Consider the following 57,671-nt stretch of genomic DNA (forward strand, 5'->3'; position numbering starts at 1 on the left):
GGCGATGCCGCGGTGGTCATTTCCATGAAACCTTCGTAATCGATTTCACCGGCCGCCATCAGGTTGCGCGCGTGCCAGAGCACGGTGCCGGAGCCGATCAGTTCACCCTTGTGGTGACCGTCGAGCATCGGCCCGCCGGACAGCACAATGGACGGCAGGTCAGTGGTGGCGGCGGCCATCAGGCAGGCCGGGGTGGTCTTGTCGCAACCGGTGGTGAGTACAACACCATCCAGCGGATAACCGTGGAGAATCTCCACCAGTCCCAGATAGGCCAGGTTCCGATCCAGTGCGGCAGTCGGCCGGCGCGACTGTTCGGCGATCGGGTGGACGGGGAATTCCATGGGGATGCCACCGGCATCACGAATGCCGGCCTTGACCCGCTGCGCGAGTTCCAGGTGATGACGGTTGCAAGGTGTCAGGTCGCTGCCGGTTTGGGCGATGCCAATGATCGGGCGACCCGATTGCAGCTCTTCTCGGGTCATGCCGTAGTTCATGTAGCGTTCGACATACAGGGCAGTCATGTCCGCGTGGGCCGGGTCGTTGAACCATTGCTCGCTGCGCAGACGGCGTTTAGGGGTGTCACTCATGATTCATGTCTCTCTTGTAATTGGATGAATCGACAATCTGTTCTGGCTCAGCGTGCCAGCAGTCCTCGGGACGCCAGGTTACGCAGCAAGGCGCTCACGCCAAACGTCCATGGCGTTGCCTCGCAGCTGTGGGTCACCTGATTGTGCAGGCTGCCGAGCAACGGGCTGCTGATGCTGACCCGGTCCCCCAGTTTGTGGGTGAAACCACTGCCGACATGATCGCGATCTTCGGTGGGCGCGAACAGGGTACCGAGAAACAGCAGGAAACCATCGGGGTATTGGTGATTTGCGTTGAGGGTCTGGCCGGCGAGGTCCTGCGGGGCACGGCTGATCTGGCTCATGGAGCTCGATCCGTGCATCCGGTAACCGTCCTCACCTTGCACCTCAAGGTCGACCACGCAGGCACGGACATCGTCCAGGCTGAAGTGCTCGTCGAACAGGCGGATGAACGGCCCGATCGAGCAGGATGCGTTGTTGTCCTTGGCCTTGCTCAGCAGCAGCGCGCTGCGACCTTCAAAGTCCCGCAGGTTGACGTCGTTGCCCAGGGTCGCACCGTGAATCTGCCCGCGGCTGTTCACCGCCAGCACCACTTCCGGTTCCGGGTTGTTCCACTGCGAACCCGGATGAATGCCAATCCGGCTGCCACTGCCAACAGAGGCCAGAACCGGTGCCTTGGTGAAGATTTCCGCGTCCGGACCGATGCCCACTTCCAGGTATTGCGACCACATGCCTTGTTCGATCAACAAGGCTTTCAGGCGCATGGCCTGCTCTGAGCCAGGAACGATCGAACGCAGGTTGTCACCGATCACGCCATGCACGGTGGCCCGCACGGCTTCGGCTTTGGCGGCGTCGCCACCGGCCTGCTCCTCGATCACACGCTCGATCATGCTGGCGGCGAAGGTCACGCCGGCGGCCTTGATCACCTGCAAGTCCAGAGGGGCCAGCAGGTAAGGTCGGGACGGGTCGGCGTCAGGTCCGGTGTTGGCGAGCAAGGCCTCGATGCTGGCAATGAAGGTGCCCGGCGTCTCGCGCACTGCCGACAGAGGAGCGTCCGATTCCAGCAAGTCACTCAGGGTCGCGAAGCGCTCCGACAGATCGAACACGCCGTCGGCGCGCAGGACGATCGGCGAAGGTCCGGCGATCTGGCCTGGTACCCAGGCGCGGCCGATCAAGGTACCGGCGACGCCATCGACGGGCAGGGTGTTTTCGGGAGTAAGCAATAGCGACATGGGGCATCTTCCTGGTTCGTAAAGACTTCACGCTAGGACGGACAGTCGATAAACTCCAATGAGATAAATTCAGTATTCGATAACTTGCGGTTATTACCTGTGCGAGGCGTGTTCATGTCAGATCTGTCCTTCTCCAGTTTCTGCGGTTGGCTCAAGTTCAGGCATTTGCTGCTGATCGACACGTTGGGGCGCACCCGTAACATGCACCTGGCGGCGCAACAGATGAACCTCAGCCAGCCGGCCATCAGCAAGATGCTCAAAGAGATCGAAAGCCTGCTCGGTTTCGCCTTGTTCGAGCGCCAGCCACGGGCCATGCCGCCCACGGCGCTGGGCGAGCACGTGCTGCGCTATGCGCAAATCGCCTTGAACGATGCGCGCTCGTTCGTCGAGCAAATCAGCAGCCTGCGCGAAGGGGGGCACGGTCACCTCAAGGTCGGCGGAATATTTGCCGCTACGGCGGTGGCCCTGCCCGAGGCGATCTTGCAGATCAAACAGCGCTGGCCATTGCTGTCGATCGAGGTGGTGGAGCAAACCAGTAACCACCTGATGGAAATGCTTGAAGAAAAGAAGCTGGACCTGGCCATCGCCCGTTTCACCGATCAAAGCCAGCAACAGCGGTACGACTTTCAGCCGCTGGCTCCCGAACCGTTCTGCATTGTGGTCAACGACCGGCACCCGCTGGCAGGTGTCGGCCCCATCTCGTTGGAGCAACTGGTGGACTTGCCATGGATTCTTTACCCGGTGGGTACGCCGATTCGCGGGCGCATGGAACTCGCGTTCGCCGAAGCCGGCGTGGGCATGCCTCGCAACACCGTCGACACCATTTCGATGCAGACCTTCCTCCAGGTGCTGCAGCGTGGGCCGATGATCGGGATGCTGCCCAATGCCATGGTCAACCCACTGCTCGAAAGCGGTCAGCTCAAGACGCTGGATACGCCTTTGCATTTGGTCCCGCAGGACTACGGCATCCTCACCCGCAAGGGCGAGCAACTGGTGGGAGCGGCTCTGGAATTTGCCGAAATACTCAAGGACAACGCCCGTTTGAACAACGATTCGGCGAGTTAAATACGATGGGGTTTATCGGTCATTTCGATAACGGATCGTTATCGGTTAATCCAAAAATGCCATTGGGAAAGAATCGATTCGCGACAGTACAGTAGCGACCAGCTTTCAATCAGGTCAGGAGACTGTCATGCCCGAACTGTCCGGACACAATTTCATCGCGGGAGGCCGCAGCGCCGCCGGATCGGTGGTGTTGCACAGCGTTGATGCGACGACCGGGCAACCTTTGCCCACGGCCTTCATTCAGGCCACGGTCGAGGAAGTGGACGCCGCGGCAACGGCCGCCGCCCAGGCCTATCCGGTTTATCGCCATCTGCCGGCCGCCCGTCGTGCCGAGTTCCTTGAGGCCATTGCCACAGAGCTGGATGCACTGGGTGATGATTTCGTTGCCCTGGTCTGCCAGGAAACCGCTTTGCCGGCGGCACGCATCCAGGGCGAACGCGCTCGCACCAGCGGCCAGATGCGCCTGTTCGCCCAGACCCTGCGTCGCGGTGACTTCTACGGTGCACGCATCGATCTGCCACTCCCGGCACGCCAACCCTTGCCGCGCGTCGATCTGCGTCAGTGTCGCCTGGGTGTCGGCCCGGTGGCGGTGTTCGGCGCCAGTAACTTTCCGTTGGCATTTTCTACCGCTGGAGGTGACACCGCGGCTGCGCTCGCTGCCGGTTGTCCGGTGGTGTTCAAAGCCCACAGCGGACACATGGCGACCGCCGAACGTGTTGCCGAAGCCATCGTTCGCGCCGCCGAACTTACCGGTATGCCTGAGGGCGTGTTCAACATGATCTTCGGTGCCGGTGTGGGTGAAACGCTGGTCAAGCATCCGCTGATTCAGGCCGTCGGTTTCACCGGTTCACTCAAGGGCGGCAGGGCGCTGTGCGACATGGCCGCCGCCCGCCCGCAACCGATCCCGGTATTTGCCGAGATGAGCAGCATCAACCCGGTACTGGTCCTGCCCGAAGCATTGCAAGTGCGCGGCGAGCGCATCGCTACCGAACTGGCGGCGTCGGTGGTCATGGGCGCGGGGCAGTTCTGCACCAATCCCGGCCTGGTCATCGGCATTCGCTCACCGGCCTTCAGCCACTTTGTGCAGACGCTCAGTGCCTTGATGGCTGATCAGCCCGCGCAAACCATGCTCAATGCGGGCGGCCTGCGCAGTTACGTTCACGGTTGCGAAACGTTGCTGGCGCATCCGCAGATCATTCATCTGGCAGGGCGGACACAGCAGGGCAATAAGGCGCAGGCGCAATTGTTCCAGGCAGATGCCAGCCTGCTGCTGACGGGCAACGAGTTGCTGCAGGAAGAAATCTTCGGTCCGGCCACCGTGGTGGTCGAGGTGGCCGATCGGGCCGAACTGTTGGTGGCCTTGCACGGTTTACGCGGCCAACTGACCGCGACTTTGCTGGGGGAGACGGCAGAGTTGGAACAGTCCGCCGACCTGGTGGCGCTGCTTGAGCAAAAAGTCGGTCGCGTACTGGTCAATGGTTACCCCACCGGTGTGGAAGTCTGCGATGCCATGGTCCACGGCGGTCCTTGGCCGGCGACATCCGATGCCCGTGGCACCTCGGTTGGCACATTGGCCATCGATCGCTTCCTGCGCCCGGTCTGCTACCAGAATTTCCCTGACGCCTTGCTTCCTGACGCGCTGAAAAACCGCAACCCATTGGGACTGACGCGCCTGGTCAACGGAGAAAAAACCACCGAAGCACTCTAGTCATTGCGCTATGCCGAGTGAACGGTTCACTCGGCCTGACCCATTCGATAAAAACAATCAGGCATGTCCACATGCCCAGGGGTTACCTCATGCAAACGATATCCGAGCAATTGCCCGCGCAGGCGCAGGCCGGCGCACTCGAATTTGAAGACCGGACCTACCGCAAGGTGATCTGGCGAATTCTTCCTGTCCTGCTCCTGTGTTACATGGCGGCTTACCTGGACCGGGTCAATATCGGCTTTGCCAAACTCGACATGCTCAACGAGTTGCAGTTCAGCAACACCGTCTATGCCTTGGGCGCCAGTATGTTCTTCTGGGGCTACTTCCTGTTTGAAGTGCCAAGCAACCTGTTGCTGCATCGCTACGGCGCGCGCTTCTGGATCGCCCGGATCATGTTGACCTGGGCCGCGATCTCCATGGCCGTGGCGTTCACCGTACCGCTGGCGGGTTTCTTCCACATCGAATCGAGCACGATGTTCTACGTGCTGCGCTTCTTGTTGGGCATCTGTGAAGCCGGCTTTTTCCCGGGTGTGATTCTGTACCTCAACTACTGGTTTCCGACCCATCGGCAAAGCCGGGTGATGTCCGGGTTCCTGATGGCTTTGCCGGTCAGCCTGACCCTGGGCGGGATCCTTTCCGGTTGGTTGATGAGCAGCATGCAAGGTGTGCAGGGCATGTCCGGATGGCAATGGATGCTGATCATCGAAGGCATTCCCTCGATCATCATGGCGTTCGTCGTCATCGTCTGCCTGGCCAACAACATCGACTCCGCCAAATGGCTGTCCGCTGCGGAGAAAGCCTTGCTCAAGGCCAATCTGCAAACCGATAACCAGGGCAAGGCTTCGCGCCTGAGCGAGGTGTTTTTCAATCCACGGGTGTGGTTGCTGGTCCTGATCCTGCTGACCTTCAACACCGGCTTCTACGGCCTGGCGTTCTGGATGCCTTCGATCATCAAGAGCACGGGCATCACCAACAGCTTGCACATTGGCCTCCTGACCGCCATTCCCTATTCGATTGCCACGGTTGCGATGCTGCTCAACGCACGGCACTCCAACCGGACCGGTGAGCGTCGTATGCACGCGGCGATTCCGGCCTTCATCGGTGGTTTGGGGTTGATTCTGAGCGCGTATTTCGCCGACAACCTGGTGTTGTCCGTGTTGTTCCTCAGCGTATCTGCCTCGGGGATCCTCAGCCTGATGCCGATTTACTGGACCCTGCCGGGAACCGTGCTTTCCGGCGTCGCCGCTGCGGCGGGTATCGGCATGATCAACGCCTTCGGCAACCTCTCCGGTTTCACCGGCTCGATGATCACCGCCGTCGCTGAAAACCTGACCGGCAATATCAACAACGGCACCTATGTACTGGCGCTGTGCTTGTTCGTCAGCGGCGGGCTGATCCTTGCCATTCCCGCGTCGATGCTCGGCAGAACCCCTAAAACAGCACCCCTCACCGCGAAGCTGGAGGCTGCATGAACCTGCAGAACAAACGGGTGCTGATCACGGCGGCGGGGCAGGGTATCGGCATGGCCAGCGCCATTGCCTTTGCCCGGGCCGGTGCCGAAGTGTTTGCCACGGACCTCGATATCAGCAGGCTGGAAGGGCTTGAAGGCATAACGGCGATTACCCTGGACGTGACCTCGGCCACCGCCATCAGCGAAATCAGTGAGCGCATCGGCGCACTGGACGTGCTGTTCAACTGCGCAGGCTACGTGCACAGTGGCAACATTCTCGAATGCGATGAAGCGGACTGGGCGCGGTCGATGGACATCAACGTCACCGCCATGTACCGCATGATCCGCGCGTTCCTGCCGGGCATGCTGGAACGCGGAGGTGGATCAGTCATCAACATGTCATCGGTGGTTTCCAGCATCAAAGGCGTGCCCAACCGTTTTGCCTATGCTGCCAGCAAAGCGGCGGTGGTAGGGCTGACCAAGGCGGTTGCCGCCGACTTCATCAGTCAGGGCATTCGCTGCAACGCCATTTGCCCCGGCACCGTGGAATCGCTGTCGCTGCGTCAGCGCATTGCCGCCCAGGCTGCGCAACAAGGCGTCGACGAAGCACGGGTCTACCAGCAATTCCTTGACCGCCAGCCCATGGGTCGCATCGGCAGTGCCGACGAGATCGCCCAGTTGGCTTTGTATCTGGGCAGCGATGCGTCCGCCTACACCACAGGCGGTGTGCATGTCATCGATGGCGGCATGAGCATCTGAAACCCGCTTCGCACTTTCGGTTTGAGCAGGAGAACTAAATGAAACTGTTGCGTTATGGCGAAAAAGGTTCGGAAAAACCGGGCCTGCTGGATGCCGATAATCAGATCCGCGACCTCTCGGCGCATGTACCGGATATCGCCGGACTGGCCCTCAGCCCGGAAAGCCTGGCAACGCTTGCCGCCATCGATCCGTCCAGCCTGCCCATCGTTGCCGGTAAGCCACGGATAGGCGCCTGCGTCGGTCAGGTCGGAAAATTCGTCTGCATTGGTCTGAACTACGCCGACCATGCGGCCGAGTCGAACATGGAAGTGCCGAAAGAGCCGATCATCTTCAACAAATGGACGAGTGCCATCTGCGGTCCGAACGACAACATCGAGATCCCGCGCGGTTCAAAGAAGACCGATTGGGAAGTCGAACTCGGCGTGGTCATCGGCAAAGGCGGGCGCAACATCGATGAAGCCAACGCCATGGAGCATGTCGCCGGCTACTGCGTGATCAACGATGTCTCTGAGCGCGAATGGCAACTGGAGCGTGGCGGTACCTGGGACAAGGGCAAAGGCTTCGATACCTTCGGTCCGCTCGGCCCGTGGCTGGTAACCCGCGATGAAATCCCCGATCCGCATGCGCTGGACCTGTGGCTCGATGTCGACGGACACCGCTACCAGCAAGGGAATACGCGAACGCTGATCTTCAACGTGCCGCAACTGATTGCTTACCTGAGTCGTTGCATGAGCCTGCAACCTGGCGATGTGATTTCGACGGGCACGCCACCGGGCGTCGGTTTGGGCATCAAGCCACAGCCGGTTTTCCTGCGTCCGGGGCAGACCATACGCCTGGGCATCGCAGGGTTGGGTGAACAGCAGCAAGTCACCGTGCAGGCGGATTGAGGCAAGCGTTCCCAAACACCAGAAATGACAAAGCCCCGAGCGATCGGGGCTTTGTCGTTTTTCTCGGGTCTTGTTAACTCAAACTCAACTTAGCGAGGGCAAATCACTAACGTCGCACGGGTCCCCGTTGGCGTTCGATTTTCCAGCTTGATTTCCCCTCCCGTACGATCTGCGATTGCCTTGACGATGGCCAGCCCAAGACCTGCCCCTTGGCCATTGCCACGGCTGTAAAAGCGCTCAAGGAGCCGATTGCGCTCCGACTCTTCGATTCCCGGGCCTTCGTCCTCGACGGATAACTCATAGCGATCTTCTTTTCTTTCCAGGCGCACGCTGATCAAGCCGTTAGCCGGTGAAAAGTTTGCTGCATTCGTCACTAAATTGTTCAAGGCAATGTGGATGTCGGCCGAATCGATCCTGACCGGGCCGATGTCATCATCCGCATCGAAAACCAGTTCAAGTCCTTTGCTCAAAAGCCAGGGAGTCAACTGCACGAGGCTTTCTCGAACGGTGGCTGTGAGGTCAATGGGGGGAGGGATTTTGGCTGCCGTTTTCGGTTCGAGACGCGCCATGGTCAGCAATTGGTTGACCAAGCGGCTGGTTCGATCGACGCCGGCGATCAGGTGTTCAAGTGATTCGCGTCGGTCATCTTCGGTGCCGGCTTCCAGCAGGTTTTGTGCGTGCACCCGCAAGACGGCCAAGGGCGTGCGCATTTCGTGGGCGGCGTCGGCAATGAAGCGCCGCTCACGTCCGAGCACGTCCTGAATTTGCGCAAGCATGCGGTTGAGTGCCGCCTGCATCGGTTCCAGTTCGCTGGGCAGCGGTGTCATTTGCAGCGGCTCCAGCGAGCCGCTATGGCGTGCGCGCAGGGTCGCGGCCATATCGGCTAATGGCTTGAGCCCCCAGCCGATGGCCAGCCAAACCATCGCCGCGAGGATCAGGCTGCCCAGCATGTTCGGCCACAGGGTGTGGCGGACGATGCGATCGACCAGATCCGCTCGCACATCGTCGCGTTCACCGACCCAGATGCGCAGGCCATTTTGTTTGTCTTCAAGGACAAAGGCGCGCCAGTGACGATTGTTCAAATCCACCACGTCACTGAAACCGGGTGTGTTCGGTGGCGTGCCGAACGAGGGCGCACTGGCGGTGTGCACCAGCACTTCACCTTTTGGATTCCACACCTGAAAGGCGATTTTCCTTTCGTACGGATGACCATCGCCGCGAGGCACTGCCTCGCCCAGCGCCGTATTGAACGCCTGGTACAGATCCGCATGTTCCTGACTCGCCAAAGGCATGCGCATCACGCCTTGCAGCAGGCGGGCGTTTTGCGCCAGTTGCGCATCGTAGACCTCGGCGATTTCGTGGTTGCTGTCGTGCACGTTAAACAGGCTGATCACCGTCAGTCCGGCGAGCATCAAACCGATGATCAGCGTCAGCGTACGGCGACGGATCGACGTCATCGACGTTCCTCCACCAGATAGCCCACACCCCGAACGGTGCGGATCAGGTCGGTGGAGAATTTCTTGCGCAGGTGATGGATGTGCACTTCCAGGGTGTTGCTTTCAGCTTCTTCATTCCAGCCGTACAGCAATTGCATCAAATGATCGCGGGTCATGACGCGCCCCGGTGGCGAGAGCAATTCGTGCAACAACTGGTATTCCTTGGGTGTCAGCCCCACGGGCTGGCCAAGATAGCTGACCTGCTGCGTGCCGGGGTTGAGGCTGATGCCGGCGTGTTCGATCAGCATTTGAGCGCGTCCGGCGCTGCGCCGCAGCAGGGCGCGCAACCGGGCTTTGAGTTCGGCCAGGTCGAACGGTTTGATCAAATAGTCATCGGCGCCGGCATCCAGCCCGGCGATGCGGTCTTCGGTGGCATCGCGGGCAGTGAGTATCAGGACCGGCAAGTTGGAACCGCTGTCGCGCAGGCGTCGCAGCACTTCGAGACCGTCCATGCGCGGCAGGCCGAGATCAAGCACGGCCAGGTCGAAGGTTTCACTGAGCAAGGCATGCAGGGCGCTGCTGCCGTCCTTGATCCAGTCGACGGTGTAGCCTTCGCGCCCGAGGGCCTGGTGAATGCCTTCGCCGAGGGCGACGTCATCCTCGATCAGTAATAAACGCACGCGAACTCCTGTCAGTCGAGTTTTCTGTTTACGTCCACCAGCAACGTCTCGATCTCTTTGCGGCGCCCGGCGTCGGCCGTTTCGCGGTTGGGGCGAGGGGCGGCCAGCAGCGCCTTTTGCAACGCTGCCTTGGCCTCAGAGTAGCGCTTTTGACGGTAAAGGTGATCGCCCCAAAAGTACAGGCTGTCGATGCCATTGGGGTTCATCTGCAAGGCAAGCTTGAGCAGTTGTTCGGCCTTGTCTGAATCACCAAAACCGATGGGCCAGCCCGGTACGCGGTCATACAGTGCGCCGAGGCTGGTGTAAGCCGAACCTTGCAGGGCTTTGGGGTCCAGAGTCAGGGATTTTTCCAGGTCAGCCTTGGCGTCTTTGGCTTTGCCCAATGCCCCGAGCCCGCCTTGGGCGCCGGCCCAACTGCTGGTGACAATGCCTTTCCAGATCCACGCTTCGGCCACGGCCGGGCGTTCCTGGCTGAAGGCGGAGGCTTGCGCGGCCAGTTGTTCGAAGGCGTGCTCGCGTTGTTTTTCCGGCATTTCGTATTGAATGTGAGCCCAACTCTGCTGGAGGGCAGAGAGGCGTTGCTGATCGGCGCTGTCGAGGGCCCAGGCGATCTGGCTGAAGGCGCCTATCAAAAGGCAGGCAAAGATTTTTTTCATGGTTTTTGCTCGTTCTCGGGTTTGTGGCTCAGACGGCGGATCAATGGCAATTGCTTGCGCAGGCCTCGATCCACCAGGTTGGGCAACAGGCTGTTGAGACGCACGAAAAAACGTTCCGGCCAGCCCAGGTAAAGGTCGCGGTGGTCGCCGGCGATTGCGTGGAGGACGGCCGAGGCCACGGTTTTCGGGTCGTCGACATTGGCCTTGAGGGCATCGTTCAGGGCTTGGGCCGCCGCGCTGTTCATCGATGTGCGGGTGGCGCGGGGTGCCACGTACAGAACACTGACCCGGGTATCCGCCAATTCCCGGCGCAGGGCTTCGGAAAAACCGCGCAGGGCAAACTTGGTGGCGCAGTAACTGGCATAACCGGGGTAGCCGATCGAACCGTAGGTCGAGCCGACATTCACCACCATGGCACTGTCAGCTTGCTTGAGCTGCGGCAACAGCAGCTTGGTCATGCAAATCGGTGCACTGACGTTGACCGCCAACATGGCGTTGATGTCGCTGTCATCGAGCTGCTCCAGCATGGCGAAATGATTGACGCCGGCGGCATTGATCAACAGGTTGATGCCACCGATGGCCTCAACGGCGGCCAGTACCTTGTGCCGGTCAAAAGGTAACGTCAGGTCGGCAGCCACCCAGTGCAGATTCTGCGGATAGCGCGCGAGCAGCGGCAGCAGTGACTCCTGGTGACGAGCCACGGCCAGGACCCGGGCACCGGCGGCGCACAGTGCGCTGGCGATCTCCATGCCGATGCCGCCACTCGCGCCGGTCAGGACCACACGGGCCTCATGCAGCTGCATGTTGGACTTCCTGGCGGCCCGGCAAACCGCGAAACATGTCGGCGTAAAGCCGGTACACCACTTTCGAGGCATGGATCACGGCGGCCTGGTCGGCGCTGTCGTCGAGTTGATTCATGAGCCGGCGATAGGTCTGCATGTGTTCGATGTCCAGCGAACCGTGGGAGCTCAAATAACTGAAGGCACTTTCCGGCAAGGCCAAGTGCTCACGGATGCTGCCCGCCGCGTGAGTCGCCAAGGCGATGCTGGTGCCTTCCAGCACGTTGACCATGCCGAACAGCCCCACCGGGTTGCCCCGGGCAATCAGGTCATAGAGAAAACCGACCATCAGTTCGATCGGCAGCGAGGGCTGGCCGTTACGCACCGCTTCGCGATCACCGCCACAGGCGGCTATGTCGTCGAGCACCCATTGTTCGTGGCCGTATTCATCCTCGATGTATTCACACACCGCCTTGCGCAGCCATTCCAGGCGTGTGGGCAGGCGCGCGCCGCACGCCATCATCAGCGGCACGGTATGGCGCACGTGGTAGTACGCCTGAGCGAGAAACGCCCGATAGCTTTCAAGACTGACCTGGCCTTGCAGCGCATCAAGGATGATCGGCAGGTTGAACAGTTCGTGGCGCTCTTGTTGAGTGGCTTCTTGCAGGGTGTCGAAAAACGTCATGATGCGGGCTCCTCGGAATGGGGAAATTCGGTCAGTTGTGCGCGGTACAACGCGACGATGGCGTCCCGGCGCGGGCGACCATTGGCGGTCAGCAGGCCATTGGCGGCAGTGAAGGGTTCATTCAGGCGTGTCCAGTGATGCACCTGGGCATAATCGGGTAACGCGTCGTTGGCTTCGGCGACGGCAGCAGCCAGTTGTTCGTCCGTGCAGTCCGGGCGATTGGGCCACAGCAGTGCGTGATTTCGCGGCAGGGCCTCGCCATACACAAAAGCCTGGGCGATGTGTTGGCGTTGGGTGAGTTCCGCTTCGACCCATTCCGGGTTGACGTTGCGCCCGTAGCTGGTGATGAACTGATGCTTTTTGCGACCGTTGAGGAAGAGGAAACCCTGCGCGTCGAACTCCCCGAGATCACCGCTGTGCCACCACTCGCCGGTGTAGGCCGGCTCACCCAGGTAACCGAGCAAGAGCGAGCCCTTGATCAGTACCTCACCGTCTTCGGCCAGTTTCACTTCGACGTGGGGCAGGGGCCGGCCGACGCTACCTGCACGGTACGCTGCGGGGCGATTGAGGCAGACGACCGAAGCGCATTCGGACAGGCCGTAACCTTCATAGACCGGTAGGCCGACGTGCCGGGCGCGTTGCAATAAGTCCTTTGAGACCCGCGCGCCACCGACGGCGGCAAAGCGCAGTGTTTGCGGATTGAACGCGTTCTGTTCGGTTGCGCTGACCAGCATCAGCAGCAGTTGCGGCACCAGAATCAGGCTCTCGGGCGAACGACTGGCCAGGCAACCGAGCAGTCGCGGTACATCGACGCCGCTGGCGCCCCGGATGCCCAGGGTTTTCTGGCTCGGCAGGCTCAGGGTGGCACCAGTGTAGAGCGCGGCGTAGCAGCCCAGGTTTTCCAGCAGGATCGCCAGCGGCAACAGCGCCAGGTGATGCTGTGGTTCAGTGGGTTTGCTGGCCTGATCCAGTTCCCGCGCTACCCGCAACAAGCTGTCGGCGCTCAGGCACACGCCTTTGGGAGTCCCGGTGGTGCCGGAGGTGAAGGTCAGTTTGGCCGTGCCGGGGGGCATCGGGCTCGGGCCGGCGAACGGGCGTCGCCAGAACTCGGCGCTTTTCTCATAGCCGGCAACGAGCAGTTCGGCTTCGAATTGCGGTTCGGCAATCACTCGTTCTGCCTGGCTCTGTTCCAGGCAGTGGGCACGCTGTGCGGGGCTGAAGAAGGGGGGCAAGGTCACGCAAGCAAGGCCTTCGAACAGCGCGGCCAAGTCCCAGAGTATGGCCTCGACGCCGTTGTCCAGAGCCAGGGCGATGACGCTTGCCTGTTCATCGCGCAGACGCTGCTGGCGGTACTTCACTTCAGCGTACAGCGTGGCGTAATCGATTTTCAGGGTGTCGCCCCACAGGGCAATGACGTTGCTCTTGCGCTCGGCATGGCTGCGCAAGGCCTGCTCGAATCGTTGGCATTCAGGCGACATGGCAGGCTCCGTCAAGGGACGATGGCAAGCCCAGCCGGCTGAACAGACCGATGTTGCGCAAATGAATGAAGCCGGCGCGGATGTTGCCGACGTGAACCCAGGGTTTGCTTTCGTAGTAGCTGCCCCAACTGTGCCGATCGTCGCCCAGTCGCTGCGGGTCGGCGGCGCAGAGGGTCACCGGTTTCAGGCCCAGTCGGTGAAAGCTGTTGACCAGGCCCATGTTGCCGGTGAATGCCACCCATTCCAGCCCGCCCATGGCCAGAAGATAGGTGATGGCAATGATGCTCATCCGGGCATTGCCGGTGTCGGTGGCGGCCAGATTGCCGACCTCGACAATGCCGGCAGGGTCCACCGGACGCTCCACCACGGCGCTGATCAACGTCTGGATCGGTTTGTCCAGATAACGCTCCAGAAACAACGGCTCGTCACGACCCAGGCGTACCCCGGCGACCGAGCACAATTCGCCGTCGCTGCTGCTTATGCCGAACAACTGCGGCATGAAATGACGAATGTCTGCACCGTGAACCTTGCGAAAGCGTTGCTGGATAAAGTTCTCGAATACCGGCCTCTGTTCATCGCCGGGCAAGGCGCGGGACAGGACGATCTGTGGCGTTTCTGCCTGGCCGAAGTGCAGCGGCAATGCAATGTTCCAGTCGAAATCGGGCATGGGCGGAACGCCTCCCTCTATAAGTTTGGGGGGAGTATCCGAGGCATTTCTTAATGAAGTCTGAAGGTGGAAAAAGGTTCGTTGAGCGCTGTTCTTCAGACTGTCTTAAGTTTTGACCGACAGGCTGCGTGCCGCCGGTTCAAAGCAACCGCTCAGAGGCTGTCGCACGGCAGTCGTCCCAAAATTTGATGAGGCGTGTTTATGACCCGCGAGATAGCTACAGATCGTTATGCAAAGCTGTCGATCACCCTGCACTGGCTGATGTTGGCGCTGTTCGTCGGCGTGTATGCGTGCATTGAGATCAAAGGCCTGCTGCCACGCGGCAGCAACGCGCGAGCTCTGTTCCTGGGGTTGCATGGGCTGTTCGGGATAAGCATTTTCGCTCTGGTCTGGATTCGCCTGCTCGGGCGTCTGACGCCGCGTCCGCCGATCACTCCCACGCCGCCGGCCTGGCAGACCGGCCTGTCACACCTGATGCACCTGGCGCTGTATGGCTTGATGATTGTGACGCCACTGATGGCCTGGTTGATGCTGGCTGCGGGGGGCAAGCCCTTGCCGTATTTCGACTTCTATCTGTCGGCACCGGTGTCGGTGGATCCGGATCTGGCCAAGCGATTCAAGTACTGGCACGAATGGCTTGGCACCAGCGGCTATTGGCTGATCGGCGTGCATGCGCTCGCTGGCCTGTTCCATCATTACTGGGTCGGTGACAACACCCTTGCCCGGATGTTGTCTGGACGAAGCAGGTCATGAATTCAGTGCGCTCTTGACCCTGACGGCGATTGCTCACGATTCTCAGGGGCATGGCGAGGGTCGTTCAATACTGCTCTGAATATGGAATAGGCCGTCTCGACTCACGGTGTCGTGTTTTACACCAATCTGAGATGGCTCAACGGCTACTAACGTTACTCATAGGATAGTGTGACTGTTACTCCGGCATTCACCTTGCCGGGCGTAACAGTATCCCCGGTTCGAACATATTGCGCGGTGAGTGTTTTGGTCAGGCTGCCTCCCAGTGCAGACATCTCCCCAAACAATCCTGGGCCCGAATTTGACAAGGAGTGCGAGCCAAATTTCAAAGGAACTCCATTGTCCAAGATCTGTAACTTAACGCCGCTCGCCTGGTCGGGTGTATTACGGAGCGTCAGGTTTTCCGTCAAGTTTGAAGGGTTAGTTACATCAGTCATTTCATAATTGATCTTGTAGGCAGCGTAAGATTTCTCACAGGATGCACCGATTTGAAACGCTGCGGCTTCGATAGTCGAGCCAATTTGCTGAAAAGAAGCATTATTAACTTTTGCGAGCTGTACTTGTGCGGGAACTGAAAGTTTGCAAGAAATTCCATTGACGGTGAATGAGAATGGTTTTACATGTAAGTGTTCTAGCTTACTGCTACTGCCACTGTTTCCCTGGTCGCATTTCGGTACTGAGACTGAGCATGATGCGCCGTATAACGCTATAAACGCAGTTCTAAACATGGCTTGCTGAGAAATCGTACGGATGCCGGGTGCTAATGAAGTGTCGGTTGAGACATATCGAACACGTACCGGTAGCTGGTAGTTTAAGTTGCCCTTGGCATCTGGTCCTGGAAACGAAAAGTCAAACCTTGAGTTGGTATTTATAGGTTCAAAAGCATTCGACCCATAACGAGAAATGGCCACAATCATCTGCACGTCTGGGCTGCTCGTATTTGTTAGTCCGTATGTTTTACCCTCAAATGTTGTTGTAAGTCCGCTTTGGTTGACTCCCAAATATAGGGTTGCCCAAGTAGCGTTGATACTTGCCATCCGTGTACAGGATATTTGCAGCACTCCTTCGTGCCACTCGCTTGATAACATTCCTCCTTTGTGGGCTGCATTTATTGAACCTTGTAATGCCCCTGCGGTAGGAGTGATGAAAGTTGGCTCTGAACTGCACTCAGCGAGGGACAGGGGAGAGTATCCACCTAGCAGTAGGAATGAAAAGGCCACAATGGCGAAGCGAACTAAATTTGATTTTGAATTCATCGAATGTGTCTGCAAAATAGTAGCTGATTAAAATCGCATGAAGTCGAGGTTGAATAAAGTAGATTAATCTTAGTGCTGCGCCGAAAAATCGTTGCCCTCTGTAGGATTTGTCTTACATGTAGGGTGGCGGACACACTCCTAAACTATGGGAAGCCTTTGTAGGCTCTGAGGTTTTTAACGCGCAAGGTGATCTAAGGTTCAGTCGGACTCTTTTGGGAACAGGGCCGCAACGGGAGAGGCGTCATTGATCAAGTGGATCAGCTCACCTAGCTGCGCCTCGGCAATGGTTAATGACGCAGTGCTTTTACTCAACTCTTCCTCCCGTTGATCCAGCATGGCTTCGCGGATGCTCAAATCGTGGTCACGACGCTCTTGTGCCAGTCGAGTACTGTAAAGTTCCTCGTGTTTGATCAGCAGAGCTTCTTTGTGGTTGCTCAGATTAACCATGATTGTCTGCAAGTTTTTTTGAATGCGTGAGACGGTATTTTGGGTCATTGGCTCGGTTTCCTCGGATGCGATCAGGGCAGTAGATGGCGCTATATTGGTCATTTCGGATATCAGGGATGCAACGGAGGGGCCGGGGAGCATGTTCATGGGGGGCTGACGATTGTTGTCTTCATATTGGCTCAAGGGGTTTAGTTTCGAGTAGTAGTCGGTGCACTCCAGTTCGATATGTATATCCCGCGTCGAAGTTTGCACGGTTGTTTGTACAAGGGGGCCTGGCGAGGGTCGAAAATTCAACAGCTTTTCCACCCATGTTTCGTTGACTTTCAACGTACGGTGGGTGTGTACATCCCCGGGAATGATCCGAGTCTCCAGCAGGTCAAGTATCCGATAGCTCCCATCGGTCATGTCGGGTGCCGGCGCCAAGGCGTCGCTTATGATGTTTTTGAGGGTTTGCGCAGCAATCTTGAAGTCGTTCGGAGAGATGCAGGTCATCAGTAACGAATCCCCGTCGTCACACAGAGATGCCACATAGATCCGTATCAGGCCACCACCAAGATTTTCATTCAGGCTGTAAATCACAAACCGCCTGTCAATCACAACCGCCGTAAACATGCACAGCACTGCAGCGTTCAGCGGTTCCCCTTCGGTGTTCAATACGGTGATTGTTCTAAAGTTCATTTGGCTTCGCGGCTCCGAGGCTGGGAAAAAATCTGGACTATCAGCCGATTAAAAGAATAGCGAGTGTCGGTGCCGTGTTTTGTAGGAATAAGCGCATAAGACCTGGGATAAATCCTCACAGCCCACAGAGCGATCTGGTATTCACTTGCCCCCGTTCAATCGGATCAATCAGCGGTTTATGTTTCCTCGCTTCAACAAACGTATCTGCAAATGTGAAGCGGAAAAATCGCTTAGCGAGCTGGAAGCCATGATTGATATTTCGACACTGACAAAACGTTTCTCAGGAAATGTCGCCGTAAACAATATTTCGTTCCGGGTTGTCACGGGAGAAGTGCTAGGGGTTCTCGGCACCAACGGTGCAGGCAAATCCACGACCCTGCGCATGCTCACCGGCCTGATCAAACCTACCTCTGGGACAGTTACCGTCTGCGGTTTCGATATCAGCCGACACACTCGTCAGGCACAGCGTTTGTTGGGCTATTTGCCGGAAGGTAACGCGTGTTATGGCGATATGAGTGTGCAGGGTTTTCTCGGGTTTATTGCCAGGGTGCGCGGTTATCGCGGCGCTGAAAGGAAGTTGCGGGTAGTGCAGATGCTCGACCGGTTCGAGCTTGGTTACGTGCGCGCCGACACCATTGATTCCATGTCCAAGGGGTTCAAGCGACGCCTGGGTCTGGCGCAAGCAATGTTGCACGACCCTAAAGTGCTGATCCTGGATGAGCCTACCGATGGCCTTGATCCGAATCAGAAGCACCATGTGCGCGAGCTCATCTCGGAGCTGGCCAAGGACAAGATTGTGGTGATTTCGACGCACATTCTGGAAGAGGTCACCTCTCTGTGCAGTCGTGCCCTGATCATCGACAACGGTCATTTGTTGGCGGACGAGACACTGAAACAACTGCAAAGCCGATCCCGTTATCACCAGGCCGTGACAGTGTTCGGCCGCCATCCGCTGGATCTGCTGGCGTTGGCGGTACTGCCCGGCGTTGCCGGTATCGAGGCAGGTCTCGAGGCGCACAGCGTAAAAGTGCTGGCCCGGGACGGTGCAGTCATTCTTCCGGCGATCAACACCTTGATCGTCAGCAAAGGCTGGCAAGTGCGGCGTCTGGAAGAGGAGCGGGGCGGGCTTGAGGAAGTGTTCCGGACCCTGACCCGGGAGCGCGCTGCATGAGGATGTTGTCGCCAATCGTTCAGCGCGAATTCTGCAGCTACTTCGCCACGCCAACTGCTTACCTGCTGCTGATGACGTTCCTGGTGCTGTGTGGCGTATGCACGTTTTATCCCGGCGGTTTTTTTGAACGAAACCAGGCGGATCTGGCGCCGTTTTTTGCCTGGCACCCATGGATATATCTACTGCTGATGCCAGCCTTGGCGATGCGCCAATGGGCTGAAGAGCGCAAGTCCGGCACCATTGAAATGCTGATGACGTTGCCGTTGACCCGTTTCGAAGTGGTGGTCGGCAAATACCTCGCGGCCTGGTTGATTGCCGCACTGATGTTGCTGCTGACTTTTCCCATCGTGCTCACCGTCAATTACCTCGGCGAAGCCGACAATGGCGCCATTTTGTGCGGTTATCTGGGAAGTTGGTTGCTGGCCGGCGTTTACCTGGCGATCAGCGGCTGTATGTCTGCACTCAGCAAGAATCAGGTGGTCGCTTACTTGATGGCGGCCATGGTTGGCTTGCTGTTTATTGCCAGCGGTTCGGCTCCGGTACTGGACCTGCTCAAACAATGGGCGCCGATGGCGTGGCTTGATGTGAGCGCGTCCATGAGTTTTCTCGCACGGTTCGGCTCGATCAGCCAAGGCGTCATAGCGCCTCGGGACCTGTTTTATTTCTTCGGTCAGATCGTCGCTTGGCTGGCGGCGACGGCGTTGGTTGTCGATCTGAAGAAGGCTTCGTAAGCCATGGACTTGAGACGCTTGCGTTACGTCACGCTGTGCCTGAGCGGAGCAGCCTTGACGATTCTGGCCGGCAGTCCCGGTGTCGGTACTTTACTGGACGAGCCTCGGCTGGATCTGACTGAGCAGCAACTGTTTACCTTGAGCCAAGGTAGCCGGCAGATTATCGAGCAACTCCCCGGTCAGACGGATCTCTACCTGTTTTTCTCCAGCAGGGCTGCCAAAGACCTGCCTGTTCTGCGCAGCTATGCCCGGCGCGTCGAAGCGCTGCTCAGGGAGTATGAGCGGCAGGGCCACGGCAAACTCAAATTGCACGTAATCGATCCGCAGGCGTTCTCTGTCGAGGAAGATCGAGCGCGTGAATTCGGGTTGGATGCCATTCCTTTGGGGCCGGTCGAAGGGCAGGTGTTCTTCGGGTTGGCGGCGGTCGATCAGCAACAGCATACGCAACGCATTCCGTTGTTCTCTCTGGATGAACAGGCGTTCCTGGAGTACGAGATCAGTCGTCTTTTACAGTCTCTGGACAAGCCGGAGAGGGCGCCCATCGGTTTGCTGTCATCCCTGCCTTTGGCGGGTGGTTTCGATGAGCAGAGTCGACGCACGCTACCGCCCTGGTTCGTGCTCGAGGAGATTCGCAAGGCATTCGATGTGCAGGTATTGACCGACGAGATCGAGCAGATTCCCGAGGGGCTCAACGTGCTGATGTTGGTACACCCCAAGCGAGTCAGCCGCAACACCCAGTTGGCCATTGATCAGTTCGTGCTGCGGGGCGGTCGGTTGCTGCTGTTTGTAGATCCGTACAGCGAGCAGGATCGCGGCGAGCAATATTTCGGCATTCCCAGCAAAGACAAATCATCTGACCTGGCGCCATTGTTGGGGGCATGGGGTGTGCGCCAGGTGCCTGGCAAGGTGCTGGGCGACGGTCACTATGGGCAGTTCGTCAACCTCAAGGACAGCGCCGATCCGGTGTGGCAACCGACTGCACTCGCACTGCCTGCATCGGCAATGAATCAACAGGACGTTGCCACCGCTGGACTGCAAAGCATCAACCTGACCACGGCGGGGATTCTTGAACCGCTGGAGGGCTCGCGCACTACATTCAGCCCTTTGTTGCGCGGCTCCGAGTACTCGATGCCGTTCAGCACTGCGCGCTTTGACCAGATGAAAGACTCGGGCGAACTGGCGCGGGAAATGAAACCTTCCGGCGAGCGCTTTACCCTCGCGGCCCGACTGCAAGGTCCGGCGCAGTCAGCGTTTCTGACGGAGGTACAAGGCAAGCCTGGAGCAATCACCTCGACTGAAAACATTAATGTGATTGTGGTGGCCGACACCGATCTGCTCAGCGACAACCTGTGGGTTGACGCTCGGGGTCGCATCGGAGACCCCGCAGCCTGGGCTGACAACGGCGTGTTTGTGCTCAACGCGCTAGACAGCCTGACCGGCACCGATGCCTTGATCAATTTGCGCTCTCGCGGTCACTACAGCCGCACGTTTACCACTGTGGACGTTCTCCTGCGACAAACTCGGCAGCGCTTTCGGGATATGAGCGACTCGTTGCAGGGCAAGCTCGATGAAACCGAACGACAGCTGGCGTTTTTGCAATCTGAACATCACGACGGTACGAGTCTGAGCCCCGAACAACAAAAGGAAATCGATCGCTTCATTCAGGAGAAAACCACCCTTGCAAGTGAGATGCGCGCGGTGGCCAGGCAATCGAATCTGGAGGTGGAGAAGCTGGGGACGCTGCTCAAAGCCATCAATATCGGTCTGGTGCCCGGTGTGCTGACGTTGCTTGTTCTCGGGCTGTGGAGTGCTCGCAAGTTGTTGCGCCGTAGACGATGGCAAACGTTTTAAGGTTGTTCACGCAACGCCGCTTGATCCGTAAGGTTCAGGCGTTTTTTTTTCAAATCTCCCTAGCAAGTAGGATTAATCCTACACGCCGGAAAGATTTATCTATTGGGGTAGGACGAATCCTGCAATTGTTGCTTTAGCTGCACTCGGTAAAAATTGCCCCACTCTTTTAAAGAGTTCTAGAAGCGCTCACTTTCCGCAGTAAAAGGAATACGCAATGTTTGTTTCCCTGAGAAGTATTCTGGCTGCCACCGCAGTCGGACTCGTTACAACTTCAGCGATTGCCGCTGACGGTAAAATTGAATTTACCGGCGAAATCACCGCGGCTTCCTGCAGTGCAACCGCGGGTGCGGGTACGGGCATTTCCGGTAATAAAGGCAATGCTGTTATTGCCGTTGGGTTGGGTAAGGTCAGTATTGATTCGCTGCAAAACACCGGTAGCACGCCGATCGTTTCTGGTACGCCGATCAACATTAATCTTGATTGCGGCAATACAGCTACTGGGTTGACTACAGTAAAGGTCAAGTTTGACCCGTACTCCGGCAGCGGTGTTGATGACAAAAATAACGCGCTGCTGAAAATCGCCCCGGGCGGCGCTTCGGGTGTTGGCATCGGTATCTTCGCTGCTAACAACACAATGTTGAACTTGGCGGCTAACGACAGCTTTGACTCGGCGTTGATCGTAACGGGTGAAGGTAAAGCGGCGCAGTATACGGCGCATCTGAACATGCGCGCTGCTTATGTAGCCAACGGCGAAGCAACCATCGTTCCTGGCGCTGCCAACGGTACTTTGCCTTACACGCTGACTTATCAGTAATTCTTTAAGACAGAGAGGCATTAAGTGCCTCTCTGTTTCATCTCTTCAAGGGCCAAACGATGATAGTTAAATCCAGATATGTGCTGGCTGGCATCGCTTTGCTTTGCAGCAGCGCCGCCACCGCCGGTATTACATTAGGCGGCACGCGCATTATTTATCCTCAAAAGAGTAAGGAAACATCCATTCTGGTTAAAAACGACGGTAATCAGGACATCATGATTCAGTCCTGGATCGAGCCGGACGTCGCCTTAAAAGGCCAGGATGTGCCGTTTGCGCTAACCCCGGCCCTGAGCCGTCTCTCCAGTGGAAAACAGCAGACTCTGAGGGTTTTCTATTACGGGCAAGGGTTGCCAGGCGACAAGGAATCGGTGTTCTGGCTCAGTGTTCAGGAGATTCCGCAAAAGGCCCAAGGTGACAATACCTTGCAGTTGGCGATGCGCCAACGGATTAAGGTGTTCTATCGCCCCGACGCTATGACGGGCACTCCGGCGGAAGCCGCCAGCGGTCTCAAATGGCGTGTCCAGGATGAAAGTGGCAAGCGCTATCTTCGCGTCACTAACGATTCGCTTTATCACGTGTCCTTCGGCACGACTCAATACAAAAGCGATGGCAAAACATACCCGGTAGACACGGAAATGGTCTCACCACTCTCTACCGGAAAGTTTCCGGTCAAGGGCGCGCCTGTAGGCAGCATCGATAAACGGTCTGTAGTCGAGTATTACAACATCAACGATTACGGGGCGCCGGTTAAACACACGGTGAGTGTTTTCGAGTAATAGCTGAGTGTATGTCCGTGGGTTGACTTTCTGTAGTGGAGGGGAACCACAAGTTGACTAAGAAGTTGCAAGAGGAAAGAGCCTGTGTATGTTTTCAGGAAGAAAGCGAATCCAAGTCTGGTTAATTACGTAAGCGGTTCTTGCGTCTTTCTCCTGGGGATGACCGTTCCTGTTGCGGCGTTTCCGGTCGAATTCAATGTTGACTTCCTGAGTAAGGGCGGGGCCAAGGCTGAACTAAAATACTTTGAGCAGGGTAACTCACTGCCGCCGGGTCGCTACGCGGTAGATATTTATCTCAACCAGATTCTGATTGTCCGCGAGAACATCGAGTTTGCAGTGTCTGGCGACACTGGAGAGGTGCGCCCGATCATTCAACTAGGCGTGCTGCAAAACCTCGGCGTCAACGTCAACCGCTTGCGTCGGGAAAATGTTATTGCCCAGGACAGTGATGATCAGTCCGTCATTGATGTCGCGACGCTGGCGCCCGGTGCGGCAGTCGAATTTGATGTAAACGCATTGGCACTGCAGATCAGCATTCCCCAGGCTTATATTCAGCGTCAGTCTCGGGGCTACGTTGATCCGTCGCTTTGGGATCAGGGGATTACTGCGTTCTACACCAATTATCAGACCAACTTCAGCCGCAATATCAATCAGGGCAATCGCAACGACTACCGCTATATCGGTTTGCGCAACGGCTTGAACATCGGGGCTTGGCGTCTGCGCAATGAGTCGTCGATTACCGGCTCTACCGGCAATCGGAACCAATTCAGCAGCAACCGCAGTTACGTGGAGCGCGATCTCATCGGCCTCAAAGCTAAAATGGCGGCGGGGGAGTTGTACACGCAAGGAGATATCTTCGACAGCGTTCGCTTTCGCGGTGCGCAAATCAGTTCCGAGTTGGGCATGTTGCCGGACAACGAGATCGGTTTTGCCCCGGTGGTGCGTGGTATCGCCGAGACCAACGCGACTGTCGAAATCAGCCAGAACGACTACGTCATCTATTCGACGACGGTGTCGCCCGGTGCGTTCGAGATCAGCGACATCTATCCCAGCGGTTCGAACGGCGATCTCAAGGTCAAGATCATCGAAGCCGATGGCCGCGAACGCCAGTATTCCCAAGCCTATTCGTATCTGCCGGTGATGACTCGCCGTGGCAGTGCCCGGTACAGTTTTGCCGGTGGTCAATACCAGGGCCAGGGCCCCGTTGCGCCGAAATTCGGCCAGGGCACCCTGGTGTACGGTGTCAGCGATAACGTTACCGGTTACGGCGGCGTGCTGACTTCACAGCAGTACCGAGCGCTCAACCTCGGTCTGGGCTTGAATACTTCGGTGGGCGGCTTGTCGTTTGACGTCACCAGCAGCACCTCCGAAGATGCGGCGGGACGCAAGAATACCGGGAAAAGTGCGCGTTTCCTGTATTCCAAGACCCTCAGCTCCACCGACACCACTTTCACAATGGTCGGTTATCGCTACTCCACCGAAGGTTATCGGACATTCAGCCAGCACGTCGATGAACAAGGCTACCTCGGTGGCTCGAATTACGGACGGCAGAAAAGCCGATTCGACATGAACATCAACCAGTCGTTTGCCGACCGCGGATCATTGTTCCTGAGCCTCGGAGAAACCAGCTACTGGAATCGTCAAGGCAGCACTCGCCGCTGGCAGTTCGGCTACAGCGGCAGCTACTCGGATGCCAGTTACAGCTTCGCCATTTCGCGTACCGATGACCAAGCCATGACGCAAGGCGCCGATACTCAGGTCACTGCTTCGATCAGCCTGCCATTCGGTGGCAGCAAGCGTTCGCAAAGGGCTTACACCAGCGTAACGTCTTCGTCCCAGGGCGATTCGTCGATCCAGTCCGGCATTGCCGGCAGCCTGACCGAAGATAGCAGTCTGATGTATTCGGCCCAGGCGGGTCACAGCAAAAACGGCGGTACCAACGGCGATCTCGGCCTGAGTTGGGATACCCCGAAAGCCAAGATCAACGGCAACTACGGCCAGGGTCCGGGCAGCACCCATATGAACACTGGTGCGTCCGGCTCTATGGTCGTACACGGTGGCGGCGTGACGTTTGGTCAGCCTGTCGGCGAGACCTTCGCTCTGGTGGAGGTCCCGGGTGTGGCCGATGTCGGTGTCGCTTCAGCCGGAGCCGCACGCACGGACGGCAAGGGCTACGCAGTGGTGCCGTACGCGCAACCGTATCGCTTTAACTGGATCAACCTCGATACCAGCACCTTGGGTAGCGACATGGAAGTTACCGACACTTCGCGCATGGTCGTACCGACTCGCGGTGCCATCGTCAAAGGCCGGTTCGAAGCAGAAACGGGACGTCGCATGCAGCTGACGTTGAGCCTGGACAACGGCGAGAAAATTCCGTTTGGCGCCCAGGCCTTTGACGAAAAAGGCAACGTCAGCGGAGTGGTCGACAACCTGTCGCGCCTGCTGGTATTCGGTGCGAAAGATAAAGGTGTACTGGATATTCGTTGGAGCCAGGGCAGTTGCCGGGCGAACTACGACGTGCCGCCAGCGAAAAAAGACATGATGTACGAGAAGTTTGATGTGGTTTGCACGTTCGTAACCACTTAGCGAGCGCTGATGACATCGTTACACTCTCATTTCACTGAACACTACAGGCCCGGGCGCGCAAGCATTGCGCTCTCGGGCCTGTGCTATGTTGGCCGCCATTCAATGCGTGCCACTCGATCGTCTTCACTTCAGGAGCAGTAAACACCATGGGCAATATAGTCATCGTCGATGATCACCCGCTGATGCGTATGGCGGTGAGGGTGATGCTTGAAGGTGAAGGGCACACCATCATGGCGGAAGTCGATAACGGTGTGGACGCACTGGAAGCGATCCGCAAGTTGCTCCCGGATTTGATCGTGCTGGATTTGAGCATTCCGAAGATGGATGGTTTGTCGGTGATCGCGCATCTCAAGGCGATTGGTATTTCCACCAAGGTGTTGATTCTGACTTCCGGCGACACCAGTAACTTTGCCGTGCGCTCATTGCAGGCCGGCGCATCGGGCTTCGTCTGCAAGGACGACAGTCTGGATGAACTGGTGGGGGCCGTAAAAGCGGTGCTGTCGGGATACAGTTACTTCCCCGCCGATACCATTCAGATGTTGCGGGACAACTCCCAGGCTGCCAGCCAGGAAAGCCAGAAGATTTCCCAGCTGTCGGATCGCGAGATCACCGTGCTCAAGTTGCTGGCTCGAGGCATGGGTAATCAGGAAATTGCTGAAGAGTTGCTGATCAGCCACAAAACTGTCAGCACCTATAAAGTGCGACTGCAGCGCAAGTTGAGTGCGGAAAACCTGATTGCCCTGGTCGAACTGGCCAAGCGTAACGATCTGGTTTGAACCCGGGCTCGAGAGCAAAAAAGAAAAGGGCTGGAGAGCATCTCTCCAGCCCTTTTTTTTGTCACTGGGATTTGGTGAAGGCCTTTTCTATCAGCAACAGTTCTTTGTCCACTTCGGCCGTTTTGCCGGTCAGCTCCTCGAAGCTGCTTTCGACACAGGCCAGGTCCATGGCTTTGCATAACTCGATCAGGCGGGTGTTGCGCATGATCGCTGCGCTTCCGCGAATGCGATGGGACAGTTGCATCAGTGCATTGATGTCCATGTGTTCGTTAAGTTGGCGCAGTTCCTCAAGATCCCGGCGGTTGCTTTTCAGCAGTTCCCCGAGCAGTTGCTCGATGACGACGGGGTTGCCCATGCTGATTTTGCTCAACGTGTCGATCGCTTCGGCGTAACCCTCGGGCATGTCGGCGAGGGCGTCGCAGGCAGGCACAAACACCTCGTTTGAGGGCGCCGTCGCCACCGCTGGAATCAAGGCGTTCAATCGCTCTTCCAGTACGCCGAGGCTGGCGGGTTTGATCAGGCAGTCACGCATGCCGGCGCTGATGCAACGATCGATTTCCTCTTGCTGTGCGTCAGCGGTAAGGCCGAGGATGGTGAGGCGAGGGCGCTGCCGCTCGTGTTCTTCCTTGCGAATCGCCAGGGTCAACTCGACGCCGTTCATGACCGGCATGTGGTAATCAGTGATCAACAGATCGAACGAATGCTGTCGCCAGAATTGCAGCGCTTCGAGGCCATTTTCCGCCTCTACCGCCGTGCAGCCGAGGAACTCCAGTTGCGCACGCAGCATCTGCCGGTTGAGGGTGTTGTCATCGACGATCAGCACATGGGCGATTTTTCTCGGCGTCTGCCGGGGCTTGGTTACAAGCACGTCGTCCATCAAAGGAAGCGGTTCAAGCGTTTTCAGTTTGAGTGTGACATTGACCGTACTGCCGTGCCCCAGCGCACTGTGCATTTCCAGGCGTCCGCCCATCATTTCGCACAGTGAGCGCGAGACGACCAGACCCAGCCCGCTTCCGCCTTGGGCGTTGAGTGTCGATTGCGCAACCTGTGCGAAAGGGCGGAACAACAACTGCAGGTTCTCATCGGAGACACCCGTCCCGGTGTCGGTGACTTGCAATTGCACATGCAACATACGCGAGGCATCGATATGGGTGGTGATACGGATGGCCACGCTGCCTTCGTCAGTAAACTTGATCGCGTTGCTCACCAGGTTCGACAGGATCTGCTTGAAGCGCAGAGGGTCCACCAACACGTCCCGAGTAGTGCCGGCGTCGATTTCCAGCAGCAGTTTGAGGTTTTTCTGCCGTGCCAGACCCTCGAAGACCCGCGCCACGGGTTCGACCAATTCCTTGAGGCTGCAACGCCTTGGCGAAAAGCTCAGGCGACCGGATTCGATCCTCACGATGTCCAGCGTGTTGCCCAACAGTTCGAGCAGGTTTTTAGCCGAGTCATAAGCCACGTCAATATTGTCACGATCCAGCACGCCTTGATCGGCACGCTTGAGTGCAAGCTCCAGTGTGCCAATCACTGCGCTCATCGGCGTTCTGATTTCATGGCTCATGGTCGCCAGAAACTGGGTCTTTGCCAGGCTGGCTTCGTCCGCGTGCTCTTTTGCCTGTTGCAGATCCTGGATCAGTCGGAGGTGCTCGGACACGTCCTGCCATCCGCAGATCACACCTTTGATGCTTCCCGAAGAATCACGGAACGGCTGTATCCAATGCTCGATACTTCGGCTGTTGCCGGCAATTGAAATTTCGTACTGCTGCTCCAGCGGAGTGCCGGTTTCCATTGCGAGCAGGTAGCTGTTGTGCAGCGCCAGGGCCATTTCAAAATGCTCGATTGGCATTTCCAGTGCAGTCTTGCCCAACACGTCGGCCTGACGCAGATTCATGACCTCTTCATAACTGCGACTGCACGACAACAAGCGACCTTCCAGGTCGCGGACATAGATGGGAATCGGCATGGAGTCGTTCAGGGTTTGCAGAAACTCCAACTGATCGTTGAGCGCTTTTTCGGCTGCCACACGACGTCGAATCTGCCGGCGCAACTGGAAAATTCTCAGCATCGAGATCGTCAGCACAAACAGCGCGCAACCGACGATTTCCAGAATCACCCGCGAATAGTCGCGCCAGTTCTGCCCACTCATCGCAGCGTTGGAGCGCCAGCGCACCGTCAGCGCGTTCAGCTCATCCGGTGGAATACTCAGGATCGCCTTGTCCATGATTGATTGCAGTTCGGTGTCGCCGCGGCGCATGGCAAAGCTCGCCGTTGCGTCTTCGCCATCGAGGATCGCCGAGATACGCAGTTTTTGTTCGTACAGGCGAGCGGTGTAATAGCGGGCCATGGACAGGGCCATCACCGCGGCATCGGCCTCGCCGCTGACCACCATGCTCATGGCTTCCAGATTGTTGGCTGGCTCTAGCAGAATCACATCGGGGAATTCGCGACGCAGGCTATTGATCAGTATATGTCCCTTGGCAATCGCCAGGCGTTTACCGGCCATGGAGTCCAGACCGTAAATGTCCCTATGATCGACTGAGGTCACCAGGCTGAACGAACTGGTAGCGAATGGATGGCTGAATCGCAGTGTTTCCTGGCGTTCGACGCTGGGTGTCAGGAGCGCAAGATCCGCTTCGTTTTCACGCAATGCGTCCTGAACCCCTTGGAAACTCGTTGTGCGCAATATCTCGAAGCGCAGGCCAGTGCGCTGGGTGATGGTTTCGAAGAGATCCGAGACCACGCCATTAAAACGACCGCTGGCATCGAAGTAGGCCGAGGGCGCCATGTCATCGTTGATCATTAAGCGTGCAACAGGATGTTTGGCAAGCCAGCGTTTTTCCTGGTCTGACAGCGCCACCCGGTCCTCCGGCATCACCGTACCGCCACCGGTCCAGCGTTTGACCAGATAGCCCATTTTCAACGTGCCGAAGGATGACAGGGTGGAGTTGAGTATGTTCAAGAAGCGAACCTCATCGCCCCTGAGCAAAAAGCCGTATCCGCCGGCGTCGAGCTTGATGAATTGCGAAAACTTCAGGTAATTGAAAAAACTGTGATTGATCATGTAATGGGCGGAAAGTGAATCACCGATGTATCCGTCGAGTCCCTGAAACGCCACCGCGGCCATCGCCTGGACATTATTGTTGAAGGTGATGATCCGAGCCTCGGGATAGCGGCTGCGGAACAGCTCCGATGGGATGTAGTTTTTCGCCACGGCGATGGTCATGCCGCGCAGATCGTCCGGGACTGGGCGGTTATCCCCGGGGCGTCGATACAACGAAGGAGCGTTCACCGCGTACGGGATGCTCAGGGCGGTTTCCGGGTGATGATGTTCGTAGACACTGGAGCGGCTGATCAGGTCAATTTCCCCGGCCTGCAACGCCGTCAGTGCTTCCTGGCGCGTAGCGAACCCCAGGACCTTGATTTCGATACCCAGTTGTTGCTTCAGCAGCGTGACGACATCGGCGCTGATACCTTCGTAATCGCCATTGCTATAGATGACGTCGAGGGGCAGGGCAGACGTCCCCGGTACACCCAGCGTCAGGCTGCGCCGATCACGAAGCCAGGCCCAATCCTCGGCGGCCAGTTGCAACTTTTGCGGCTCGCTGGCCAATTGACTGGTCAGATGGAGATAGCCTCCGGCCGGGTCGGCGAGGGTTCGACTGCTCGCAATCAGCGAGCTCAGGCACACGAGAAGAAAAGATAAAACGGATTTGGTGCTGAACATTGAATGTCTTCTTGGCAGGCAGGTGCCCGTGGTGGTGGAGCTGCGAAATGCCGGGCCAGGCGTAATGAGCATCACGCGCAGAGCGAGGTGTTTCGGGGCTGGGCGATGTATTGCAGGCAATAGTTGATGAACTGCTGGTCCGGCATCGGTCGGGCAATCGCAAAGCCTTGAACCATCGGGCAGCCCAGAGCTTCCAGTTCTTTCATTTGCGCTACGGTTTCCACGCCTTCGATAACCAGTGACAGGCCGAGGGTGTTTGCCAGTTGAATGGTGTTTTCCACCACGATCCGGCAGGAGGGATGAGAGTGCAGGCGTTGCACGAAAGAACCTTCCAGCTTCAGCTCATTGAAGGGTAGGTCGCACAAGTGTTCGAGGGAGGAAAACGCGGTGCCAAAGTCGTTCATTGACAGGTTGCAACCGAGGATTCGCAGCTGCAACAGGTTCTTCAGGCAAGCCGGCGACAAGTGCATCGAGCCGGTTTCGGTGACTTCAAACGTGATTCGGCTGGCGGGGCATTGATACTGTTCAAGCCAATGACGGATCGTGTTGGAAAATGACTTGCAGCCCAGTTGCGAAGGTTGCAGGTTAAAGGCGAGTTCCATGGGAAAGCCGAACGCCGACAAGGTCCTGCGCAGCAATACGCCCTGCTCGAGCATTTCAAAAAACAGCTCGTCGATCAGGTCGTGGTGCTGCATCGCCGGTAAAAACTGCGACGGGCTCAATACTCCGCGCTGCGGGTGATTCCAGCGCGCGAGTACTTCGGCGCCAGTAATGGTGCCATCTTTCAGTGATAACTTCGGTTGGTAATAAGAGGCGAACTCATGATTACGCAGCCCCCGGCATATTTCATATGAAGTGATACCAGGCGGCGCCGCAACAAGTGGATTTGAAGATGGTTTGCGATCTTTTTCTGCTGTCGGCAATCGAACGCGGTCGAGCAAATCCAGGTTTTGCACACTCGAATTTTTCATGGGCGCTCCAAGGTCAGAAACAGGTAAGAGAAACTGTTTGTGAACCTTGGCGCAGCTCAGGCAGACTGTCGGTCGGCGGTTTCTACAGCGCTTGTAGGATTAATCTTACGGCCTTCAATGACTTTGCTTTCATGGTTTGTCAGCACGCAAATGGAGCGAAAACGCTCCTGTGGCGGGGGATTTTTTGATGGTTTACGGGCGTGGGTTAATGCCGTCTGATTTGATTTTTTATGCGTTATAGACAATCAAGAGTAGGGCGGCTGGAAAAAATCTCCCTGCGTCTGGGTTTTGGTTTGATCGTTTCTTTTTTGTTGCTGCTGTTTTTTGTAGTTGTTGGCTATTGGGCAACCTACAAAGTCGTCAGGGGCGAACTTGTCAAAGTCAACTATCACTTTTTGAGACTGGTAGCGCGCGCCAACGATCACGAAACGTTTTTGTTGCGAGCAATAAAAGCCAGTGGTTCGGTTGATTACAAACCGGCAAAAAGCGTCGGTTATGTCTTCAATGAACGTCCACTCGGCGACTTGCGCCTCTATGAGGGCAAGGCCTCACAGTCTTCGACCACCGTATCGGTGCTCATGCCTGATCGCACCGACTTGCTCGCCAGTGGCGCAGTGGCTCGGGAGTTGGATCAGGCCCGCGGTTTGGCCAATGTCTACAGCGATTTCTGGAGTGGATCATCATTCACCGCACCGCAGATGTTTTTGTTCGATCCGGATAACGGGTTTGATATTGCGGTTCCTTCGATTGACTCACGGCCTGCGGATTCGCGGCCCGTGTTGTTGTCGGTCGTGGAAAAGGTCAAGGCAACCATTGCCCGGCATCCGCCCAAAAACAGCGACCTGATTGTGCACTGGACACCCGGTGAGCGCTTCCTGATGGATGGGCGACGGGAACTGCTCGCCTATATCTCCGACCAATCCCACGGGTACAGCGCAGACGGTAGTGAGCCCGCCGAAATGATCGCGGCGACGCTACTGGAACTCAACGAGTTCAATGCCTTTGGTGTAAGGATCGATAAGCAGTTTTTCGATTTTCCGGCGTTTGAATCGATTGATCTGATTGCGCCTGACGGCACTCTGCTGGTCGGTGCGTCAGATACTGAAATCCATGATTACGAAAATGGCCTGCACCTGACGACCTCCGGTTTGCTGATCAAGCGAAGCGCCGGCACTCGTGGAACCTGGCAGGCGCTGTATCACATTAGTTATGAGCGTCTTATTCACGACGCGAGATGGCCGCTACTGGGGCTGGCGGGTTTGTTGATGGTGTGTGTATTCGGTGGCTGGTGGCTGATTACCTGGTATCGGCGTCGTGTCGTGGTACCCGCAAGTACGGACTATAGGGAGTTGTTGGTTAATCACGACTTTAATCATTCACTGCTGCAAACGGTGCCGCTGGCCTTGTGCGTTATAAGAGCGGAGGGCTTGGAGCAGGTCACCCAAAACGAGCTGTTTACCGAGTGGCTTGGTGATGCCGGAGATCTTCACGACTTGATGCGCGACTGGCCTATGTTCGACCAGGATCAGGCGCTCTCGGGTGAAGGTTGCCTGATGACGGCTGAACGATCGTTGCATGTTCGTTTTGCCCCGACAGATTATCAGGGCGAGCGGGTTTTGCTGTGCACCTTCACGGACATCACTTCCCATCGCGAGGCGGCGGCAACTCTGGTGTTTGCGCGCAAAGCCGCGGACGCGGCCAACGAAGCAAAAAGCAACTTCGTGGCAACGATCAGCCACGAAATTCGCACGCCGCTTTACGGTGTACTTGGAACGCTCGAATTACTGGGCATGACAGAACTGGAAGAGCGACAACGCGCCTACCTCGCGACGATAAGCAGTTCCTCCGACGTCCTGCTGCATTTGATCAGCGATGTCCTGGATATGTCGAAAATCGAAGCAGGACAATTGGTTCTTGAGCCGATCAAATTCAATCCGCTGGACCTTATCGAAGACATCATTCGCCTTTTTGCAGGTACCGCTGCGAGTAAAGGCTTATCGCTTTTTTGTTGTATCGATCCGGCCCTGCCTCAAGAGGTATCTGGGGACAGTCTTCGTATTCGGCAAATCATCAGTAATCTACTGAGTAATGCGATCAAGTTCACCGACAGTGGGCATGTAGCGGTTTTTGTGGCTGTGACCCACAACCCTAATGGTCAAGTCGGATTGGAGTGGCGAATCGTCGATTCCGGGCCAGGTATTTCGCCAGCTCACCAGGAGCGCTTGTTCGAGAACTTTTACCAGGCCAACAGCAAGCAACACACGGTCAAGGGTACAGGGTTGGGCCTTCCCATATGTTCCATGCTCAGCCAGATGATGGGCGGCACGCTCAGGGTCAGCAGTCAGACGGGAGAGGGCAGCGAGTTCACTTTCGCGTTAACGGCGGATGTCCTGAACCCGGCGATGATCCCTGTGTCCGATCAACTGTTATCCGGTAAGAACGTATTGGTGCGCACACCGTACCCGGCATTGACGCAGAGTCTGGCTGCATGGCTGGAGCGTCTTGGCGTAATTGTTTCGACTCAAGTCCAGGCATTCCACGATGCGCTATTGGAAGTCATGCCTGAACAATTGCCAGTGCTCGATTGGGGTGGCGTCAAAGTCTTTGCCCAGCATGACTTCAGTGAAGTGCCGCAAGTTATTGGCAAAGATATTCTGGTCAGTCAGCACAGCCTCTCGGGCATGCGCCAGGCTCTCACCATGGCCGTCACCGGTGCCATGCCCGAGCCCATTGCCAACACAATCGCCCCCGATAAACGTCATTTGGGCCTTAATGTGCTACTGGCTGAAGACAGCCCGGTCAATCAGCGTCTGATGAAAGAGCAACTGCAAGCCATCGGTTGTACGGTCGAGGTGGTATCGAATGGTATTCAAGCGCTGAAAGCTCTTGAGCACGGACGCTATGACCTGATCCTCACTGACGTCAACATGCCCGTCATGGACGGTTATGACTTTACAGAGTCCGTCAGACAGCGGGATCTGGAGATACCCATAATCGGCGTTACTGCCAATGCATTGCGAGAAGAGGGCGAGCGCTGCATACATGCCGGCATGAACAATTGGTTGACCAAACCCATCGACATTCAAGGCCTTTACCTGTGCCTGAAAAGCGCGATGGGCGGATCTTCACTCGACAAAATTGAAGTTCTGGAAGCTGCAGACCATCAAGATCAGTTGCAGATTCCAGAGCGCATGATTGAGCTCTTCATGCTCACTATTCGTGAAGATTTGAGCGGATTGAAATCCGCGATGAAGGAATCCGACGCTGCAGAAATCGTTAGATTGTTGCACCGGATTCGTGGCGCTCTTGCGGTCGGCAAAGCCAAAAGCCTCATTGTTCTTTGTCGAGAGGTGGAGAGATTGGTCACGAACTCTGGCCACGACTGTGCAGACGAAGTCGATCAGTTTGTTCGGCGCGTGGAACAAGCTATCCGCGCGAACTGAGGCGTGCTCAACGGCCCATATTGCATTGGGGCCTCGCCAGAGAAATTCATCGACGTAAGATTAATCCTCGCGAATGTCAGATATTTCCTAATTAGATTTGTTTCAGCTTTAGGCAGGATGGTTCGCCCTCCATCACCGAGCTGATTTCCATGAAGCGTCTTCCTCTGCGTGTACTGGTGCTTGAAGATCATGAATTTCAGCGTTCAGTCGCGGTCAGCATGCTGCGCCAGCTTGGCTGTCAGGAAGTTTTCGAGGCTGTAGATGGCGTCCAGGCACTCGATGTTTTACACAAAGTAGGCAAGGTAGACATTGCCCTCTGTGACTTGTGTATGGACGGCATGGATGGTCTGGAGTTTCTTCAGCGAGTCGGACGCTCGGGGCTCGTAGGCTCTGTGATCATCAGCAGCTCGCTGTCCGCCGACCTGCGTCGGGCGGTGCAGCAGATCGTGTCGTTGTTGGGGTTGGAAATGCTTGGTGATGTCGGTAAGCCGATGCAAGCGCCTGCTCTGGACGTCTTGCTGAAAAAGCACCTGCGTGGTTCGGATGTTGTGCCGCCAGTTCGCGCCCCTGTTGAGTTGGCCAGTGAAGATGAGGTTCGTCGAGCACTACGCGAGCAACAGCTGAAAGCCTGGTATCAGCCCAAGGTGAATCTGAGTACCGGGGAGGTGAAAGGCGTGGAGGTGCTGACGCGATGGCAGCATCCTGCTTCAGGCATTCTGTCCCCGGCGGTGTTCATGCCAGTGCTGGAACGTTGCGGATTACTTGATGAGTTGTTATTCGCACAAATGGATACTTCGCTGCGCCTGCAACAACAAGCGCGCAGCGATGGCTTTGTATTAAACCTGGCGTTCAATCTGCACGTAACGCAACTGGCCAATAGCGACCTCACATCGATCGTCAAACGCATTCTGCAGTTTCACAATGCGGCGGGTTCCAGTCTGACCTTTGAACTCACGGAAAGCGGGTTGCTGGAAAGTCCAGTCACTAGTCTGGAAACCCTGGTGCGGTTACGAATGATGGGCTGCCAGTTGTCGATCGATGACTTTGGGGCGGGATTCTCGTCGTTGCAGCGGTTATGTCAGTTGCCGTTCAACGAGATCAAACTCGATGGCGAGTTTATCCGCACTCTCAAACATGAACCGCGCTGCCGGGCAGCCATCTCCAGTACTTTGGCGCTGGGTGAAAGCCTGGGGATGTCGGTGGTGATCGAGGGCATTGAGAATAAAGAAGAACATGACCTGTTACTGGAGCTGGGTTGCACTTCTGGGCAAGGCTATTTCTACGCCCGACCGATGAGCGGTGAGGACCTGTTGCGCTGGTTGTCGGCGCGCGCAGGGTCTGGAACGAAAGCCGAAATGAAGTAGGTTTATGGAGGCCGGAGCAAATCAAGCAAGGCATGCGGTCGGCTTCGCCTGGTCAATGGGGCGGTAACGTTATTCGAGTCTTATCGCCATTCATTGATGTAATGGCGATAGTCGTGATGCTTGAGCACGGTCTTGAGCAGGTGGGCTATGTAACCGCGTCCGCCATCTGGCGTGTCAGGTCAAAGCCAGGCTCGACCGGTTTGTTTTCTGTTGGCATGGAGGAGCCTTGGCCGGTGTTCGGCTACAGTGAGTTGGTCATCGAAATGGAGATCGGACATGCAATGCTTAATTTGCCAAGCTGCTTCTAAGATTGTTCACACGACAGGATGCTGGTCCGAGGTCAAATGCTCGGCCGGATGTGGACACTTCAGGGTCTCAGCAAACCTTGTTGCGAAGATGAAGTTCAAGAACGAATTCTTTGACGTTGAACGAACGAGGCAATGGCTCGGGATGGCTCGGAACGAGGGGCCAGTGCCGTTGATATCGACCTACGATTACAACGTTTCCTTATTGCAAGGCACCACTAAAGAGCGATCTGGCAGCTCGGCGAGTCGTTCTAGGACATCGATCTCTTCGGAATAATTGACTTTGTATATTGGTCCGCCACTGCGTGGGCATGGGGCGTCCTATGCCGGGTCATGCCCGGGCGGTGGAGTGAGGGGCGAAGTCAATTGGCTTACTAGCTTGTACTAGGAGCGTTTCCTTGTCTTTGTAGTTACGAGATGATTTCTTATGAAGCGATTGATTGAAGAGTTTTTGTATCACGCGACAAACGATACTGGCCCTAGCCATCTCCATGAACTGCTGCGCGTACTGGGGGCGTCGAACATCGGAGACAAGCGGACGCATTTCTTGCTGGCCATGATCCTTACCACCTCGGCCTCAACTGCCAGCTCCCACTCAGGGATGGTCCGCTCAACCATCTTTCCGTTTTCCATCTTGTAGGTGTTGGTGTGTTCTTTGGCCTCTTCGCGAGCCCGGTTCTCACTCATTCCGAATACGGCAAATGTGCTCATGGGTCACTCCAGGCGGTCGAGTGCCTTCTGCAAAAACTCGTTGATGGTCATCGATTGATCGTCGGGATCAATCGCTCGCTTGATCCACATGCAGGCTTCCGCTGCGTCATCACGCAGCAGGGTGCGGATTTCACCTGGGCCGTCAATCCCTTCCTGACAGCCGATGAAGTCGCGGAAGTACTCGCTGATTTTTCGGCCCTGTTTACCCTTCAGGTACGAGATGTACTGCTTCGACTGACGGCTGGTCTGCCATTCGCTGATGTTAATGCGCGCGGCCAAGCGGATATGGTCCAGGTCCAGGCGATTCACAGTCATCAGATGCAGCTCTTCGGTCACGGTCACCGCTTCGGTTCCCTGCACCAGGGCGATAACCAAGTACTCGGTCAGGCCTTGCTGGTAGTGGCAGAAGAGGGCGTGCCCACCGGTAGTTAGGTTCGACTCTTCCATCAGCTTGGTTAGCTGTTCGACGGCCGTGATGCTGAACGCCAGGAAGTCGGTAACGCCGGCTAGGTACTTGCCGAGCAAGCCGCTGAGCGGGTAGCGCCTGACTCTTGGTGGAAGAACCCCCAACCCTTGCTGGCGGTGGCGTTGTAGCTTTCGTTGAGCTGGTTCATCAGGTCGTCGCGGGCCTGGCTTTCGACCTGCTCGGAATTGCCCAAGAACAGAACGGTCGGGCTGCCGCGATCACCTGGCAGGTTCAAGACTGGCGCTACGGTCAGCAGCTGGAACATCACGCCCGCCTGCAGGCGGAAACTCTCAATCAACTGACCTTGGCCGCAGCCACCCAGCCACCCAGCAACGCGCCGAGCAAGACAAACGCCTGGCGCTCGAGCAGCGACTGTCAGCCAGCGAACAAACCCATTACCGAGCCCTGAGCGATGCCCAATGTGATCAAGTTCGCCTGCGCGACCGTCTTGCCACTGCTGATGTGCGCCTGTCAGTCCTACTCGATGCCACCGAGTCAGCCAACGGCTGCTCAGTGCCAGCCGGTACCGAAGCTGGCGGCGTGGTTCATGGAGGAGCGCGCGCCCGACTTGACCCAGCGCATGCTCAACGAATTATCGCCTTCACCGATGAAGGCGACCGGGGAATGATTGCCCTTGTTGCGTGCCAAGCGCATGTGAGGGGGGATCACACTGAGGTTGAATGACTGCAATTTTTGGCGCGGGGCCAGGTACTGGCAAATGTCGCCCCATTCAAAATAGTCGGTTGCTATCCCGCGCCGCGCTTACTTGGCGTCAGGACACTCATCGGCCCATCGCGTAACCGTCATGTCATTGAATTGCTCCCCAATGGTGTCGACGCGCAGGCAAGCGCCGTTCTTTGAGTAGAACAAGATGCAACGTGAGCTATCAAAAGAGCAGACATCGACCTCGAAGAACTTGCGTGCAGCCAGCTCCCGCTCCACGCCACTATATTCATAGCCATCGGTGGTATGCATCCGCGTCGGCTTCCATCCTTTTTCGACGAGCTTGGACCTGGCCGTGACTAGGGGCTCCCCGACGGCGATGCCTGCCGGTCCGCGCCTGTCGCTTGTCGCCTGCGAGCCATCCGCAAACGCTGCGCTGGTGCCAATGCAATAAAGTGCGACGAGCGCGAGGATTGAAAACTTCATTTGACAGTCCCTCCAGCCGATTTGTAGCTCTCCAAAAACTTTGGATACTCGGCATACGGTTGCGGCGGATAATGATTTTTCTTACCAGGCCCTTCGGGAAGTGCCGCCCACCTCGTTGCCGCTTTCGGCATTGCTCCCGGGATGTCGCCGGCCTTGATCTTATCGATCACACCGAGGGTGCGCAGAATGTCGACCGCGATAAGGTCTTGCGTATTAGGCGTAAAGTCGGTGAGTCCCATCTTTCCGGCATACTCGCGCCAAGTGGCAATGGTAATTTGATACATGCCCGATGCCGTAGTTTTTCCGCCGTAACCGGCCCCCGGATGGGTGGTCTCATCAGTGAAAGTCCATTTCCCGGATTGAAAACCCGGTGCCCAGCCATAACCATATTTCGCGTGGTAGCTACCGCCTTCGGATTCGGCAATGGCAACCAAAAATGCCTTCACGTTCGCTGCGCACATCGGCCGATCACCGAGCTACATCACCTGGCTGAAAGAGAATGGCCGCCTGGTCCTGTCTCCGAATGGCAAGCAGGTTGATGTGATGGCCACTGAAGCGTTGATCCGCGATACCGCCGACCCGAGTAAGGCTGCCGTCGCCGCTCGCCATCAACAGGAGCGGCTTCAGCGTGATGTGTACAGTCACGTCGCCGCCCAATCCGAGCCGACTAACATGGCTGCGCCGCCGTCCGTTGATCCCGCGCAAGGGCAGACCCCGGACTTTCAGAAAGCCCGCGCACATCGCGAGCATTACCTGGCACGGATGGCGGAGATGGAGTTTCGTAAGGCGCAGGGAGAGTTGGTCGAGGTCAGCTTTGTGCAGAAGGCCGCGTATGAAACGGCTCGGTCTCTCAATCACTCGTTGATGAGCTTGTCGCCGCAATTAGCACCGCAGCTCGCGGCCTTGTCGGACCCATGGGAGGTGGAAAGGCAACTGACTACTGCGTTGCGCCAGCGACTCAACGAAGCGGCTCAAGTCTCCAATGACGACTATGGGCTTGTGCTGCCGGAATGCTGAGAAATATGCACTGGGCTTCGGCATTTAAGCATCGCTCTACGATGAGGAGGCCACAGACTCAATGGAGTGCTTTGCTTGGGCGACGCTGAGCCCACTCGGCAATCTCGCACCATTCTTGGCCGCAAGGATCTCGGCCATCACGCTTACGGCGATTTCCGCAGGCGTCTTGCTACCGATGTAGAGGCCGATCGGTCCGTGCAGTCGCTCAAGCGACGCCTCGGTCTCACCAAAATGTTCGATCAGGCGTTCGCGGCGCAGCTGGCTGTTGCGCCGAGAGCCGATGGCGCCGATGTAAAACGCCGGGCTGTGGAGTGCTTCGAGCAGGGCCAGATCGTCGAGTTTGGGGTCATGACTCAAGGCGACAATGCAGGTGCGTAGATCGACCGCGAAGTCGCGGACCACGTCGTCCGGCATGCCGACAATCCGCTCCACGCCTTCCACCGCCCAGGTCTCGATGTACTCGGGACGCGGATCGCACACCGCCACCTTGAAACCGTTGAACAGCGCCATGGTGGCCAGATACTCGGCCAGCGCGCCGGCACCGATCATCAGCATCCGGTAGCCCGGTCCCAAGGTGTTCAGCATCTGCGTGCCATCGAAGTTGAATTGTTCCGGCGTCGCGGTCGGTTCGAGCATGACCTTACCGGACTCCAACTTCAGGCGACGACGGACCAGTTGCCCGGCGTCCAGTTGCACTAGCAACGAGTCGAGTGACTGCCACGCCGGGTTGAACTCCAGAATCAGTTCAAGCGTGCCACCGCAGGGCAAGCCGAAGCGATGCGCCTCATCGGCGCTGACGCCATAGCGCACCACTTGTGGCGCACTGTCGTTAAAAGCGCTGCCGCCATGGGCCGTGGTATAGCGATGGATCAAATCGTCTTCGATGCAGCCACCGGACACGCTTCCCACCACTCGACCATCGTCACGCAAAGCCATCATCGAGCCCGTCGGCCGTGGTGATGAACCCCAGGTGCGCGCCACCGTGGCGAGCAACACACGCTCGCCGGCGGCAAGCCAGTCCCGCGCTGTGCGCAGGACCAGCAAGTCGATACTCTCCATCAGGTTCTCCTCTAACGCATCTGCAGAATGATCGGGCTGCTGCTGGCCGGATCGGTGTGTTCCCGCAGTTTGCCAACCGTCTGTGCATCAACAGCACCGCCCTGATTGCCCCAGGTGCTGCGCATGAAAGTCAGCACTTCGGCGATCTGCTGATCCGACAACTGCTCACGGAAGGCCGGCATGCGATAGGCATCCGGCACGCCGGCCGCCACCACACGCTGCGCACCATTCAGGGTGATGTTGATTGCCGAGGCGCTTTCCTTGGCCAGTGCTGAAGTCGCGCCGGCCAGCGGCGGCATCCATTCCGCTTGACCCTTGCCGTCCAGGCCATGGCACGAAGCACAGCGCGCCACGTAGGTATGAGCACCGGGCGAGTCCAGACGTTGCGCTGCCGAAACCGCTTGGTACTGCCACGGCGCGCCATCCCGTTCGCGATCCCCGGGAAGCGACTTCAGATAGTGGGCAATGGCCGTCAGATCGTCATCGCTCATGAACTGCGTGGAGTTGTTGAACGCCTCGGTCATCGAGCCGTAGACCACCGCATGTTGGTTGCGCCCGGTCTTGAGGAACTGCACGATTTCCGACTCGCTCCAACGGCCCAGGCCGGTGTTGTGATCATAGCGCAGGCTTGGTGCATACCAGCCATCGAGCAAGGCGCCCGCGAGGAACGGTGTACCGGATTCATCCAGCGCCTTTTCGTTGAACGCCAAGCCACGCGGCGTATGGCAGCTGCCGCAGTGTCCGGCACCCTGAACGAGGTAAGCGCCACGGTTCCACTGTTCATCCTGCGACGGTTTGGCTACGTAGGGCTCGGCGTCGACAAACACACCGTTCCACAGTGCAATCGGCCAGCGCAGGTTCAGCGGGAACGGAATCGCACTCGGGATGTTCGCCTGTTTCACCGGCGCCACGCCTTTCATGAAGAACGCATACAGCGCACGCACATCATCGTCACTGAGCTTGGCGTAGGACGGGTAGGGCATCGCCGGGTATAACCGGCGACTGTCGGGAGCTACGCCGTGGCGCACGGCACGGTCGAAGTCCGCCAGGCTGTAGTGACCGATGCCGGTTTCCATGTCCGGGGTGATATTGGTCGCATGGATCGCGCCCAGCGGTGTGGCCATTTCCAGCCCACCGGCGAACGGCGCGCCACCCGGCACGCTGTGACAGGCCACGCAATCACTCAACCTGGCGACGTATTCGCCCCGAGCGACCAATGCCGGGTCGATGTCGGCCACGGCGATCTGATGGTTTTCCAGGCGCGAGACGGGCTCGCGGGTGACATACCAGGCCAGCAGGCCTGCCGCGACCAGGCACGGCACCGCCAGCCAGCCAGCGGTTCTTGCGAATCGGCTGTGATTCATGGACGCTCCGGCGATGATCAAGTGAAGGTGTGTCGGCTCATGGGCAGGCTGCGCACCCGCTGACCGGTTAGCCTTGCCACCGCGTTAGCGACGGCGGGCGCGACGGCCGGCAATGGCGGTTCACCGATGCCACCCATTTTTTCCCCGCTCTCGACCACCCGCACGTGGACCCGGGCCATCCGCGCAGGCGGCAGGATCGGATACAAGTCGTAGTTGCGCGCCCGGGGTTTGCCATCCAGCCACACGGCTTCTTCCACCAGGGTTTGCGACAGTCCCAGCGCCACGGCGCCATTGACCTGAGCCTCGACAATCGCCGGGTTGACGATGCTGCCCGGGTCAATCGCCTGCCAGATGTCGTGCACCTTGACCTGGCCGTTCTCGATGGACACCTCGGCGATCACCGCCGTCTCCGTACCGAACGGCGAAGCCATGGCCACACCGCGCGCACGTCGGCTGCCATCCTCGGCAGTAAACGGGCCGCGCTTCCAGCCACCCGACAATTCACCCACCGCTTGCAGCAGGGTGGTCAACCGCTTGTTGTCGCGTAACAGATGCAGGCGCAGGTCGAACGGGTCTTTGCCGCCCTTGTCAGCCAGCTCATCGAGGAACGATTCATAGAAGAAGTCGTTGAGGGAATTGCCCACCGAACGCCAGTAACCGAGCATCGCCGGACCTTTGACGTAGATCTGTGCGATGCGTTTGTTGGGGATCGCATAAGACTTGCCCGACAATCCTTCAAGCGCTGTGGGGTCAAGCTTCTCTCCTTGCTTGCCGGCGAGGGCTTCGGTCGGGCCTTCGGTGGCACTGATCGCTTCGATTGCCAGCGGCCAGCCATCGTTGTCCAGCGCGGCACGGAAGTTCACCGCTGCAACCGGTCGGAGCACGTCACGCAAGAACTCTTCTTCGCGACTCCAGATCAGTTTGACCGGGCGCCCGACTGCTTTGGACAGCGCGATCGCCTGAGGGTAGGGGTTGGCCGAGTCGTAGAGAAAATGCCGGCCGAAGAACCCGCCCAGCAGAGGCGAATGCAAAGTGATGCGCGACGGATCGAGGCCCGTGCGTTTGGCGATGTCGGCACGGAACATGTCCGGCGCCTGGTTCGGCAGCCAGACTTCCAGCGAACCGTCCGGATTGAATCGGGCGAGTGCTGACGGCGGCTCCAACTGCCCGTGGTTCAGGTATTGGTTGTGGTAAGTGGCGTCGATCCGGGTCTTGGACTCCTTGAGAATCGTAGCCACATCGCCTTCATGTTCATCATCTTTGGCGGGGCTTTTATCTTCAGCGAGGCGCTTGAGCCAGGCATCGCTGGAAAAGTCGGCGGGCATCGGCCGCACTTTGCTGTCGGCCGTCGGCTCTTGCCAGTCGACCTGAATCGCCTCGACGGCACGTTTGGCGTGCCACCAGCGCTCGGCAACCACTGCCACGGCACCCGGCAGACGATGCACGGAATGCACGCCTTTCATCGCCTTGACCTGCTCTTCGTTGCGCAGGTTGCCCACGGTCATTCCCAGGCGCGGGGCATGTTGAACGGCGGCATGCAGCATGTCGTCGACCTGCAGATCGATGCTGTACAGCGCCTTGCCCGTGGACTTGTCGTAGGCATCAAGGCGCTTCACCGGTTTGCCGATCCAGCGGAACTGACTGGGATCACGCAGCTTCACAGAGGCCGGATCGGGAACCGGCAGATCCATTGCGCGCTCGGCCAGTTCACCGTAGGCCAGCGAACGGCCCGATTTGGCATGCACGACTTTGCCAGGCTCGGTGCTCAACTCGCTTACCGGCACGCCCATTTGCTGCGCACCTGCCTGCAGCAGCATGGCACGGGCGAGGGCACCGAGGCGACGCATGACCGGGTAACTCATGCGCACCGACATACTGCCGCCGGTGATGCGCATACCGTTTTCCATCACCACATAGGCTTCGCCGGGCGGAGCGGCTTCGACCAGAAAGGTTGCCGGGTCGGCATCCAGCTCTTCACCGACAATCTGCGCCATCGCAGTGAACGTGCCTTGTCCGCCTTCCATGAACGGGCAGAGCAGACGCACGCGGTTGTCCGGGCGGATCTCGAGAAACGCCGGGACCTGCGTGCCACGCTCGGCAGTCGTCGCCGTGGCAGCTTGCACCCGTGTCGCAGCGAGTGGCAGACCGAAGCCGAGGACCAGCGCGCCGACGGCGGTACCGGTCAGAAAACGTCTGCGCGACACATTGATCGGTTCATGCAGATCCAGTACTGAAGCGTGTTGTGAAGGGTCGATACGAACGTTCATCACGCGTCCCCCTTGCCGGCAAGTTCATGCACGGCGGCATGAATGGCGTTGTAAGTACCGCAGCGGCACAGATTGACCATCGCCGCCTCGATCTGCGCATCACTCGGTTTGGGGTTCTGTTTGAGCAGGGCCGTGGCGGCCATCACCTGCCCGGACTGGCAGTAGCCGCACTGTGCGACCTGCAGATCGACCCAGGTCGAGACGACCCGTTTGCCCACGTCATCGGCCTCGATGGCCTCAATGGTGGTGACCTCCCGGCCGACCACACCGGCCACCGGCGTGACGCACGAACGCACCACATTGCCATCCACCAGCACCGAGCAGGCGCCGCATTGCGCCAGTCCGCAGCCGTACTTGGTCCCGGTCATGCCCAGATCATCGCGGATCACCCACAGCAAGGGTGTATCGGCGTCGGCATCGACCTGATAGGTCTTCTGGTTGATTCGTAGTTCCATGATTCACCCGCTGATCATCGGTTGACGTGCATTGTTATAAGCGGTGACACGCGGCGAGGCGCATCACCGGCGAAACTAGTTGTTCGTTCAATTCGCTACGGTGCCGAGCGCTTCTGCCTCGAGCGGTTGTCCGCGCAGAAGGACGATGTCGCGACTGGGCGCGGTACCGAACAGGCGGCCGTATTCGCGGCTGAATTGCGAAGGGCTTTCATAGCCGACCGCAAACGCTGCGCGCGACACATCGAGGCGCTCTACCAACATCAGCCGCCGGGCTTCGTTGAGCCGCAGCCATTTCTGGTACTGCAGCGGGCTCATGCCGGTGAGCTGGCGGAAGTGATGGTGAAAGGTCGGCGCGCTCATCTGCACTCGCGCGGCCAGATCGTCGATGCGCAGTGCATCGGTGTAGTTGACCTTGAGCCAGTCAATCGCCTTGGCGATGCGATAACCCTGACCGTCGACGGCAGTGATCTGCCGCAGCCGTGGGCCTTGGTCGGTGTGGAGCAGCCGATAGTGGATTTCCCGCAAAATCAGCGGCGCCAGGACCGGGATCGCCTCGGGTTCATCGAGCAAGGCCAGCAGGCGATCGAGCGCGTCTTCCAGAGCTGACGACAGGCTGCCAATTGCAGCGCCCGTACCCGTTGATGGCTGCCGCTTGGCCGGCAAGCCGCTCTTGGTGATGACCTCGGCAAGCATGCTGACATCCAGCTTCAGAACGAAACCGACACAGGGCTGCTCGGGACTGGCGAGTATTACTTCGGAGTTGGCGGGCAGATCCAGTGAGGTGACCAGAAACCGGGACGGGTCATAGCTGTAACCCTCACCACCCACCCACAGGCGCTTTTCGCCGCGGCCCACGAGAATCAGGCTGGGTTCGATCATGCACACCACGGGGGGCGCCGGCTGGTCGCGACGAAACAGTGTCAGCCCGGGTATGGCCGTGGCGAAGTCACCCGGTTCGTTCACGCGCGGGTCGATGTGCAATGCCAAAGGCGATTCCTGAGGCAGAGGGGTCGGGATCATATCGGGTCACTCCTGTTGACCGAACTCTAATCCGCGCGCGAGACGTTTCCTATCCATCACCCTGCATCGCCAGAGGATCAGGCAAGCATTCAAGAGGAATGCGCTAGAGAAGCACCGGATTGACCGGAAGAATGTGTCTATCTGTTACAGGGACAGTGCCCGGACGGGCGACAAACTGCTTGCCCCTGCGCATCAAACCCCTACGTTTTTTCGCACCACAGGTAGTTTTCATGACGTTACCTTCTACAGAAAAACGCGGCTGGAGCGCCGTGCTGGCCATGTCGCTGGCCGCATTCGCCCTGGTCGCTTCAGAGTTCATGCCCGTCAGCCTGCTGACGCCCATCGCGGCTGACCTGCACATCACCGAAGGCCAGGCCGGGCAGGGTATTTCCGTGTCCGGTGCCTTTGCCTTGATCACCAGCCTGTTGATTGCCTCGGTCGCCGCTCGCATCGAACGCAAGAAGCTTCTGCTGGGCCTGACCTTGCTGATGATCGTCTCCGGAACGGTCGTCGCGCTCGCCCCGGGTTACCCCTCATTCATGTTTGGGCGTGCTTTGATCGGGATAGCGATTGGTGGTTTCTGGTCACTGTCGGCGGCGACTGCAATGCGACTGGTGAAGCCTGAACAAGTTTCGCGAGCGCTGGCCATCGTCAATGGCGGTAACGCATTGGCCACGGTCATCGCCGCTCCGGCGGGCAGCTTCCTCGGTTCGTTGATCGGCTGGCGCGGCGCATTCTTCTGTGTGGTTCCAGTCGCAGCGCTTGCCGCCGTGTGGCTGCTGATCAGCCTTCCGTCCTTCAAGGCCGAACGCCAGGCAGGTAGCGGCAACGTTCTGCGGTTGATGAGGCAATTGCCAGTGGCTTTGGGCATGGTCGCCGTCAGCGTATTTTTCATGGGCCAGTTCATGCTGTTCACCTACCTGCGGCCATTTCTTGAGGGTGTGACTGGCGTCAGCGTCTCAACCTTGTCGTTCATGCTGCTGGGGTTGGGACTGGCAGGTTTTATCGGCACCTTTCTGATCGAACGGTTTATGGGCCGCAGCCTCTACCGCACGTTGACCGTCATCCCGCTGATCATGGCAGCCATCGCGCTGGCATTAGTCAGCTTCGGTAAATCACCGCTGCTGACCGCGGTGCTGCTCGGACTCTGGGGACTGGTTGCCACGGCCGCACCGGTCGGCTGGTGGACATGGCTGGCGCAGACGCTCCCGGATGATGCGGAAGCCGGAGGCGGCTTGCTGGTGGCCATCGTCCAACTGGCAATCGCCGGCGGCGCAATCATTGGCGGTCTGGCATTTGATCTGAGTGGATACAAAGCCACTTTCGAGCTTAGTGCCGCTGTCCTGGTCGCCGCGTCTGTGCTGGCCTGGCTGGCCGGACGCAATACCACGGAAGTTCATCTTGTCGAGTCGAACGCGACAGCTTGACGAGATCATATGCAACCCGTTTCGCCCTAGGGCTCAAGCATCAAACTGCGCCAAACGATAGCGGGCGGTTCAACCCGCGCAACATCCGGTTGCGGCGCTTGCTGTTCCTGCACCTCTGGCGAAATCAATTCGGATGATGAGCGCTCAAGCAGTAAAAGCTGTGCAGTTTCTATGGTCGACTCATGAGTAGGCGGCGTGGTCATTTGAGCGAAACAACGACCTTGCCCTTGGCGCGTCCCTGCTCAACGTACTTCAATGCTTCAGCCGTTGATTCAAAGGGGAAGGAACGATCAACCACTGGTTTGATGATCCCATCCTCCACGAGCGCGGTGATGTGTTGCAGTTGAGCGCCATTGGCCCGCATGAACACGAACGCGTAGCTGACGTCCTGCTTGCGCGCTTTGCGACGAATGCCAAGGCTCAGCAGTCGCATGACTTGCTGCAATGGCCAGGACAATCCTTGCTCCCTCGCGAACTGCACAGTGGGTGGGCCCGAGATGGAAATGAGTTGACCACCGGGTTTCAGGACCGCGAGTGATTTCTCCAGCACGTCGGCGCCGAGACTGTTCAGCACCACGTCGTAGTCATGGAGCACATTTTCGAAGTTCTGCTGTTTATAGTCGATGACTAGATCGGCCCCGAGCGCCTTGATCCATTCGACATTGGCGGTGCTGGTGGTTGTGGCGACAAACGCACCGAGGTGTTTGGCAAGCTGAATCGCAATGGTGCCGACGCCGCCGGAACCCGCGTGAATCAGCACTTTCTGGCCCTTTTGCAGCCGGGCGGTTTCAACCAGTACTTGCCAGGCGGTCAGTGCAACCAAGGGCAGGGATGCGGCTTGTGTCATGTCGGTATTGGCGGGTTTCAGGGCGACCGCGTTTTCGTTCACGGCGATTAATTGGGCGAACGTCCCGATCCGCGCTTCGGGCGGGCGAGCGTACACCTCGTCTCCCGGTTTGAAGCGTGTCACCTTCGAGCCGACTTCAACCACGACACCCGCCAGGTCATTGCCCAAGATCAAAGGAAAGGAGTAGGGGAGGATCAGCTTGAAGTCGCCTTTGCTGATCTTCGAATCCAGCACGTTGACACTGCTCGCATGTACCTCGATCAAGACGTCGTGGACATCGACTGCGGGAGCGGGCGCTTCGCCAATGCGTCCGGGATTCTTGCCATAGCCATCAATCAGAAATGCTTTCATCGTGGTGCGGCTCTTGCTGGTTGTACGGAGGGTAGTCGGTGGATTGCGGTGTTGCTGCGTGACGTGGTCAAGCATCGAGGAATGCCTGCGCCTTGGCCACAAAGTCAGCGTGATGCTGGAAAATACCGCCGTGCCCGGCATCCTCATAAATCACCAACTGTGCGTTGGGGATACGCTTGGCCAGCTCAAACGAGTTAACGCTGGGCACCATGATGTCGTTGTCGCCGTTGACGATCAGCGTCTGCGTGCGCAAGCGTCCGAGCTCTTGCCGCGGTTGTTTGCCCCACGCGGTGATGGCTCTCAATTGCCGCAGGAAGGCGCGGGGCGTCGGGCCCTTGTCGCGATTTTTCTTGCGTGCCTTGAGGCGTCGTAAATACTGCGAGGCGGACCGTCGTCCATTGGCCGACGAAGTAAAGAAAAGGTAGAACTTGGGATCGCGCAGGGTCAGCAAGCCTTTGAGGATCAATGGCCATGACACTGTGCCGACCTTGTCGATACCGGTGCCGCCCGCCGGTCCGGTGCCGGTCAGTATCAAACGACGCACCCGATCAGGTGCCTTCAGGGCGATGTCCTGAGCGACAAAACCGCCGAGGGAGAAACCAAGCACATCAACGGTTTCCAGCCCCAGCGCTTGGATCAGCCGGATGGCATCGTCGGCCATTTCACCCACCGTCAGTGGCGCGGTTCCAGCAGAGCGGCCGATGCCGCGATAGTCGGTGGTAATGACGCGTCTGGTTTGCGCCAGTCCATCGATGATCGCGGGGTCGAAGTTGTCCAGCACCGCGCCCCAATGATTGAACAGCACGAGGGGCACGCCGATTGCGGGCCCGGTGTCGCGGTAGGCAAAGGGAATGCCGTTGACCGTGATCGACTGGTTCGCCGCGTCGATGAATGACGTCGGCGAACCCGAGCGGGAATTTGTCTGCATTGAACTCATTGTCACTCCGGCCAGCGGGCAGGATTCGATGCAATGCCATGTGCCTGCATCGAATCTGCCGCGAATGCTCGCTAGCAAAAAATCACTGAGGCGTCTGGTAGCGTTGGGCGACCGCAGACTGGCGGATTTGTCCCAGCAGGCCCTGGCGTGCGCCCTGCAGGTCATCCCAGCGCTCAGCTTCGTGCAGCGGCGGGATGGTCACAGGTTCGCGACGATCGAAACCGACCAGTGCGGCATCCACCAGATCACCCACTTCCATGATTTCGCTCAGGGTGTTGATGTCGACGCCGGAGCGATCCCAGATCTCCGTGCGGGTGGCGGCGGGCAACACGGCCTGCACGTAGATGCCCTGAGGCGAAAGCTCCAGGCTCAGGCCCTGGGAAAGGAACAGCACGAAGGCCTTGGTCGCGCCGTAGACCGTCATGCCGAACTCCGGCGCCAGACCCACTACCGAACCGATGTTGATGATTGCGCCGTCGCCGGCCTTGGCCAGGCGTGGGGCTATGGCGCTGGCGAGCCGCACCAGCGCCGTGGTGTTGAGGGCAACCAGTTGCGCAACGCTGTCGGTGCTTTGGTCGACGAAGTGGCCGGACAGCGCGGCGCCGGCGTTATTGACGAGAATGCCGATGCGGGCGTCGTCGCGCAGGCGACTTTCAACGGTGGTCAGATCGCCGAGTTGGGTCAGGTCCGCCGGGATGACATCGACGGCGATGTCGTGCTCACTGCGCAAGCGCGCTGCCAGTGTGTCCAGGCGAGCCTTGTCGCGGGCGACCAGTACCAGATCGTGGCCGCGTTGTGCGAAGCGTTCGGCGTAGACGGCGCCAATGCCGGTGGAGGCGCCGGTGATCAGAACAGTAGGGCGAGTGCTCATGGGGTATCTCTCTTTCAGGAGGTGAGAAACAGAACGCGCTCAGCTTGCGCTGACGCTCGATTCAGTCAGCGTCGGGTAGTCGATGTAGCCCGCCGCGCCGCCGCCATAAAGGGTGGTGGGATTGAAGGCGGACAACGGCGCGCCACGCTTGAGGCGCTCGACTAGATCCGGGTTGCCAATGAACGGGCGACCGAAGGCGATCAGGTCGGCCTGGTCTTCGGCGAGCCGTGCGTTCGCCAGTTCCAGGTCATAGCCGTTGTTGGCGATGTAGGTGTTTTTGAAACGCTGGCGCAGGGCGCCGAAATCGAAGGGCGCCACGTCGCGTGGGCCGCCGGTCGCGCCTTCGACCATGTGCAGATAAACCACACCGAGGGCGTCGAGTTGCTCGACGACGTAATCGAATTGCGCCTGCGGATCGCTGCTGGATACGCCGTTGGCCGGCGACACCGGAGACAGGCGCACACCGGTGCGATCCGCCCCGATCTCTTTGACGACAGCCGCCGTCACTTCGAGCAACAGACGCGCACGATTTTCAATCGAACCGCCATAAGCATCGGTCCGCAGATTGGCGTTGTCCTTGAGGAATTGATCCAGCAAATAGCCGTTTGCACCGTGAATTTCCACGCCATCGAACCCGGCAGCGACCGCGTTGGCCGCGGCTTGGCGGAAATCGGAGACGATCCCCGGCAGTTCGCTGGTTTCCAGGGCGCGGGGTTCGGAGACGTCTTCAAAGCGGTTGTTGACGAATACTTTGGTCGCGGCACGCAGCGCAGAAGGGGCCACCGGTGCAGCTCCGTTTTCTTGCAGGTCTACGTGTGAGACGCGGCCGACATGCCATAGCTGCAGGAAGATTTTTCCGCCCTTGGCGTGGACGGCATCGGTGACTGTGCGCCAGCCATCGATCTGCGTCTGGGTGTAGATCCCGGGGGTGTCCTGATAACCCTGGCCCTGTCGGGAAATCTGAGTAGCTTCGCTGATCAGCAAACCGGCGCTGGCGCGCTGGCTGTAATAAGTCGCCGCGAATTCGCTGGGGACAAAGCCCTGGCCTGCGCGATTGCGTGTCAGTGGTGCGAGAACGACGCGGTTCGACAGCGTGAGACTGCCTAGCGTGTAAGGGGTGAACAGAGTCTGCTTGGTCATCTGATGAATCTTCCGTGCCCGTGATGGAGATCGGTGGGGTGCGAAATTAGGATGATGATCGAAATCTAAACTGTCAACCATTTTGATTATGGATAACATCTATGTATCATCGGGCGCAGGAATTCCCGCTAAACACGAGGTATTGCACGTGAGAGTGACCAAGGCCCAGGCGCAGGCCAATCGAGAAAACATCGTTGAAACGGCGTCAGAGCTGTTCCGTGAGCGTGGCTTTGACGGCGTAGGTGTGGCGGATCTCATGGCGGCTGCCGGTTTCACCCATGGAGGCTTCTACAAGCACTTCGGGTCGAAGGCCGATCTGATGGCCGAAGCCTCGGCCTGCAGTCTCGGCAAATCGTTGACCGGCGCCCAAGCGCTCGATGTTCCCGGTTTCATCGACGTCTACGTGAACAGAGAACATCGCGACGGACGCGGCAGCGGTTGCACGATGGCCGCACTGTGTGGCGACGCGGCGCGTCAGTCGGACGATGTGAAAGCAACGTTTGCCGAAGGCATAGAACGCACCCTGCAAACCCTGGGGGAAAAATATCCGACAGGGCCGGATGCCGCAGAGGGCGAGGGGAGAAAGAAAATGATCGACCTGCTGTCGCGTGCGGTCGGCGCAATTGTCTTGTCACGCGCCTGCCCGGATGATTCCGCGTTGGCGGATGAGATCCTTGAAGTTTGCCGCGCTGAAATGTTTGCTTCATTACCGGTGTTGCCGGTCGATAAAGAGGAAACGTTGTAGAAGGACGGCTTTCGGCGAATGTCCGTTTCCATCTGGTCAGTCTGGGTATGCGAATGTTCGATTCGTGACTATATGTTCCATTGGTCACGATTTGTAAGTCCTCGACAGGGTGAGTAAGCTACGCCCATGAATCAGCCATCCATATCTTCGCCCGGTCCTCGTGGCCCAGTCGATCACGACATTCGTGATCAGATTGTCGCGGCAGCCAATGAACACTTCAGCCAATACGGCTATGGCAAAACCACGGTTTCCGATCTGGCCAGGGCCATCGGTTTTTCCAAGGCGTACATCTATAAGTTCTTTGATTCCAAACAGGCGATCGGCGAAGCGATCTGCTCAAACTGTCTGGGCCAAATCGTTGCAGCGGTAGAACAGGCTGTTAACGCAGAGGCGATTTCGCCGACCGAGCGTTTCCGCCGACTGGTGAAAACCGTGATTGCAACGGGTGTGGACCTGTTCTTCAATGATCGCAAGCTCTACGACATCGTTGCATTTTCCGCCGGGGAGCGCTGGCCCAGTGCCCAGATGTATGAAGACCAGATCAAGCGCTTTATCTTCGACATCGTGCGTGAAGGGCGGGAGCTCGGAGAGTTCGAGCGCAAGACCCCGCTGGACGAGACCGTCGAGGCGATTCATCTGGCCTTGCGCCCCTTCGTCAACCCGTTGCTGCTGCAGCACAATCTGGATTTTATCGAGGTAGCGCCCACGCTGACTTCCAACCTCATTCTGCGTAGCCTGATGCCCTGACCCAGCGCAGATTACCTGTTCAGGTGAGCTGAGCCACAGCGCGACATCCCCCCATCCAGATTTCCTGTTCCCGGCACATGTGTGCCGAGACGGCGTTCAATTTTACTCTAGGTGACCATTGGCTGATTTGGTCACTTGGATAGTATGGCTTCGCTGTCGTTCTCGATGTTGTTTTTCAGTGATCCCATAGAGTCCAGATAATGAAAAAAATAATGCTCAAGACCCCCCTCGGCCTGGCCGTTGCGCTGGTGTCCTCCAATGTGCTGGCCGGTGGTTTTGCCCTCAACGAACAAAGCATCAGCGGGATGGGTTCCGGTTTTGCCGGTCGATCTTCATCTGCCGAAGACGCCAGTACCATCTACGGTAACCCGGCGGGCATGGCGCGGCTTAAACGAGAGCAGGTGAGCGTAGGGGCGGCGACGCTGTTCGCCAAATCGGACATCAGCCAGACACGCAGTACGTTTGGGGGAAAGGAAGACGGCGACATGGTGCCCACCACCACAGTACCGATGGGGTATTACGTCAAACCGATCGATGAACATTGGGCATTCGGTGTCGGGTTCTATGTGCCTTTCGGGCTGATAACCGACTACGGCAGTGGTTTTGCCGGACGGTATTACGCCAACAAAAGTGAAGTCACCACACTGACCTTTCAACCGACCATCAGCTACGCGTTTAACGAAAAGGTGTCGATCGGGTTCGGGCCGACTATTAATCGTATCGGCGGAGAGATATCGGGCATGGTACCCAATCCACTCAGCCCAGGGCGCAATGACGGCAAGCTCAAAAGCACCGGCGATGACACTGCACTGGGTTTCAATGCTGGCGTGCTGGTGCAGGCGACCGATCAGACCCGCCTGGGCCTGACGTATCACTCCAAAGTCAGTTACCACCTGGATGCCAAAACCAAGGTCACGGAGGGCATCTTCAGCGTGCTGGGTGTCAGCGGCCTTAGCTACGACGCATCTCTGGATGTGAAGACGCCGGAGTCAGTGGACTTTTCGCTGACGCATCAATTCAATAACGACTGGACGCTTTATGTGGGCAGTACCTGGACGCGCTGGAGCCGCTTCAAGGAACTGACGATTGAGAACAGCGGCTTGCCGCCCTTGCTCAGCGGTCAATTGGGGACGATCAGCGAAGAGCAGAACTGGCATGACACCTGGGCTCACGCGATCGGAGCGGCCCATCAATTGAATAACCAATGGGTGCTGCGTGGCGGGTTTTCGGTCGATCAGTCACCCGCCAACAACACCAATCGGGGGCCGCGAATCCCTACAGGCGACCGCAAGGTTGTCAGCTTCGGTGCCGGCTGGACGCCGGTGGACAATGTCACAATCGATCTTGCGTATTCCTATCTTTGGGAGGAAAGCGTGGAGGTCAACGACACCTCGGCAGCGAGAGGTGCCTACATTGCCAAGTACAAGAACAGTGCCAGCGGGTTCGGTGCGTCGGTCAGTTACCGCTTCTAGTTGAGCGCTATTAAGCCAAATGCGGGTCGGGAGTACACGTGTCTCCCGACTCTTAAAGCGATCTGGGGTTGCTGCTCCGCGCGCCGCTACAGGTAGCGATTCAGCGGGTTGCCAGCCACCGCCAAGCGACTTGAATACCGCCACCGCCGCACGGGCCGATTCCGTCCGCGCTTGCGCTCTGGCGTCGGAGGCCTGCAGCAGTGTTTCGTCGGCGTGCAGGACATCGATCAGGCTGGCGGTGCCTTTTTCATAGGCGGTGAACGAGGACTGGTGAGCTTGAGTCAGCGCCGCTTCGCCGCCGGTAAGGGTCGTGGTCTGGGTTTGCCGATTCACCAGTGAGGACAGCGCGTTCTCTACATCTTCGGTGGCGCGCAGTACCGACTGGCGATAGGCCGCCAATGCTTCAGATTCCTGACCTTTGGCCTGATCGATCTGGGCGTTGATGCGTCCGAAGTCGAATAGCCTCCAGCGCAAACCCAGCACGCCGGCCGACTGGCTTGCGCCGCCGGTGAAAAGATTGCCACCGGATACGGCTGTCGCGCTGCCGAGCAAGGCGCTGAGGGAAAATTTCGGGTAGTACTCGGCAATCGCTTCACCGATGCGCGCGTTGGAGGCCGCAAGACGGCGTTCGGCCACGATCAGGTCCGGTCTGCGCCGTAGCAAATCTGCCGGTGTGCCCAGCGCAGTCAACGACGGCACATCGGGAATTTCGCCATCACGTGCCAGTTGTGTGCGGTGAGTGCCGGGAGGCGTGCCGAGCAGCACGTCCATCGCATTCATGGCTGCCTCCAGACCGCTTTGCATTACCGGAACGGTCGCCTGGACTTGCGACAATTCACCCTCGGCCTGACGCACCTGGTACTCCGCGGCCAGGCCCTTGCCGTAAAGCAGCCGGACCTTTTCCAGCAACGCGCGCCGGGTATCGACTTGCCGGTTGGCGATATCCAGCCGTGCCTGTAATCCGCGCAGGGTGATGTAGATATCGGCCGTTTGCGCAGCGATCGCCAATCTTGTCGCCGTGAAGCCCGCTGCTGAGGCCTGGTACTCAGCCAGTGCCGCCTCATGTCCGCGGCGCAGTCCGCCAAAGACATCGACTTCCCAGCCCGCCTCGAGGTTGGCCTCGTAGGCATTGCCGTAACGGTCATAACCGGGTGTTGAATTCAACACCTGGCCCAGTGGCGTCTCGACGGACTGATAAGCGCGTGCCGCCTGTGCGCTGGTGTTCGCCGAGGGCAGCAGTGCTGCGTTTGCGGCACCCAGGCCGGCCCTTGCCTGATTGACGCGCGCCGAAGCCTGTGCCAGGTCCAGATTCTGCTGCAGCGCCTGGTTGATGAGGTCGGTCAGCAGCGGATCATTAAAGCTTTCCCACCAGGCGGCAAGGCTGCCCGGTGTCGATCCGGATCGCGGTTCGACAGCAGACTGCCCCAGGTAATGATCTGAAAGCGGGGCGTCTGGACGATGGTAATCCGGACCCACCGCACAACCTGCCATGAAGCTGGCGGTAACCAAAAGAGCAATCGGGCGGAGGGGAGGCATCGGTGTTCCTTAACGAGATTTTCGTGACCATATTACGTAATGGTCACAACGTGTCAATTAAGGATGATTGATCTGATCGAGCAGATTAAAAAGGCAATCGCGGCATAAATGATAAAGCTGGAGCGTCGAGTACTTCATGTAAAGTGACTATTGACGATAATAGTCACAAGACTGAGAATATGATAGTCATCCTATTTTAGTAAGAGAACCTATGCGCCGGCTCCGAATGTTCCCCATTGCAGCATGCCTGTTGCCACTCGCCTTGGCGGCGTGCGGTGATTCCTCATCCGTTGCAGACCCGCGCACACAGGCGCCGCTGGTCAGGTTCACCGCCGTTCAGGCTGCGGCTGACGGTTCTCGCACCTTCACGGGGGTGGTGACGGCGCGCATTCAGGGCGATCTGGGGTTTCGCGTATCGGGCAAGGTGCTCGAACGTCTCGTTGACACGGGGCAGACCGTCAAACGCGGTCAGCCGCTGATGCGGCTCGACCCCATCGACTTGGGGTTGCAGGCCCGCGCGCAGCAGGAGTCGGTCATCGCCGCCCGGGCCCGCGCCAGGCAGACAGCCGATGACGAAGCCCGCTATCGCACCCTGGTCAGCGCCGGCGCCATTTCCGCATCGGCCTACGATCAGATCAAAGCCGCCGCAGATACCGCCAAGGCGCAACTTAGCGCCGCTGAAGCACAAGCGGACGTTGCCCGCAACGCTTCTGGTTATGCGGTGCTGGTCGCTGATGCCGACGGCGTTGTGGTGGAAACACTCGCCGAACCCGGACAAGTCGTCAGCCCGGGACAACCGGTGGTTCGACTGGCGCGGGCAGGGCAGCGCGAGGCCATCGTGCACTTGCCCGAGACGTTGCGTCCCGCAGCAGGATCCACCGCGCAAGCCACGCTCTATGGCGACGCCTCGGGTGCTGTTACCGCGAAACTGAGGTTGCTTTCGGATTCGGCGGACCGCACGACGCGTACGTTCGAGGCGCGCTATGTACTGGAAGGCGCGCTGGCCAATGCGCCGATAGGCTCGACAGTCACCCTCAGAATCGCCGAGGGATCGACACCTGCCGCGTCGTTGCAAGTGCCCATCGCTGCGCTTTACGACGCGGGTAAAGGTCCTGGCGTGTGGGTCATCGCCGGCACACCGCCAACCGTGACTTGGCGACCGGTTCAGGTGCTGGGGTTGAGCGACGATTCGGCGCGAGTGGCCGGCGACCTCCGCGTCGGCGAACAGATTGTGGCGCTGGGCGCTCACCTGTTGCGCGAAGGTGAACCAGTAAGAATACCCGTGCCTGATGCGACGACCGTTGCCGGGAGTCGTCCATGACCGAGGGACGATTCAACATTTCCGCCATCGCCGTTCGCGAGCGCGCGATCACCGTCTTTCTGATCTTCCTGATCGCCGTTGCCGGCATCCTGGCGTTCTTCCAGTTGGGGCGTGCCGAAGACCCTCCTTTTACAGTCAAGCAGTTGACCGTCATCACGGCGTGGCCGGGGGCGACCGCACAAGAGATGCAGGATCAGGTCGCAGAACCCCTGGAAAAACGCCTGCAAGAACTCAAATGGTACGACCGCTCCGAAACCTATACGCGGCCAGGGCTCGCTTTCACGATGGTCTCGTTGCTCGATAGCACGCCCCCTGCGCAAGTGCAGGAGGAGTTCTATCAGGCACGTAAAAAACTCGACGATGAAGCTATCAAATTGCCGGCGGGGGTCATCGGGCCGATGGTCAACGACGAGTATTCGGACGTGACCTTTGCGCTGTTCGCCCTGAAAGCCAAAGGCGAGCCACAGCGATTGCTGGTCCGCGATGCGGAGTCCATGCGCCAGCGCCTGTTGCATGTGCCGGGGGTGAAGAAGGTCAACATCATCGGCGAACAAGCCGAACGGATATTTGTTTCGTTCTCTCATGACCGGTTGGCGACCCTGGGCTTGTCACCGCAGGACATCTTCGCCGCGCTGAACAGTCAGAACGCGCTGACCCCGGCCGGATCAATCGAAACCAGCGGGCCACAGGTTTTTCTGCGTCTCGATGGTGCGTTCGACAAACTGCAGAAAATCCGCGACACCCCTGTGGTCGTGCAAGGGCGGACACTCAAGCTGTCTGATGTGGCGACGGTCGAACGCGGTTATGAAGACCCGGCCACCTTTCTGGTGCGCAATAACGGCGAAGATGCGCTGTTGCTCGGCGTAGTGATGCGCGAGGGCTGGAACGGTCTTGATCTGGGCAAGGCGCTGGATGCCGAGACCGCAAGGATCAATGAGGAAATGCCACTGGGCATGAGCCTCTCGAAGGTCACCGACCAGGCTGTGAATATCGACTCTGCCGTCGGCGAGTTCATGGTCAAATTCTTCGTCGCGCTGCTGGTGGTCATGCTCGTCTGTTT

Annotated in this window: 48 protein-coding genes and 3 pseudogenes (2 of these 51 cut by a window edge); 24 read left to right on the forward strand and 27 right to left on the reverse strand. The window is 58.2% G+C overall.

Annotated elements, in window-relative coordinates:
* A protein-coding gene (locus tag IB254_RS00265) for an IlvD/Edd family dehydratase (protein ID WP_008024776.1) crosses the window boundary here: on the reverse strand, positions 1–587 show its 5' portion. Its footprint begins 1,201 nt before the window's first position; only the first 587 of its 1,788 coding nucleotides appear in the window; it begins with the start codon at positions 585–587; its stop codon lies off the left edge, out of view.
* A gap of 47 nt (positions 588–634) precedes the next feature.
* Positions 635–1,816: a fumarylacetoacetate hydrolase family protein gene (locus IB254_RS00270; RefSeq protein WP_192415617.1), complete on the reverse strand. Its 1,182-nt coding sequence runs from the start codon at positions 1,814–1,816 to the stop codon at positions 635–637.
* A 114-nt stretch (positions 1,817–1,930) separates the two neighbouring features.
* Here IB254_RS00270 and IB254_RS00275 point away from each other — a divergent pair, with 114 nt between their 5' ends.
* The 5 genes from IB254_RS00275 to IB254_RS00295 all read left to right on the forward strand — a co-directional run bounded on the left by IB254_RS00275 (position 1,931) and on the right by IB254_RS00295 (position 7,685).
* Positions 1,931–2,881 (forward strand): LysR family transcriptional regulator, encoded by a 951-nt coding sequence (locus IB254_RS00275; protein WP_008024779.1) that lies wholly within the window; start codon positions 1,931–1,933, stop codon positions 2,879–2,881.
* 127 nt (positions 2,882–3,008) lie between these two features.
* The gene (locus IB254_RS00280) at positions 3,009–4,589 is read left to right on the forward strand and encodes an aldehyde dehydrogenase (NADP(+)) (protein WP_192415619.1); all 1,581 of its coding nucleotides are present in this window, start codon (positions 3,009–3,011) and stop codon (positions 4,587–4,589) included.
* 89 nt (positions 4,590–4,678) lie between these two features.
* Positions 4,679–6,061: an MFS transporter gene (locus tag IB254_RS00285; protein WP_192415621.1), complete on the forward strand. Its 1,383-nt coding sequence runs from the start codon at positions 4,679–4,681 to the stop codon at positions 6,059–6,061.
* A complete protein-coding gene (locus IB254_RS00290; protein ID WP_192415623.1) occupies positions 6,058–6,798 on the forward strand; it encodes an SDR family oxidoreductase in 741 nt (246 codons plus the stop codon). The genes IB254_RS00285 and IB254_RS00290 overlap by 4 nt, the downstream gene beginning before the upstream one ends.
* A gap of 38 nt (positions 6,799–6,836) precedes the next feature.
* On the forward strand, positions 6,837–7,685 hold the full coding sequence (locus tag IB254_RS00295) for an ureidoglycolate lyase (RefSeq protein WP_192415625.1): 849 nt from the start codon (positions 6,837–6,839) through the stop codon (positions 7,683–7,685).
* Positions 7,686–7,774: 89 nt separating this feature from the next.
* Here the strand turns inward: IB254_RS00295 and IB254_RS00300 are convergent, their stop codons facing one another.
* From IB254_RS00300 to IB254_RS00330, 7 genes are read right to left on the reverse strand one after another with little or no spacing between them, the layout of a single operon-like run.
* Positions 7,775–9,142: a sensor histidine kinase gene (locus IB254_RS00300; protein WP_192415627.1), complete on the reverse strand. Its 1,368-nt coding sequence runs from the start codon at positions 9,140–9,142 to the stop codon at positions 7,775–7,777.
* Complete coding sequence (locus IB254_RS00305; protein WP_008028051.1) at positions 9,139–9,801, reverse strand: response regulator; 663 nt, start codon at positions 9,799–9,801, stop codon at positions 9,139–9,141. Before IB254_RS00305 ends, IB254_RS00300 begins: the two co-directional genes overlap by 4 nt.
* 11 nt (positions 9,802–9,812) lie before the next feature.
* A complete protein-coding gene (locus IB254_RS00310) occupies positions 9,813–10,457 on the reverse strand; it encodes a tetratricopeptide repeat protein (protein ID WP_192415628.1) in 645 nt (214 codons plus the stop codon).
* Entirely contained in the window at positions 10,454–11,260 is an 807-nt protein-coding gene (locus IB254_RS00315) for an SDR family oxidoreductase (RefSeq protein ID WP_008039066.1), read from the reverse strand. The genes IB254_RS00310 and IB254_RS00315 overlap by 4 nt, the downstream gene beginning before the upstream one ends.
* Positions 11,247–11,921 (reverse strand): TenA family transcriptional regulator, encoded by a 675-nt coding sequence (locus IB254_RS00320; RefSeq protein ID WP_192415630.1) that lies wholly within the window; start codon positions 11,919–11,921, stop codon positions 11,247–11,249. The genes IB254_RS00315 and IB254_RS00320 overlap by 14 nt, the downstream gene beginning before the upstream one ends.
* Positions 11,918–13,399: an AMP-binding protein gene (locus IB254_RS00325; RefSeq protein ID WP_192415632.1), complete on the reverse strand. Its 1,482-nt coding sequence runs from the start codon at positions 13,397–13,399 to the stop codon at positions 11,918–11,920. Before IB254_RS00325 ends, IB254_RS00320 begins: the two co-directional genes overlap by 4 nt.
* Entirely contained in the window at positions 13,389–14,066 is a 678-nt protein-coding gene (locus tag IB254_RS00330) for a thermostable hemolysin (protein WP_192415635.1), read from the reverse strand. Before IB254_RS00330 ends, IB254_RS00325 begins: the two co-directional genes overlap by 11 nt.
* A gap of 201 nt (positions 14,067–14,267) precedes the next feature.
* On the opposite strand from IB254_RS00330, the gene IB254_RS00335 reads away from it, so the two are divergent.
* Positions 14,268–14,819, forward strand: coding sequence for a cytochrome b (locus IB254_RS00335; RefSeq protein WP_192415637.1), 552 nt, complete (start codon positions 14,268–14,270; stop codon positions 14,817–14,819).
* A gap of 152 nt (positions 14,820–14,971) precedes the next feature.
* Here IB254_RS00335 and IB254_RS00340 read toward each other — a convergent pair whose 3' ends face one another.
* Both IB254_RS00340 and IB254_RS00345 read right to left on the reverse strand, forming a co-directional pair.
* Positions 14,972–15,853 (reverse strand): fimbrial protein, encoded by an 882-nt coding sequence (locus tag IB254_RS00340; protein ID WP_192415639.1) that lies wholly within the window; start codon positions 15,851–15,853, stop codon positions 14,972–14,974.
* Positions 15,854–16,270: 417 nt separating this feature from the next.
* Complete coding sequence (locus tag IB254_RS00345) at positions 16,271–17,197, reverse strand: hypothetical protein (RefSeq protein ID WP_192415641.1); 927 nt, start codon at positions 17,195–17,197, stop codon at positions 16,271–16,273.
* 247 nt (positions 17,198–17,444) lie between these two features.
* Between IB254_RS00345 and IB254_RS00350 the strand changes: the two genes are divergently transcribed.
* The 7 genes from IB254_RS00350 to IB254_RS00380 all read left to right on the forward strand — a co-directional run bounded on the left by IB254_RS00350 (position 17,445) and on the right by IB254_RS00380 (position 25,902).
* Complete coding sequence (locus IB254_RS00350) at positions 17,445–18,368, forward strand: ABC transporter ATP-binding protein (RefSeq protein ID WP_192415643.1); 924 nt, start codon at positions 17,445–17,447, stop codon at positions 18,366–18,368.
* On the forward strand, positions 18,365–19,099 hold the full coding sequence (locus IB254_RS00355; protein WP_192415645.1) for an ABC transporter permease subunit: 735 nt from the start codon (positions 18,365–18,367) through the stop codon (positions 19,097–19,099). The genes IB254_RS00350 and IB254_RS00355 overlap by 4 nt, the downstream gene beginning before the upstream one ends.
* 3 nt (positions 19,100–19,102) lie before the next feature.
* Positions 19,103–20,950, forward strand: a complete 1,848-nt coding sequence (locus tag IB254_RS00360; protein ID WP_192415647.1) for a GldG family protein — start codon at positions 19,103–19,105, stop codon at positions 20,948–20,950.
* Positions 20,951–21,164: 214 nt separating this feature from the next.
* Complete coding sequence (locus tag IB254_RS00365; RefSeq protein WP_192415649.1) at positions 21,165–21,764, forward strand: fimbrial protein; 600 nt, start codon at positions 21,165–21,167, stop codon at positions 21,762–21,764.
* 59 nt (positions 21,765–21,823) lie between these two features.
* The gene (locus IB254_RS00370) at positions 21,824–22,540 is read left to right on the forward strand and encodes a molecular chaperone (protein ID WP_192415651.1); all 717 of its coding nucleotides are present in this window, start codon (positions 21,824–21,826) and stop codon (positions 22,538–22,540) included.
* A gap of 84 nt (positions 22,541–22,624) precedes the next feature.
* Entirely contained in the window at positions 22,625–25,126 is a 2,502-nt protein-coding gene (locus tag IB254_RS00375; protein WP_318653009.1) for a fimbria/pilus outer membrane usher protein, read from the forward strand.
* A gap of 146 nt (positions 25,127–25,272) precedes the next feature.
* Positions 25,273–25,902, forward strand: coding sequence for a response regulator transcription factor (locus IB254_RS00380; RefSeq protein ID WP_192415655.1), 630 nt, complete (start codon positions 25,273–25,275; stop codon positions 25,900–25,902).
* A 61-nt stretch (positions 25,903–25,963) separates the two neighbouring features.
* On the opposite strand, the gene IB254_RS00385 is transcribed toward IB254_RS00380, so the two are convergent.
* Together IB254_RS00385 and IB254_RS00390 are read right to left on the reverse strand one after the other, a co-directional pair.
* Positions 25,964–29,626, reverse strand: a complete 3,663-nt coding sequence (locus IB254_RS00385) for a transporter substrate-binding domain-containing protein (protein ID WP_192415657.1) — start codon at positions 29,624–29,626, stop codon at positions 25,964–25,966.
* 71 nt (positions 29,627–29,697) lie between these two features.
* The gene (locus tag IB254_RS00390) at positions 29,698–30,597 is read right to left on the reverse strand and encodes an EAL domain-containing protein (protein ID WP_192415659.1); all 900 of its coding nucleotides are present in this window, start codon (positions 30,595–30,597) and stop codon (positions 29,698–29,700) included.
* Positions 30,598–30,827: 230 nt separating this feature from the next.
* Between IB254_RS00390 and IB254_RS00395 the strand changes: the two genes are divergently transcribed.
* From IB254_RS00395 to IB254_RS00405, 3 genes are all read left to right on the forward strand, one after another.
* Positions 30,828–34,040: a hybrid sensor histidine kinase/response regulator gene (locus tag IB254_RS00395; protein WP_192415661.1), complete on the forward strand. Its 3,213-nt coding sequence runs from the start codon at positions 30,828–30,830 to the stop codon at positions 34,038–34,040.
* Positions 34,041–34,216: 176 nt separating this feature from the next.
* Complete coding sequence (locus tag IB254_RS00400; protein WP_318653010.1) at positions 34,217–35,404, forward strand: EAL domain-containing response regulator; 1,188 nt, start codon at positions 34,217–34,219, stop codon at positions 35,402–35,404.
* Between the two features lie 113 nt (positions 35,405–35,517).
* On the forward strand, positions 35,518–35,712 hold the full coding sequence (locus tag IB254_RS00405) for a hypothetical protein (RefSeq protein WP_192415666.1): 195 nt from the start codon (positions 35,518–35,520) through the stop codon (positions 35,710–35,712).
* Between the two features lie 453 nt (positions 35,713–36,165).
* On the opposite strand, the gene IB254_RS00410 is transcribed toward IB254_RS00405, so the two are convergent.
* The gene (locus IB254_RS00410) at positions 36,166–36,420 is read right to left on the reverse strand and encodes a hypothetical protein (RefSeq protein WP_192415668.1); all 255 of its coding nucleotides are present in this window, start codon (positions 36,418–36,420) and stop codon (positions 36,166–36,168) included.
* 111 nt (positions 36,421–36,531) lie between these two features.
* Positions 36,532–37,151, reverse strand: a pseudogene (locus IB254_RS00415) (nucleoid-associated protein); the annotation flags it as partial.
* Between IB254_RS00415 and IB254_RS00420 the strand changes: the two are divergent.
* Positions 37,062–37,570: pseudogene (locus IB254_RS00420) on the forward strand (lysis protein). The pseudogenes IB254_RS00415 and IB254_RS00420 sit on opposite strands and share 90 nt — an antisense overlap.
* 78 nt (positions 37,571–37,648) lie before the next feature.
* On the opposite strand, the gene IB254_RS00425 reads toward IB254_RS00420, so the two are convergent.
* Positions 37,649–38,035 (reverse strand): hypothetical protein, encoded by a 387-nt coding sequence (locus IB254_RS00425; protein WP_192415670.1) that lies wholly within the window; start codon positions 38,033–38,035, stop codon positions 37,649–37,651.
* A complete protein-coding gene (locus tag IB254_RS00430; protein ID WP_225602218.1) occupies positions 38,032–38,469 on the reverse strand; it encodes a hypothetical protein in 438 nt (145 codons plus the stop codon). Before IB254_RS00430 ends, IB254_RS00425 begins: the two co-directional genes overlap by 4 nt.
* On the opposite strand from IB254_RS00430, the gene IB254_RS00435 reads away from it, so the two are divergent.
* Complete coding sequence (locus IB254_RS00435) at positions 38,459–39,052, forward strand: terminase small subunit (protein ID WP_192415674.1); 594 nt, start codon at positions 38,459–38,461, stop codon at positions 39,050–39,052. The genes IB254_RS00430 and IB254_RS00435 overlap by 11 nt on opposite strands.
* A gap of 36 nt (positions 39,053–39,088) precedes the next feature.
* Here the strand turns inward: IB254_RS00435 and IB254_RS00440 are convergent, their stop codons facing one another.
* The 5 genes from IB254_RS00440 to IB254_RS00460 all read right to left on the reverse strand — a co-directional run bounded on the left by IB254_RS00440 (position 39,089) and on the right by IB254_RS00460 (position 45,217).
* A complete protein-coding gene (locus IB254_RS00440; protein ID WP_192415676.1) occupies positions 39,089–40,111 on the reverse strand; it encodes an XdhC family protein in 1,023 nt (340 codons plus the stop codon).
* Positions 40,112–40,122: 11 nt separating this feature from the next.
* Positions 40,123–41,475: a c-type cytochrome gene (locus IB254_RS00445; protein WP_192415678.1), complete on the reverse strand. Its 1,353-nt coding sequence runs from the start codon at positions 41,473–41,475 to the stop codon at positions 40,123–40,125.
* A gap of 17 nt (positions 41,476–41,492) precedes the next feature.
* Positions 41,493–43,742 (reverse strand): xanthine dehydrogenase family protein molybdopterin-binding subunit, encoded by a 2,250-nt coding sequence (locus IB254_RS00450; protein WP_192415680.1) that lies wholly within the window; start codon positions 43,740–43,742, stop codon positions 41,493–41,495.
* Positions 43,742–44,197, reverse strand: a complete 456-nt coding sequence (locus IB254_RS00455; protein WP_027613020.1) for a (2Fe-2S)-binding protein — start codon at positions 44,195–44,197, stop codon at positions 43,742–43,744. The genes IB254_RS00450 and IB254_RS00455 overlap by 1 nt, the downstream gene beginning before the upstream one ends.
* An 87-nt stretch (positions 44,198–44,284) precedes the next feature.
* On the reverse strand, positions 44,285–45,217 hold the full coding sequence (locus IB254_RS00460) for an AraC family transcriptional regulator (RefSeq protein WP_192415682.1): 933 nt from the start codon (positions 45,215–45,217) through the stop codon (positions 44,285–44,287).
* A 230-nt stretch (positions 45,218–45,447) separates the two neighbouring features.
* Here IB254_RS00460 and IB254_RS00465 point away from each other — a divergent pair, with 230 nt between their 5' ends.
* A complete protein-coding gene (locus IB254_RS00465; RefSeq protein WP_192415684.1) occupies positions 45,448–46,644 on the forward strand; it encodes an MFS transporter in 1,197 nt (398 codons plus the stop codon).
* Positions 46,645–46,843: 199 nt separating this feature from the next.
* Here IB254_RS00465 and IB254_RS00470 read toward each other — a convergent pair whose 3' ends face one another.
* The 4 genes from IB254_RS00470 to IB254_RS00485 form a co-directional block, all read right to left on the reverse strand.
* Positions 46,844–47,842, reverse strand: a complete 999-nt coding sequence (locus IB254_RS00470) for an NADP-dependent oxidoreductase (protein WP_192416606.1) — start codon at positions 47,840–47,842, stop codon at positions 46,844–46,846.
* A gap of 67 nt (positions 47,843–47,909) precedes the next feature.
* Positions 47,910–48,779: an alpha/beta fold hydrolase gene (locus tag IB254_RS00475; RefSeq protein WP_192415686.1), complete on the reverse strand. Its 870-nt coding sequence runs from the start codon at positions 48,777–48,779 to the stop codon at positions 47,910–47,912.
* A gap of 82 nt (positions 48,780–48,861) precedes the next feature.
* Entirely contained in the window at positions 48,862–49,650 is a 789-nt protein-coding gene (locus IB254_RS00480) for an SDR family NAD(P)-dependent oxidoreductase (RefSeq protein ID WP_192415688.1), read from the reverse strand.
* A 39-nt stretch (positions 49,651–49,689) separates the two neighbouring features.
* On the reverse strand, positions 49,690–50,790 hold the full coding sequence (locus IB254_RS00485; RefSeq protein ID WP_192415690.1) for an alkene reductase: 1,101 nt from the start codon (positions 50,788–50,790) through the stop codon (positions 49,690–49,692).
* Between the two features lie 148 nt (positions 50,791–50,938).
* Between IB254_RS00485 and IB254_RS00490 the strand changes: the two genes are divergently transcribed.
* The 3 genes from IB254_RS00490 to IB254_RS00500 all read left to right on the forward strand — a co-directional run bounded on the left by IB254_RS00490 (position 50,939) and on the right by IB254_RS00500 (position 53,754).
* Positions 50,939–51,535, forward strand: coding sequence for a TetR/AcrR family transcriptional regulator (locus IB254_RS00490; RefSeq protein ID WP_192416607.1), 597 nt, complete (start codon positions 50,939–50,941; stop codon positions 51,533–51,535).
* 126 nt (positions 51,536–51,661) lie between these two features.
* The gene (locus IB254_RS00495; RefSeq protein ID WP_192415692.1) at positions 51,662–52,282 is read left to right on the forward strand and encodes a TetR/AcrR family transcriptional regulator; all 621 of its coding nucleotides are present in this window, start codon (positions 51,662–51,664) and stop codon (positions 52,280–52,282) included.
* Positions 52,283–52,482: 200 nt separating this feature from the next.
* A complete protein-coding gene (locus IB254_RS00500) occupies positions 52,483–53,754 on the forward strand; it encodes an OmpP1/FadL family transporter (protein ID WP_192415694.1) in 1,272 nt (423 codons plus the stop codon).
* 78 nt (positions 53,755–53,832) lie between these two features.
* Here IB254_RS00500 and IB254_RS00505 read toward each other — a convergent pair.
* Positions 53,833–55,290: pseudogene (locus tag IB254_RS00505) on the reverse strand (efflux transporter outer membrane subunit); the annotation flags it as partial.
* A gap of 211 nt (positions 55,291–55,501) precedes the next feature.
* On the opposite strand from IB254_RS00505, the gene IB254_RS00510 reads away from it, so the two are divergent.
* Positions 55,502–56,611, forward strand: a complete 1,110-nt coding sequence (locus IB254_RS00510) for an efflux RND transporter periplasmic adaptor subunit (RefSeq protein WP_192415696.1) — start codon at positions 55,502–55,504, stop codon at positions 56,609–56,611.
* Positions 56,608–57,671, forward strand: the 5' end (the start) of a protein-coding gene (locus IB254_RS00515) for an efflux RND transporter permease subunit (protein ID WP_192415699.1). 2,032 nt of this gene lie beyond the right edge of the window; the window shows 1,064 of its 3,096 coding nt (coding positions 1–1,064); it begins with the start codon at positions 56,608–56,610; its stop codon lies off the right edge, out of view. The genes IB254_RS00510 and IB254_RS00515 overlap by 4 nt, the downstream gene beginning before the upstream one ends.

The organism is Pseudomonas sp. PDM03, from assembly GCF_014852385.1.
Lineage (GTDB): Bacteria > Pseudomonadota > Gammaproteobacteria > Pseudomonadales > Pseudomonadaceae > Aquipseudomonas > Aquipseudomonas migulae.

Bases quoted from the DNA above. Each gene is read 5' to 3' on its own strand.
- IB254_RS00410 (WP_192415668.1), bottom strand. From the start codon at position 36,420: ATGAGCACATTTGCCGTATTCGGAATGAGTGAGAACCGGGCTCGCGAA.
- IB254_RS00345 (WP_192415641.1), bottom strand. From the start codon at position 17,197: ATGAACTTTAGAACAATCACCGTATTGAACACCGAAGGGGAACCGCTG.
- IB254_RS00440 (WP_192415676.1), bottom strand. From the start codon at position 40,111: ATGGAGAGTATCGACTTGCTGGTCCTGCGCACAGCGCGGGACTGGCTT.
- IB254_RS00360 (WP_192415647.1), top strand. From the start codon at position 19,103: ATGGACTTGAGACGCTTGCGTTACGTCACGCTGTGCCTGAGCGGAGCA.
- IB254_RS00295 (WP_192415625.1), top strand. From the start codon at position 6,837: ATGAAACTGTTGCGTTATGGCGAAAAAGGTTCGGAAAAACCGGGCCTG.
- IB254_RS00450 (WP_192415680.1), bottom strand. From the start codon at position 43,742: ATGAACGTTCGTATCGACCCTTCACAACACGCTTCAGTACTGGATCTG.
- IB254_RS00445 (WP_192415678.1), bottom strand. From the start codon at position 41,475: ATGAATCACAGCCGATTCGCAAGAACCGCTGGCTGGCTGGCGGTGCCG.
- IB254_RS00385 (WP_192415657.1), bottom strand. From the start codon at position 29,626: ATGTTCAGCACCAAATCCGTTTTATCTTTTCTTCTCGTGTGCCTGAGC.
- IB254_RS00465 (WP_192415684.1), top strand. From the start codon at position 45,448: ATGACGTTACCTTCTACAGAAAAACGCGGCTGGAGCGCCGTGCTGGCC.
- IB254_RS00340 (WP_192415639.1), bottom strand. From the start codon at position 15,853: ATGGCAAGTATCAACGCTACTTGGGCAACCCTATATTTGGGAGTCAAC.
- IB254_RS00370 (WP_192415651.1), top strand. From the start codon at position 21,824: ATGATAGTTAAATCCAGATATGTGCTGGCTGGCATCGCTTTGCTTTGC.
- IB254_RS00270 (WP_192415617.1), bottom strand. From the start codon at position 1,816: ATGTCGCTATTGCTTACTCCCGAAAACACCCTGCCCGTCGATGGCGTC.
- IB254_RS00350 (WP_192415643.1), top strand. From the start codon at position 17,445: ATGATTGATATTTCGACACTGACAAAACGTTTCTCAGGAAATGTCGCC.
- IB254_RS00280 (WP_192415619.1), top strand. From the start codon at position 3,009: ATGCCCGAACTGTCCGGACACAATTTCATCGCGGGAGGCCGCAGCGCC.
- IB254_RS00300 (WP_192415627.1), bottom strand. From the start codon at position 9,142: ATGACGTCGATCCGTCGCCGTACGCTGACGCTGATCATCGGTTTGATG.
- IB254_RS00480 (WP_192415688.1), bottom strand. From the start codon at position 49,650: ATGAGCACTCGCCCTACTGTTCTGATCACCGGCGCCTCCACCGGCATT.
- IB254_RS00460 (WP_192415682.1), bottom strand. From the start codon at position 45,217: ATGATCCCGACCCCTCTGCCTCAGGAATCGCCTTTGGCATTGCACATC.
- IB254_RS00290 (WP_192415623.1), top strand. From the start codon at position 6,058: ATGAACCTGCAGAACAAACGGGTGCTGATCACGGCGGCGGGGCAGGGT.
- IB254_RS00310 (WP_192415628.1), bottom strand. From the start codon at position 10,457: ATGAAAAAAATCTTTGCCTGCCTTTTGATAGGCGCCTTCAGCCAGATC.
- IB254_RS00285 (WP_192415621.1), top strand. From the start codon at position 4,679: ATGCAAACGATATCCGAGCAATTGCCCGCGCAGGCGCAGGCCGGCGCA.
- IB254_RS00425 (WP_192415670.1), bottom strand. From the start codon at position 38,035: ATGAAGTTTTCAATCCTCGCGCTCGTCGCACTTTATTGCATTGGCACC.
- IB254_RS00435 (WP_192415674.1), top strand. From the start codon at position 38,459: ATGGCAACCAAAAATGCCTTCACGTTCGCTGCGCACATCGGCCGATCA.
- IB254_RS00455 (WP_027613020.1), bottom strand. From the start codon at position 44,197: ATGGAACTACGAATCAACCAGAAGACCTATCAGGTCGATGCCGACGCC.
- IB254_RS00315 (WP_008039066.1), bottom strand. From the start codon at position 11,260: ATGCAGCTGCATGAGGCCCGTGTGGTCCTGACCGGCGCGAGTGGCGGC.
- IB254_RS00495 (WP_192415692.1), top strand. From the start codon at position 51,662: ATGAATCAGCCATCCATATCTTCGCCCGGTCCTCGTGGCCCAGTCGAT.
- IB254_RS00470 (WP_192416606.1), bottom strand. From the start codon at position 47,842: ATGAAAGCATTTCTGATTGATGGCTATGGCAAGAATCCCGGACGCATT.
- IB254_RS00320 (WP_192415630.1), bottom strand. From the start codon at position 11,921: ATGACGTTTTTCGACACCCTGCAAGAAGCCACTCAACAAGAGCGCCAC.
- IB254_RS00395 (WP_192415661.1), top strand. From the start codon at position 30,828: ATGCGTTATAGACAATCAAGAGTAGGGCGGCTGGAAAAAATCTCCCTG.
- IB254_RS00335 (WP_192415637.1), top strand. From the start codon at position 14,268: ATGACCCGCGAGATAGCTACAGATCGTTATGCAAAGCTGTCGATCACC.
- IB254_RS00485 (WP_192415690.1), bottom strand. From the start codon at position 50,790: ATGACCAAGCAGACTCTGTTCACCCCTTACACGCTAGGCAGTCTCACG.
- IB254_RS00325 (WP_192415632.1), bottom strand. From the start codon at position 13,399: ATGTCGCCTGAATGCCAACGATTCGAGCAGGCCTTGCGCAGCCATGCC.
- IB254_RS00500 (WP_192415694.1), top strand. From the start codon at position 52,483: ATGAAAAAAATAATGCTCAAGACCCCCCTCGGCCTGGCCGTTGCGCTG.
- IB254_RS00390 (WP_192415659.1), bottom strand. From the start codon at position 30,597: ATGAAAAATTCGAGTGTGCAAAACCTGGATTTGCTCGACCGCGTTCGA.
- IB254_RS00275 (WP_008024779.1), top strand. From the start codon at position 1,931: ATGTCAGATCTGTCCTTCTCCAGTTTCTGCGGTTGGCTCAAGTTCAGG.
- IB254_RS00365 (WP_192415649.1), top strand. From the start codon at position 21,165: ATGTTTGTTTCCCTGAGAAGTATTCTGGCTGCCACCGCAGTCGGACTC.
- IB254_RS00330 (WP_192415635.1), bottom strand. From the start codon at position 14,066: ATGCCCGATTTCGACTGGAACATTGCATTGCCGCTGCACTTCGGCCAG.
- IB254_RS00355 (WP_192415645.1), top strand. From the start codon at position 18,365: ATGAGGATGTTGTCGCCAATCGTTCAGCGCGAATTCTGCAGCTACTTC.
- IB254_RS00510 (WP_192415696.1), top strand. From the start codon at position 55,502: ATGCGCCGGCTCCGAATGTTCCCCATTGCAGCATGCCTGTTGCCACTC.
- IB254_RS00475 (WP_192415686.1), bottom strand. From the start codon at position 48,779: ATGAGTTCAATGCAGACAAATTCCCGCTCGGGTTCGCCGACGTCATTC.
- IB254_RS00380 (WP_192415655.1), top strand. From the start codon at position 25,273: ATGGGCAATATAGTCATCGTCGATGATCACCCGCTGATGCGTATGGCG.